The 57671-nt window shown below is 47.0% G+C and carries 56 protein-coding genes and 1 pseudogene (2 of these 57 only partly in view); 46 read left to right on the forward strand and 11 right to left on the reverse strand.

Annotation, left to right across the window (positions count from 1 at the left end; all coding sequences use genetic code 11):
- Window positions 1–89 carry the 5' portion of a LysR family transcriptional regulator gene (locus tag L6J37_RS01255; RefSeq protein ID WP_218383355.1) on the reverse strand. 820 nt of this gene lie to the left of the window's left edge, so the window shows 89 of its 909 coding nt (coding positions 1–89); its start codon is at window positions 87–89; the stop codon falls past the left edge of the window.
- Window positions 90–197: 108 nt separating this feature from the next.
- On the opposite strand from L6J37_RS01255, the gene metE reads away from it, so the two are divergent.
- The 11 genes from metE to L6J37_RS01310 all read left to right on the forward strand — a co-directional run bounded on the left by metE (window position 198) and on the right by L6J37_RS01310 (window position 13473).
- Complete coding sequence (gene metE / locus L6J37_RS01260) at window positions 198–2471, forward strand: 5-methyltetrahydropteroyltriglutamate--homocysteine S-methyltransferase (RefSeq protein ID WP_237793834.1); 2274 nt, start codon at window positions 198–200, stop codon at window positions 2469–2471.
- A 342-nt stretch (window positions 2472–2813) separates the two neighbouring features.
- Window positions 2814–3539, forward strand: a complete 726-nt coding sequence (locus tag L6J37_RS01265) for an autoinducer binding domain-containing protein (RefSeq protein WP_192015599.1) — start codon at window positions 2814–2816, stop codon at window positions 3537–3539.
- A gap of 99 nt (window positions 3540–3638) precedes the next feature.
- Window positions 3639–4268 carry an acyl-homoserine-lactone synthase gene (locus tag L6J37_RS01270; RefSeq protein WP_192015600.1) on the forward strand — a complete coding sequence of 210 codons (630 nt, stop codon included), beginning with the start codon at window positions 3639–3641 and terminating at the stop codon, window positions 4266–4268.
- A gap of 84 nt (window positions 4269–4352) precedes the next feature.
- Window positions 4353–5786 (forward strand): NAD(P)/FAD-dependent oxidoreductase, encoded by a 1434-nt coding sequence (locus L6J37_RS01275; RefSeq protein WP_237793836.1) that lies wholly within the window; start codon window positions 4353–4355, stop codon window positions 5784–5786.
- Window positions 5783–6631 carry a N5-glutamine methyltransferase family protein gene (locus tag L6J37_RS01280; RefSeq protein WP_237793838.1) on the forward strand — a complete coding sequence of 283 codons (849 nt, stop codon included), beginning with the start codon at window positions 5783–5785 and terminating at the stop codon, window positions 6629–6631. Before L6J37_RS01275 ends, L6J37_RS01280 begins: the two co-directional genes overlap by 4 nt.
- Window positions 6628–7872 (forward strand): aminotransferase class I/II-fold pyridoxal phosphate-dependent enzyme, encoded by a 1245-nt coding sequence (locus L6J37_RS01285; RefSeq protein ID WP_192015602.1) that lies wholly within the window; start codon window positions 6628–6630, stop codon window positions 7870–7872. Before L6J37_RS01280 ends, L6J37_RS01285 begins: the two co-directional genes overlap by 4 nt.
- Window positions 7873–7986: 114 nt before the next feature.
- On the forward strand, window positions 7987–8319 hold the full coding sequence (locus L6J37_RS01290; protein ID WP_192015603.1) for a chorismate mutase: 333 nt from the start codon (window positions 7987–7989) through the stop codon (window positions 8317–8319).
- Between the two features lie 3 nt (window positions 8320–8322).
- Entirely contained in the window at window positions 8323–10368 is a 2046-nt protein-coding gene (pabB, locus tag L6J37_RS01295; protein ID WP_237793839.1) for an aminodeoxychorismate synthase component I, read from the forward strand.
- The gene (locus tag L6J37_RS01300) at window positions 10365–11267 is read left to right on the forward strand and encodes a prephenate dehydrogenase dimerization domain-containing protein (RefSeq protein ID WP_237793841.1); all 903 of its coding nucleotides are present in this window, start codon (window positions 10365–10367) and stop codon (window positions 11265–11267) included. The genes pabB and L6J37_RS01300 overlap by 4 nt, the downstream gene beginning before the upstream one ends.
- Window positions 11251–12798, forward strand: a complete 1548-nt coding sequence (locus L6J37_RS01305) for an MFS transporter (protein WP_237793843.1) — start codon at window positions 11251–11253, stop codon at window positions 12796–12798. Before L6J37_RS01300 ends, L6J37_RS01305 begins: the two co-directional genes overlap by 17 nt.
- 117 nt (window positions 12799–12915) lie before the next feature.
- Window positions 12916–13473, forward strand: coding sequence for an isochorismatase family protein (locus L6J37_RS01310; RefSeq protein WP_218383347.1), 558 nt, complete (start codon window positions 12916–12918; stop codon window positions 13471–13473).
- Between the two features lie 51 nt (window positions 13474–13524).
- Here the strand turns inward: L6J37_RS01310 and L6J37_RS01315 are convergent, their stop codons facing one another.
- Window positions 13525–14406: a U32 family peptidase gene (locus L6J37_RS01315; protein ID WP_237793845.1), complete on the reverse strand. Its 882-nt coding sequence runs from the start codon at window positions 14404–14406 to the stop codon at window positions 13525–13527.
- Window positions 14407–14418: 12 nt separating this feature from the next.
- On the reverse strand, window positions 14419–15426 hold the full coding sequence (ubiU, locus tag L6J37_RS01320) for a ubiquinone anaerobic biosynthesis protein UbiU (protein ID WP_237793847.1): 1008 nt from the start codon (window positions 15424–15426) through the stop codon (window positions 14419–14421).
- Window positions 15427–15634: 208 nt separating this feature from the next.
- Here ubiU and ubiT point away from each other — a divergent pair, with 208 nt between their 5' ends.
- The 14 genes from ubiT to deoD all read left to right on the forward strand — a co-directional run bounded on the left by ubiT (window position 15635) and on the right by deoD (window position 29890).
- Entirely contained in the window at window positions 15635–16114 is a 480-nt protein-coding gene (gene ubiT, locus L6J37_RS01325; protein WP_330872725.1) for a ubiquinone anaerobic biosynthesis accessory factor UbiT, read from the forward strand.
- A 68-nt stretch (window positions 16115–16182) separates the two neighbouring features.
- Window positions 16183–17061: a hypothetical protein gene (locus tag L6J37_RS01330; protein ID WP_237793851.1), complete on the forward strand. Its 879-nt coding sequence runs from the start codon at window positions 16183–16185 to the stop codon at window positions 17059–17061.
- Between the two features lie 23 nt (window positions 17062–17084).
- Window positions 17085–18236 (forward strand): hypothetical protein, encoded by a 1152-nt coding sequence (locus L6J37_RS01335; protein WP_237793853.1) that lies wholly within the window; start codon window positions 17085–17087, stop codon window positions 18234–18236.
- Between the two features lie 146 nt (window positions 18237–18382).
- On the forward strand, window positions 18383–19387 hold the full coding sequence (locus L6J37_RS01340) for a 5'/3'-nucleotidase SurE (protein WP_237793855.1): 1005 nt from the start codon (window positions 18383–18385) through the stop codon (window positions 19385–19387).
- A gap of 9 nt (window positions 19388–19396) precedes the next feature.
- On the forward strand, window positions 19397–20104 hold the full coding sequence (locus tag L6J37_RS01345; protein WP_237793856.1) for a hypothetical protein: 708 nt from the start codon (window positions 19397–19399) through the stop codon (window positions 20102–20104).
- A 349-nt stretch (window positions 20105–20453) separates the two neighbouring features.
- A complete protein-coding gene (prfC, locus tag L6J37_RS01350) occupies window positions 20454–22034 on the forward strand; it encodes a peptide chain release factor 3 (protein WP_237793857.1) in 1581 nt (526 codons plus the stop codon).
- Between the two features lie 191 nt (window positions 22035–22225).
- Complete coding sequence (locus L6J37_RS01355) at window positions 22226–22423, forward strand: hypothetical protein (protein ID WP_192015691.1); 198 nt, start codon at window positions 22226–22228, stop codon at window positions 22421–22423.
- Window positions 22407–23216 carry a TatD family hydrolase gene (locus L6J37_RS01360; RefSeq protein ID WP_330872726.1) on the forward strand — a complete coding sequence of 270 codons (810 nt, stop codon included), beginning with the start codon at window positions 22407–22409 and terminating at the stop codon, window positions 23214–23216. The genes L6J37_RS01355 and L6J37_RS01360 overlap by 17 nt, the downstream gene beginning before the upstream one ends.
- A gap of 212 nt (window positions 23217–23428) precedes the next feature.
- The gene (locus tag L6J37_RS01365; protein WP_237793858.1) at window positions 23429–24718 is read left to right on the forward strand and encodes a NupC/NupG family nucleoside CNT transporter; all 1290 of its coding nucleotides are present in this window, start codon (window positions 23429–23431) and stop codon (window positions 24716–24718) included.
- Window positions 24719–25011: 293 nt separating this feature from the next.
- Window positions 25012–25182, forward strand: a complete 171-nt coding sequence (locus L6J37_RS01370) for a XapX domain-containing protein (RefSeq protein ID WP_192015622.1) — start codon at window positions 25012–25014, stop codon at window positions 25180–25182.
- A 383-nt stretch (window positions 25183–25565) separates the two neighbouring features.
- On the forward strand, window positions 25566–26339 hold the full coding sequence (gene deoC, locus L6J37_RS01375; RefSeq protein WP_192015623.1) for a deoxyribose-phosphate aldolase: 774 nt from the start codon (window positions 25566–25568) through the stop codon (window positions 26337–26339).
- Between the two features lie 172 nt (window positions 26340–26511).
- Complete coding sequence (deoA, locus tag L6J37_RS01380; RefSeq protein WP_192015624.1) at window positions 26512–27843, forward strand: thymidine phosphorylase; 1332 nt, start codon at window positions 26512–26514, stop codon at window positions 27841–27843.
- Between the two features lie 12 nt (window positions 27844–27855).
- On the forward strand, window positions 27856–29076 hold the full coding sequence (deoB, locus tag L6J37_RS01385; protein ID WP_192015685.1) for a phosphopentomutase: 1221 nt from the start codon (window positions 27856–27858) through the stop codon (window positions 29074–29076).
- Between the two features lie 91 nt (window positions 29077–29167).
- Window positions 29168–29890, forward strand: coding sequence for a purine-nucleoside phosphorylase (deoD, locus tag L6J37_RS01390; protein WP_192015625.1), 723 nt, complete (start codon window positions 29168–29170; stop codon window positions 29888–29890).
- A gap of 155 nt (window positions 29891–30045) precedes the next feature.
- Here the strand turns inward: deoD and L6J37_RS01395 are convergent, their stop codons facing one another.
- Complete coding sequence (locus tag L6J37_RS01395) at window positions 30046–30663, reverse strand: YtjB family periplasmic protein (RefSeq protein ID WP_192015626.1); 618 nt, start codon at window positions 30661–30663, stop codon at window positions 30046–30048.
- A gap of 113 nt (window positions 30664–30776) precedes the next feature.
- On the opposite strand from L6J37_RS01395, the gene serB reads away from it, so the two are divergent.
- The 4 genes from serB to L6J37_RS01415 all read left to right on the forward strand — a co-directional run bounded on the left by serB (window position 30777) and on the right by L6J37_RS01415 (window position 34260).
- Complete coding sequence (serB, locus tag L6J37_RS01400) at window positions 30777–31727, forward strand: phosphoserine phosphatase (protein ID WP_192015627.1); 951 nt, start codon at window positions 30777–30779, stop codon at window positions 31725–31727.
- Between the two features lie 455 nt (window positions 31728–32182).
- Window positions 32183–32686, forward strand: a complete 504-nt coding sequence (locus L6J37_RS01405) for a YgjV family protein (RefSeq protein WP_237793859.1) — start codon at window positions 32183–32185, stop codon at window positions 32684–32686.
- A gap of 43 nt (window positions 32687–32729) precedes the next feature.
- On the forward strand, window positions 32730–33224 hold the full coding sequence (locus tag L6J37_RS01410; protein WP_237793860.1) for a GNAT family N-acetyltransferase: 495 nt from the start codon (window positions 32730–32732) through the stop codon (window positions 33222–33224).
- 115 nt (window positions 33225–33339) lie between these two features.
- Complete coding sequence (locus tag L6J37_RS01415; protein WP_330872727.1) at window positions 33340–34260, forward strand: PhzF family phenazine biosynthesis protein; 921 nt, start codon at window positions 33340–33342, stop codon at window positions 34258–34260.
- Window positions 34261–34362: 102 nt separating this feature from the next.
- Here the strand turns inward: L6J37_RS01415 and L6J37_RS01420 are convergent, their stop codons facing one another.
- Window positions 34363–35271 (reverse strand): LysR family transcriptional regulator, encoded by a 909-nt coding sequence (locus tag L6J37_RS01420; RefSeq protein WP_237793861.1) that lies wholly within the window; start codon window positions 35269–35271, stop codon window positions 34363–34365.
- Window positions 35272–35366: 95 nt separating this feature from the next.
- Between L6J37_RS01420 and L6J37_RS01425 the strand changes: the two genes are divergently transcribed.
- Window positions 35367–35567 (forward strand): hypothetical protein, encoded by a 201-nt coding sequence (locus L6J37_RS01425; RefSeq protein WP_237794038.1) that lies wholly within the window; start codon window positions 35367–35369, stop codon window positions 35565–35567.
- A 55-nt stretch (window positions 35568–35622) separates the two neighbouring features.
- On the opposite strand, the gene L6J37_RS01430 is transcribed toward L6J37_RS01425, so the two are convergent.
- Window positions 35623–35850: a DUF6444 domain-containing protein gene (locus L6J37_RS01430; protein ID WP_442956991.1), complete on the reverse strand. Its 228-nt coding sequence runs from the start codon at window positions 35848–35850 to the stop codon at window positions 35623–35625.
- Between the two features lie 632 nt (window positions 35851–36482).
- Between L6J37_RS01430 and L6J37_RS01435 the strand changes: the two genes are divergently transcribed.
- The 7 genes from L6J37_RS01435 to L6J37_RS01465 all read left to right on the forward strand — a co-directional run bounded on the left by L6J37_RS01435 (window position 36483) and on the right by L6J37_RS01465 (window position 44001).
- On the forward strand, window positions 36483–37229 hold the full coding sequence (locus L6J37_RS01435; RefSeq protein ID WP_237793863.1) for an iron-containing redox enzyme family protein: 747 nt from the start codon (window positions 36483–36485) through the stop codon (window positions 37227–37229).
- Window positions 37230–37454: 225 nt separating this feature from the next.
- Window positions 37455–38687 (forward strand): MFS transporter, encoded by a 1233-nt coding sequence (locus L6J37_RS01440; protein WP_237793864.1) that lies wholly within the window; start codon window positions 37455–37457, stop codon window positions 38685–38687.
- Window positions 38688–38701: 14 nt separating this feature from the next.
- Window positions 38702–38986, forward strand: a complete 285-nt coding sequence (locus tag L6J37_RS01445; protein WP_237793865.1) for a 2Fe-2S iron-sulfur cluster-binding protein — start codon at window positions 38702–38704, stop codon at window positions 38984–38986.
- 12 nt (window positions 38987–38998) lie between these two features.
- Complete coding sequence (locus tag L6J37_RS01450) at window positions 38999–40288, forward strand: ATP-grasp domain-containing protein (protein ID WP_237793866.1); 1290 nt, start codon at window positions 38999–39001, stop codon at window positions 40286–40288.
- Window positions 40281–41558, forward strand: coding sequence for an ATP-grasp domain-containing protein (locus tag L6J37_RS01455; RefSeq protein ID WP_237793867.1), 1278 nt, complete (start codon window positions 40281–40283; stop codon window positions 41556–41558). The genes L6J37_RS01450 and L6J37_RS01455 overlap by 8 nt, the downstream gene beginning before the upstream one ends.
- Window positions 41555–42784, forward strand: coding sequence for an ATP-grasp domain-containing protein (locus L6J37_RS01460; RefSeq protein WP_237793868.1), 1230 nt, complete (start codon window positions 41555–41557; stop codon window positions 42782–42784). Before L6J37_RS01455 ends, L6J37_RS01460 begins: the two co-directional genes overlap by 4 nt.
- Before the next feature lie 59 nt (window positions 42785–42843).
- Complete coding sequence (locus tag L6J37_RS01465; protein WP_237793869.1) at window positions 42844–44001, forward strand: FAD-dependent oxidoreductase; 1158 nt, start codon at window positions 42844–42846, stop codon at window positions 43999–44001.
- Between the two features lie 171 nt (window positions 44002–44172).
- Here the strand turns inward: L6J37_RS01465 and L6J37_RS01470 are convergent.
- Window positions 44173–44653: pseudogene (locus L6J37_RS01470) on the reverse strand (IS1634 family transposase); the annotation flags it as partial.
- A gap of 150 nt (window positions 44654–44803) precedes the next feature.
- On the opposite strand from L6J37_RS01470, the gene L6J37_RS01475 reads away from it, so the two are divergent.
- Entirely contained in the window at window positions 44804–45994 is a 1191-nt protein-coding gene (locus tag L6J37_RS01475; protein ID WP_237793871.1) for an MFS transporter, read from the forward strand.
- A gap of 229 nt (window positions 45995–46223) precedes the next feature.
- The gene (locus L6J37_RS01480; protein ID WP_237793872.1) at window positions 46224–46859 is read left to right on the forward strand and encodes a glutathione S-transferase family protein; all 636 of its coding nucleotides are present in this window, start codon (window positions 46224–46226) and stop codon (window positions 46857–46859) included.
- Between the two features lie 144 nt (window positions 46860–47003).
- Here L6J37_RS01480 and L6J37_RS01485 read toward each other — a convergent pair whose 3' ends face one another.
- On the reverse strand, window positions 47004–49364 hold the full coding sequence (locus L6J37_RS01485) for a PilZ domain-containing protein (RefSeq protein WP_237793873.1): 2361 nt from the start codon (window positions 49362–49364) through the stop codon (window positions 47004–47006).
- A 188-nt stretch (window positions 49365–49552) separates the two neighbouring features.
- Here L6J37_RS01485 and radA point away from each other — a divergent pair, with 188 nt between their 5' ends.
- The 7 genes from radA to L6J37_RS01515 all read left to right on the forward strand — a co-directional run bounded on the left by radA (window position 49553) and on the right by L6J37_RS01515 (window position 56016).
- Entirely contained in the window at window positions 49553–50941 is a 1389-nt protein-coding gene (radA, locus tag L6J37_RS01490) for a DNA repair protein RadA (RefSeq protein WP_237793874.1), read from the forward strand.
- A gap of 255 nt (window positions 50942–51196) precedes the next feature.
- Window positions 51197–52522, forward strand: coding sequence for an iron-containing redox enzyme family protein (locus L6J37_RS01495; RefSeq protein WP_237793875.1), 1326 nt, complete (start codon window positions 51197–51199; stop codon window positions 52520–52522).
- Complete coding sequence (locus L6J37_RS21465; RefSeq protein WP_442956992.1) at window positions 52523–52834, forward strand: Rieske 2Fe-2S domain-containing protein; 312 nt, start codon at window positions 52523–52525, stop codon at window positions 52832–52834. It abuts the gene before it with no gap.
- A gap of 11 nt (window positions 52835–52845) precedes the next feature.
- Window positions 52846–54018, forward strand: coding sequence for an MFS transporter (locus L6J37_RS01500; RefSeq protein WP_237793876.1), 1173 nt, complete (start codon window positions 52846–52848; stop codon window positions 54016–54018).
- Window positions 54008–55246 (forward strand): ATP-grasp domain-containing protein, encoded by a 1239-nt coding sequence (locus L6J37_RS01505; protein WP_237793877.1) that lies wholly within the window; start codon window positions 54008–54010, stop codon window positions 55244–55246. The genes L6J37_RS01500 and L6J37_RS01505 overlap by 11 nt, the downstream gene beginning before the upstream one ends.
- Entirely contained in the window at window positions 55239–55523 is a 285-nt protein-coding gene (locus L6J37_RS01510; RefSeq protein WP_237793879.1) for a 2Fe-2S iron-sulfur cluster-binding protein, read from the forward strand. Before L6J37_RS01505 ends, L6J37_RS01510 begins: the two co-directional genes overlap by 8 nt.
- 7 nt (window positions 55524–55530) lie before the next feature.
- Entirely contained in the window at window positions 55531–56016 is a 486-nt protein-coding gene (locus L6J37_RS01515) for a YbaK/EbsC family protein (protein WP_192015640.1), read from the forward strand.
- A gap of 22 nt (window positions 56017–56038) precedes the next feature.
- Here the strand turns inward: L6J37_RS01515 and L6J37_RS01520 are convergent, their stop codons facing one another.
- The 3 genes from L6J37_RS01520 to ettA all read right to left on the reverse strand — a co-directional run.
- The gene (locus tag L6J37_RS01520; RefSeq protein ID WP_192015641.1) at window positions 56039–56479 is read right to left on the reverse strand and encodes an Lrp/AsnC family transcriptional regulator; all 441 of its coding nucleotides are present in this window, start codon (window positions 56477–56479) and stop codon (window positions 56039–56041) included.
- A gap of 360 nt (window positions 56480–56839) precedes the next feature.
- On the reverse strand, window positions 56840–57205 hold the full coding sequence (locus L6J37_RS01525; protein ID WP_237793881.1) for a PilZ domain-containing protein: 366 nt from the start codon (window positions 57203–57205) through the stop codon (window positions 56840–56842).
- 247 nt (window positions 57206–57452) lie between these two features.
- Window positions 57453–57671 carry the 3' portion of an energy-dependent translational throttle protein EttA gene (ettA, locus tag L6J37_RS01530; RefSeq protein WP_192015643.1) on the reverse strand. The gene runs 1449 nt beyond the window's last position, so only the last 219 of its 1668 coding nucleotides appear in the window; its start codon lies beyond the right edge, outside the window — the gene reads right to left on this strand; it ends in the stop codon at window positions 57453–57455.

Here is a 57671-nt window from a genome sequence, read left to right on the forward strand (position 1 = left end):
TGGCTTAAATACAATGCCTCTGCGGCGGCCGTCAGCGAGCCGAGCCTGTGTACCTCGCGCAATATCGCCAGATGGCTCCTTTCTATCATAGTGATCCTTAACTTATGATTAGAATTCATTGATTGATGAAATAATGCCATTTTTATTCATCACAATATAGCCATAAGATGCCTTCAATAACTTAGGAGGACGTATAGATGGCTAAAATTCATAACTTAGGTTTCCCGCGCATCGGTGCTAACCGTGAACTGAAATTCGCACTGGAAAAGTACTGGAAAGGCGAAAGCAGCCAAAGCGAGCTGACAGAACTGGCCGCCGGCTTGCGCCAAAAACACTGGCAGCAGCAGTCGGGTCTCGATCTGACCCCGGTTGGCGACTTCTCTTTTTATGATCAGGTACTGGATACCAGCTTCACACTCGGCAATATCCCGGCCCGTGTTGAAGGTCTGGCCGGTGACGAGCTGGACAACTATTTTCGTGTAGCACGTGGCCGTTCAGCCAACGACAGTGGTTGTCACTGTGTGCATGCCGGTGAGATGACCAAATGGTTTGATACTAACTACCACTATATCGTGCCTGAATTTACCGCCGATACCCGTTTTGAGCTCAACCCAGAGCGCCTGCTGGCACAACTGACGGAAGCCAAAGCGCAGGGCATCGCCGCGAAACCTGTGCTGATCGGCCCTGTGACCTATCTGTGGCTCGGAAAGGAAAAGGACAACTCCAATAAACTGGATCTGCTTGATCAACTGCTGCCTGTGTACGAGCAGCTGCTGGCGCTGCTGGCCGACAACGGGGTCGAATGGGTGCAAATCGATGAGCCGATCCTGGTTACTGAACTGTCTGCAGAATGGCAGCAGGCGCTGAGCAAAGCCTACCAGACGTTAAACAAAGGCCAGGTGAAACTCTTGCTGGCCACTTACTTTGGCGAGCTGAAAGAGAACCTGTCGCTGGCGGTCAATCTGCAGGTTCAGGGCTTACATTTTGATGCGGTGCGTGGCCGCAATGAAGTGGACGCCGTCATCGCTGCCCTGCCGGCTGACAAAGTGCTGTCTCTGGGGGTTATCAATGGCCGTAATATCTGGAAGACTGATCTTAATGCGGTACTGAACTGGCTGGAGCCTATTGCCCGCGATGTCGGCGACCGCCTGTGGGTGGCCCCCTCCTGTTCACTGTTGCACGTGCCGGTTGATCTGAACAGCGAGCAGAAACTCGATGATGAAATTCAGTCATGGCTGGCCTTTGCGCTGCAAAAACTCGACGAGCTGGCTGTGTTGGCCCGCGCCCTGAACCAAGGTCGCGATGCGGTCTTCGCTGAACTGGCCGCCAATCAGGCCGCCATCGACAGCCGTCGTCAGTCCCGCCGGGTGAATAACCCTGACGTGCAGGCCGCCGTTGCGGCGATTAACCCGCAGCTGGGCCAGCGTCAGAATCCGTATGCCGATCGTATCGCTAAACAAACGGCGCACCTGAATCTGCCGGCGTTTCCGACCACCACTATCGGTTCGTTTCCTCAGACCGCTGACATCCGTCAGACCCGGCTGAAATTCAAGAAAGGTGAGCTGGATCAGGCAACCTATGTCAGCCAGATGAAGCAAGAGATTGCCCGCGCGGTGCGTGAGCAGGAAGCCCTGGATCTGGATGTGCTGGTTCACGGTGAAGCGGAACGTAACGACATGGTGGAATATTTCGGTGAACAGCTGGACGGTTATGCCTTCAGCCAGTTTGGCTGGGTACAGTCTTACGGTTCGCGTTGTGTCAAGCCGCCGATCCTGTTTGGTGATATCAGCCGTCCGGCTGCCATGACGGTAGCCTGGACTCAGTACGCCCAATCACTGACCGCAAAACCCATGAAAGGTATGCTGACCGGTCCTGTAACCATATTGAACTGGTCTTTTGTCCGCGACGATCAGCCTCGCTCCGTCTCTTGCTACCAGCTGGCACTGGCCATTCGCGCCGAAGTGCTGGATCTGGAAAAAGCCGGGGTGAAAGTGATTCAGATTGATGAAGCCGCTCTGCGTGAAGGCTTGCCATTGCGCCGCTCTGAGTGGCAGGACTACCTGAGCTGGGCTGTGGAGTCGTTCCGTATCACGGCGAACGGGGTGGCCGATGAAACCCAGATCCATACCCACATGTGTTATTCCGAGTTTAATGACATTATTGCGTCAATTGCCGACATGGATGCTGACGTGATCACCATAGAGACTTCCCGTTCCGACATGGAACTGTTGGACGCCTTTGATAACTTCAAGTATCCGAATGAAATTGGCCCGGGTGTCTATGATATCCACTCGCCCAATATTCCGACAGAAGCGCAGATGGTGAAACTGATGCAGCAAGCAGCAAAACGTATCCCGGCCGAGCGCTTGTGGGTGAACCCGGACTGTGGTCTGAAAACCCGTCAGTGGGCAGAAGTGGTGCCTGCACTGCAAAACATGGTGGCAGCTGCGAAAACTTTGCGGGCTAATTAAGCTTCAGAAATACATATCGGCGTAAAAGCAGCATTGTTATGGCAATGCTGCTTTTTTTGTCGTTAATTATCACCCCCAAGGCCGGTGATGAGGGTATTGCGATGATGAATATTTTTTTAAAAATGTATTACTGAGTTAATGGTAAATAGTGAGCGGTGTTTCAGGTGTGGAAATGAAAATATCAAGATACAGGAGTAATTTTATTAAATTGAGAGTCAGGTTGAATTAATCAATCGGCTTGAATTAGAAACAAAGTGAAACATATTAAAACAATATCTATTTGATAAACGTATTCCTCTGTTGTAGAAGTTGGTGCTTTATATGACTTGTTTGGAGAGGAAAATGGATAAAAACACAGGATTCATCAATTGGTGGTTGTCTGTAAACGCTGCATTTTCATCTTGCACTACTAACAATGATGTTATTAAGAGTGTCTCACTGGAAGTCAATAAACTCGGCTTTGATAACTTTGCATACGGTAAAAAACAGGCTGTGCCTTTCTCACGCTCGAAAGTATGTGTATATGGAACATACCCAGAGGCGTGGTTGAAGCGATATCAAGACAAACACTATTGTCAGCAAGATCCTTCGATTGCAAGCAGAGCCAGTGATCGGCAGTTTGTCATCTGGCAGGATGACCACAATATAAAGACACATTTTATCTTCAAAGAAGCCAGAGAGTGGGGGATAAATATTGGTGCAACATTAACATTGCGTAGCATGGATCACTCGCTGTGTATGCTGGGGGTTTCGCGAAGTAATGTGCTTATCAACAGTGATGATAAACTGATGTTAAAGCTAAAAATGCGTTGTCTGATTGAGTTGATCGAAGAGAACAGTGTCAAAGAAAAGTCTGACTTGTTATGTCAAAATGAAATTAATCTAAACAACCGTGAAGAAGAAATTTTACGCTGGATCGCTGATGGTAAATGCTCAAATGCGATCTCTGATATTTTGGGTATTTCAGAAAACACAGTCAATTATCATATTAAAAATATCCAGAAAAAATTTGGCTCGACCAATCGTACATTGGCTGCAGCTTACTCAGCAGCGTTAGGAATTATTTAACCTGATTATTACCATTTTTGGTAGTTGCTAGATGATTTGGGACTTTATAGTATGGGGGAATAGCCTAAAGAGGTGGATTTTGATAGGGGCAGTCAAAGCATGTATCGGTTGGTATGCACGCAATTTTTGAATTTCGATAAAAATGAATTAGATGATCTGGGGCGTTTTCGCCATGATGTTTTTATTAAGCAACTCAAGTGGGATCTTAATATTACCTCTTTAGAAGAGGGGATTGAAAACGATGAGTTTGACACGGAGTCTGCACTGTATGTCATTGCCTATAATGAAAATGATAAAATTGTAGGGTGTGCCAGGCTGATTCCCTCCTACTCTCCTTACTTACTCTCAGATGTATTTCCTTATTTATGTGACAGTGAGCTACCAAGAGATATAGCGACTTGGGAAATATCACGCTTTGCGGCATATGGACATGAATTGGAATCTCTCCCTTTTGATATTTTAAAATTCTCGTTGCAACTCGCAGGAATGCATGGTGTTAAGCAATTGGTCGCGGTGACGACAGTCGCGATAGAACGCTATTTTTTGAGAAGAGGAGTCACGCTTAATCGAATGGGTAAAGTGACTAAAAAAGGGAGAGACAAACTTATCGCCTTATCTTTTCCTGTCGAACAGTTTGATGATAATAAACTTTTAAATGTTATTGAAACTGAGGGAAGTTTATTGTTCTATCGTTCGCTACCTGAATCAGAAGCGCTTCTCCTTTCTTAATTGTTAGCAACTGCCTGAATATAATGTTCAGCAGAATAATCACATTCGTTCTATTGAATGGAATTTACAGTAATAAGGAAATAAATGATGAATTATGATGCCATTGTTGTTGGCGCTGGTGCTATTGGTGGATCCATCGCATTTGAGTTAGCTTCTCGCGGCTTAAAAGTTGTCAGGGTAGGTGAAACAAAACGTGAAAATGCAGCATCTATGGCTGCGGGTGCCATGAACGGTTGTTTTGGTGAAATCACGAGTGGGTTAGTCAGCAGTGAGTATGGCCGACTGAAAGTTGATATGGATATCAAGGCAAAAAGTGGATGGGAAAACTGGTCTGAAAGGTTATCAGAAGCATCTGGAATGCATGATGATCTCCTAACAGCGAAAGGCACTCATGTTATTTTAAACTCGGCGGGTATGGCTGAGGTTGATACAGTAAATTATGAAACTATTGAGGCAACACTGCAGCGTTACAACGAACCTTATGAGACAGTCTCGGCCTCTAACGTTCCCTGGATTAAAGCCAATGATTTAGTTCGCCCGATGCAAGCTTTATATATTCCAGCAGAAAATGCGGTGAATTCACATCTTCTGCTGGAAAAGCTGGATGCCGCTTTTCTGGGAAAAGGCGGAGAAGTTATCAATGAAAATGCAGCCGAAATATTAACAGAAGCTGATGTGGCGACTGGCGTTAAATTAACGGATGGCACTTTAATATCGGCAGACAATGTTGTGATTGCAGCCGGTGTGCATTCGTTAGATTTGCTTGATGCTTATCCAGAAGTTAAAAAACGCATCCCTCCTATGTTTGCAGGGTACGGTGTTTCTATTCTGGCGAGGTTAAAGCCTGGGCATCAAGTACCTGACAGTGTAATCAGAACGCCAAACAGAGCCTTTGCCTGTGGTTTACATTGTGTACCCAGAGAGAAAGATCTGCTTTATATAGGCGCGACAAATATTTTGGCTGAGTCACCAAGGAAAAACGCATTGATATCTGATGTTCAGTTTCTGCTGGACTGCGCATTAGACCAATTACATCTTGATTTGAATGACGCAGAAGTGGAAGCCATTCAAGTTGGTAATCGGCCTATTCCTGCTGACGGTTATCCGTTAATTGGGCAATGTCATTTCAAAGGATTGTGGTTAGCGACAGGAACCTACCGTGACGGATTGCACCAGTCACCATTATTGGCTGCTTATATGGCCGATAAAATTCAGGGTCGCCGGCCAGAAATAAACCTGGATGTCTTCTCGCCTATTCGGAAGCCATTACCAGGGTTATCTCGTGAAGAAACCGTGAAAGAAACGGTAAAACAAATGTTTGCTACCGGTTACGAATTTCGCTGGGATATCAAACCCTACTGGCTACCGTTACTCGACAAAGGCATGACGGGCTATTATGCCGATCTCATTGAGAGCCTTCACCCAAGCTATACACCGCCACCAGAGTTGGTCGCTTTCTCATATCTTTATCGGTCGATGTATGACCGTCTGGCGGAATATTATGAGGCTTGGTCATGAAACAAGCGCAAATTGAGCAGACATTTCAGCATGAACTCCAGAGTCTGATTGCATCGGGCGTCTGGGATCCTTATGGGGATTTTCAAGCGATAGCAAAGAAATATATGTCGTCTGATGCGGTATTGTCTGAATCTGATGTTGCTTGCTTTCGCTCCGATCTGAAGGAAAGAGCACATCGTATCCCGTTAGGTCATATCCTTGGGTACAGTGACTTTATTGATTGCCGATTTGTTGTTGGAACCGGGGTATTTGTACCGCGTCAGCAAAGCGCAATGCTGCTTGAATGGCTAAAAACACAGCTCCACGCTGAGTCCGAGGCGGTTATTTACGATTTGTGCTCGGGAACGGGGGCTATCGGTATATCAGCATGGCGGCAATACCGGAATGCAACGGTTTATTGTTTGGAAAATGATGAAACTGCGTATCAGTATCTGTGCCGTAATATTCATCGTCTCGCGGATGAAGGCAGCGTCGTTGCACTGAAAAAAGACATTACCGACCTCACATTTTTTCTGGATAAGAGTCAAAGTGTGGATGTTGTGATATCGAATCCTCCTTATGTCCCTGAATCAGAGAGCTTATTGCCTGAGTGGGGAAAATATCACCCGGAAAATGCCATTTACTCAGGCCAAGATGGCAGCGAGATTATCGACGCCTCATTGCGTCTTGCAGAGATTGTACTGAAGCCTGGCGGTACTGTGATTGTCGAACACGGGGAATCACAAATACCTATGGTGCAAGACCTATTTTCCCGATATCAGTTTGAGTCTGTGCTCACTCATACCGATCCCCTTTTTTCTGATCAGACTGGGCCAGCAGTGATGACAGTAGGTACAAAAAAATGACGAGTGTTAATAAAGAACAATTGCATGACAGCAATTGGATGTCCATCCGTAGTACCCGTACAACGGATGCTTTCGAACAGGCCTCCGGAGAGGGATTAACCTCTTTTATTGTGACGGAACGTTGTGGTAAGCAAGTTATTTTGGATGATGGAAAGTTATACACAGAATTCATTTCTTGCTCTTACTTAGGTTTGGAGTCCCATCCATTATTAATAGAGGCGGCATATCAGGCACTTCATCATGTTGGTATACATTTATCGGCAAGCCGGAGTGCGATGAGTCCTGTGTACTTGCCACAACTGGAAAACCTGTTGCAGGAGATGTATCAGGGTAACTCAGTCACTGTGTTTACTTCGACCAGTAATGCGCATTTAGGTGTTTTACCTTTATTGGGTAGTGGCAATATGCACCTTTACCCGACTAAATCAGCGGTTCGCTGGCTGGTTGATAAAACGGCTCATGCTTCAATGCAGGTGTTGCGTGGATTACTTGGTCAGTTTGGGCAGGTCGTACGTGTTGATACGAATGATACGGAATCGTTAACGACAACATTAAAGCAATGTCAGCTTGAGCGAGTAACACCTATATTGTTGATTGATGGTGTCGGTTCGATGTCAGGATTACTTCCTGTCAGAGCGCTATCTGAATTGCTCAATCAATACGAAGGATATTTATATGTTGATGATGCACACGGTATTTCTATTTCAGGTAAATACGGTGCAGGCTACGCGTATGAGAATCTTGAACACCGCTTACCTGATAATACATTAATAGCCGGGTCATTAAGTAAGGCGTTTGGTGGTGCCGGCGGTTTCATTGTTCTGCGCAAAGATTATAATAATGAACAGCTTAAGGCATTAGCGAACCCGCTTGTATTTGGCCATACCGTACCCGTCCCGCTTCAGGCGGCGAATGTTGCTGCCGCAAAGATCCATCTTTCTTCTGAAATAGATGAATTACAAGCTGCATTATGGCAAAACATCAACAGATTCGATGAGAAAGTTGAAAGCGTAATGATGAACTCCGGACAGAGAGCACCAATCAGAGGCGCTTACTTTGCTAGTGAACAGCAAGGTTTAACGGCCGCGACAGCTTTACGGGAATCCGGGTTAATTATGTTTCCTGTTTTTTATCCTATCGTAGAAACCAATAAAGCGATGTTACGTTTTGCCATTTCAGCCAATCATAGCCACGAGCAAATTGATTATCTGGCCAATAAGTTAAATGCCCTTATCGGGTGATTTGATAATAAATCCTGGAAGTAACAACCAACCTGGAATCAAACGTCTTTTTAATGTTGGTGTACGTTGGTTGTTATGCGTTCTTTATTTGAAGTTTAAGTCGAAGGTAATGGCATGGTTGTTAATAATCAGATGAATGATGACGTTGTGGTTCGTGAATTAAAACCTTACAGAGATAAGCTGGATGTAATTAACGAACAGATCATTGCGTTACTGGCAAACCGTATGGAGATTTGTCGGACAATTGCGAACGTTAAAGCCCGAGAAAACATTCCAATGATGCAAAAAGGCAGAGTCGAATTCACGTTGAATAAAATGAAATCGCTCTCAGCGAACTATCAGTTAAATCCGTCTTACATTGAGGATATTTTTGAACGTATTATCCATGAAACTTGTGAAGAGGAACTTGTCATAATAAAAGCCTTGTCAGAAGTCAAAGAGAAGTGAACCATGAATATTCTGATCATTGATAATTACGATTCCTTTACGAATAATATTTCTCAGTATGTTTTCGAACTGACAGGGATCATGCCGACGGTAGTACCGAACTCTGCATCATACGCTTCATTGAATATTGATTTTTTTTCGGGTGTTATTCTTTCACCTGGCCCGGGGCACCCTGCCTGTGACGAAGATTTTGGCGTATGCGGTGAAGTCATTGATAAATGCAGCATTCCAATTTTGGGTATTTGCCTGGGACATCAAGGGATAAATACCAGATTTGGCGGCCATGTCTCCCATGCGCCATCACCGGTTCATGGCTATAAAAGCCAGATTATTCATAATGGCGAAGGCTTGTTTTCTGGCATCCCCCAGTCGTTTAATGTGGTCCGCTATCACTCCCTGATATGTACGGAGGTTCCCGATTGCCTTGACGTTACGGCCCGCACAGCAGACGGGTTAATCATGGGCATTGCGCATCGCGAAAAACCGATATGGGGAGTCCAGTTCCATCCGGAGTCGATTGAATCAGAGTATGGACACACTCTGATTGGTAATTTCATTAACATGATTAATCGCGGTGAACCGGCTGGTTGCGATTCTGATGCCGACAATGAAATACATCGTGTTATCAAAGAAGCGGCGGGTACATTTTCATTGGGAGTGAACTATGAGCCCCTGAAAATGACGATGAGTGTCTCTGACATTTTTTCGCGTTACTTTTCGGGCAAAACATCTGCATTTTGGCTCGATAGTGAAATGGCTGATGCGCGGTCTGCCAGGTATTCGTTAATGGGCAGTGGACAGCCCGATGAAGCCATTGTGTTTCGCTATGAGGTCGGTACACGCACATTACATCTGAGTGGCCCCTGCGGGGACAGTGATATCCAGGGGGATTATTTTGAGCTGATGGATCGCATTGTAGCCTTTCTGAAACCGGATTCAGAAACTGAGGCACTGATGCCCTATGGTTGCGGGCTGGTTGGTTATTTGGGCTATGAACTGAAAGCCCTGATGGGCAGTAACAATAACCACTGTTCTTCCACACCCGATGCGCTGTTTTTTTTACCTCAGAATTTACTGATTTTTGATCATCAAGAGCAAACTGCTTACCTCTGTCATCTATGGGGGGAGCCGATGACGTTTTCTCTGGAAGCCGCACAACAGAGCCCTCAGCAAGGTGCGTCATCGTTTCAGCCTGGACCAGTGCCTGAGCAGTCGCTGGAGCTGGAAGACAGTGCGGAAGTGTATATCGATAAAATTCATCGTTGTCTGAAAGAAATCCGGGACGGCGAATCTTATGAAATATGCCTGACAAACCGGGCGCGTCTGCCATTTAGCGAAGACGAGCTTTCCGCCTATATGAAGATGCGTTCGGCAAGCCCCGTACCTTATGGGGCTTATATGAAAACGCCAGATTTTGCGATCTTAAGCGCTTCACCTGAAACATTTTTGCAAATTGATTCGAATCGTACAGTGACATCCAAGCCAATTAAGGGCACCCGCCCCAGAGGAAAGACGGAGGCACAGGATGAGGTCTTGAAGCACGAGCTGGCTTGCTCTGAAAAGGATCGGGCAGAGAATCTGATGATCATTGATTTGGTCAGGCATGATCTGAATAGTATCTGTACCCCCGGGACGGTACATGTACCCAAAGCTTTTGATATTGAAACCTACAGTTCGGTCCACCAACTGGTATCAACGATTGAAGGGCAGCTCAAACCCAATATCGGAACGTTTAATGCAATTAAAGCGTGTTTTCCGGGCGGATCAATGACCGGAGCACCCAAGCGGCGCACTATGGATATTATCGATGGTCTGGAATCTTCCGCCCGGGGAATCTACGCCGGAAGCCTGGGTTGGGTTGGGATGAATGGATGCACGAATTTAAGCATTGTTATTCGAACCGCAGTGGTGAAAGAGGGGATGGCAGAATTTGGCATTGGCGGGGCAATCGTTTCTGCTTCTTCTCCCGTTGAAGAGATGGAAGAAACCTTAGTGAAAGCCAGTGTGCCGTTTTATTCCTTAACAGCAAGCACGGAGACAAAACATTGAGCCAATATGTAATATTCGGTGGTGCGGGTGTCGTTGGACAATTCATGGCAACACTTCTTGAGTCTGAAGGCTATTCGGTTACTGTGGCTGATCAAGTTGCGCCCGCATACAAGGTGGATCATGTTATCTGCGATGTACGGCATCTTGATCCCGTACTGACAGAAAAGATAAAAGCGGCTTCTGGTGTGGTTTTTGCTCTGCCTGAATCGGTAGCAGCAGCGTCTTTGGCGGTTTACGCACCGTTATTGACGTCTGTGGATGTCGTCGTTAATACCTGCTCGGTACAGGTGCCATTCCATCAGATCGCGGCAGATTGCCTGCCGTCCGTCAGTGTTGTCGGGGTGAATCCCATGTTTTCACCCAAACTGGCTTGTCACGGACGTCCGGTCATCGTTTGCGAACAGGTTCAGAGCCAAGCGGGAGCCATGATGTCGGCACTGCTCGCCAGACAGGGAATGGATGTCTCGCAGATGAATCCAAGCGATCATGATAACAACATGGCGCTTTGTCAGGCGTTGCCGCATGCTGCAATTCTGTCCTTCCTGACAGCCTTAGTTGACGAAGGCTGTGATATCAAGGTTATCTACCAAATCGCTCCGCCTCCCATGAAAACATTATTAAGCTTGGCGGCCAGGATCCTCGCCAATGAGCCTGAAACCTACTGGGATATCCAAGCCTATAACCAAGCTGCCAGTAAGCAGCGCGACAAGCTGATGGCTTCACTCTCAATATTAAATACGCAGGTAGAAAGCAATGATTTTTCGGCTTTTGTCTCTCAGTTGGATGATTCCAAACAACATTTAAAGGAAATACTGCCTCAATCTGAGAAAGAGGCAGAGTGTATTTTTCAGACACTAATGACTCTTAACACGGGAGGACAAGATGAGCTCAGCCGCTAATCCACTGGTTGCTATTTTGAAAGATCGCTCAAAAGCACTGGCACTGTTTGTCATTATGCTGCCAGTACTTTTGGTGACTATCGATAACACTATTCTGAACTTTTCATTACCGCGTATCGCGTCTGCACTGAGCCCTTCCGCGGCTCAGCAATTGTGGATTATTGATGCTTATTCCATTGTCCTGGCCGGACTGCTGGTCACTATGGGGGGAGCCGGTGATCGACTCGGCCACAGGAAAATGCTGTTTATCGGCTGTAGCGGTTTTGCCGCTGTATCTCTGGTTGTCGTGTTTTCTCAGCAGGCCTGGCATCTGATTGCTGGTCGAGCGGTGCTGGGTTTCTTCGGGGCGATGATTTTACCTGCCACCTTGGCTTTGATTCGTTCGGCGTTTGAAGACAGAGAAGAAAGACGCATAGCTGTGGCCGTTTGGGCAACGTGCCTGACAATTGGCTCGGCGCTGGGTCCTTTGGTGGGCGGTGTGTTGCTGCAGTATTACGATTGGCAATCTGTATTCTTAGTTGCATTGCCATTTTTAGCACCAGTCATACTTTTTGCACCTTTCTGTCTTCCTGAATCGGAGAAGCAACCTGCATTCAGCATTGACTACTGGAGCATTACTTTAAGTCTGGTGGCTATGGTGAGCCTGATGTTTGCGCTGAAACATGGTGCGACGGAAGGCATAGATGCATTGGCTATCTCGACCTTTATCTGCGGTCTGGTGTTTGGTGTGCTGTTTGTACGCCGGCAATTGGCATTAAAAGATCCCTTGCTGGATCTCAAGTTGTTCACCATCCCGGCATTTTCAGTGTCAATTGCGGTGAATCTGGTCAGCCTGGGACTGCTTATCGGATTTATCTACCTTGCAACACAGCTGATGCAAATTGTACTAGGCAGCTCCCCGTTAGTGGCCAGCCTGAATCTAGTACCGGGGCAGGTGTTAGCGATTGTCGCTGGGATGGCTGTTGTCCCGGTTGTACAGCGTATCGCACCCAACCGGGTGATTGCGTTTTGTCTGGTATTAGCCGGCGTAGCGTTTATGGTTTTCGCTCTGTTTGATATTTCGATGCTGACAATTGCAGTCGCGTTTGCATTATTGAATATTGGGGTGGCAGCTATTACGACTGTGACCAATGACCTGGTTCTGTCTTCGGTTCCGCCAGACAGTGCCGGCAGTGCCTCTTCCGTAAGTGAAACAGCTTATGAAGCCGGTGTGGTGTTAGGTACTACCCTTATTGGTGGCGCGGTAGCCTGGTTATATCGTGCGAATTTTGTGGCACCTGCAGGTATTGATGTGTCTGTGGCTATGCAGGCAAAAGAAACCTTACCCGGGGCATACGCAGTGAGCCAGACGTTGAACAGTGAGTGGGCAGATTCTCTGCTCGAGTCTGCGTCGATTGCTTTTACGCAAAGTGTACAGCTGGTCAGCCTGGGCGTTGCGGTGACTGTGCTGGCTGTGGTGTTGGTTGTACTTAAATACCTGAAGCTACCGAGCTCGGAGAGTGCCGAATTGGCGACTGAAATGCAAGACTGAGAGCAGAAACGCGGCCCTTTTTAAAGGGCCGTTTTTTGTTTTGAATGACTTATTCAGCATCGCTGACGTTTTCGACACTATAGTGTATCGGTAAGTAAAATTTTAAGGAGTGGTGATATGCCGCTTACACAGTTGGATAGTCGCACTGCATTGATTGTGATTGATCTGCAAAAAGGCATCGTGGGGCTTCCCCTGGCGCATGATGCAGGAGTCGTCGTGAAACATGCCGCCCGGCTGGCAGAGGCGTTTCGCTGCCATCAGTTACCGGTTGTACTGGTGAATGTGGCTGGCAGTGCCCCCGGACGTACAGAGCAGCCCCGTGCCGGAGGCACACCTGCCAGCGACTGGGCGGAACTGGTACCGGCAATGACGCCGCTGGCGAATGATATCTGTATCACTAAGCGATGCTGGGGCGCGTTCAGCCATACTGGCCTGGAAGAAACACTCAGCGCCTTGTCCGTAACCCAGGTTGTGGTGGTCGGTATCGCAACCAGTATCGGTGTGGAATCAACCGCCCGTCAGGCGTATGAACTCGGGCTGAATGTCTCCTTATGTACCGATGCCATGACAGATGTGAATGTGTATGCCCACCATAATTCGCTGGAACGCATTTTCCCCCGTCTGGGCGAGACAGGAACCTGCGAGGAACTGCTGGCCCTGCTGGACACACGCTAGCGCATCAAGGCCGTAGGGCACAGGCCAGACAGTCCTAAGTTATTAACTACTCTAGCTGGGTTGGATGTCCAGTCCTGCAAGGCGGTGCCAGTAACCGTTACAGTGGATGTGATCCGTCACCGGGCAGGTGGTTCCTGTTAATTCGGCCTGTTTGAATGCACTGAGCGTGGCCAGAATATCCTCTGCCATCGGGCTGATGCGTACCACATCCACCAGTCCGTCCATGCTTGCGAGATCCTTGATCAGGTTATAACAGTAGCCGGATTGCGTCTGAATACCATTCAGGGTGAACAGTCGCTGGCCTTCCTGACTGTTTGCGGCCAGGCCTTGCGGGTAATGAATGCAGCAGGTCTGACAGTCGTCTTTGGCTTTGCCTTCCGCTCTGGCCGTAAAGCAACGGGCGGAATAGGCCAGCGGCAGATAGCCATAACTGAACACTTCCGTTTCAAACCGGTGACGAATGCCCATTGCAGCACAGTCGTGCAGAATGTTATTCAGCCAGTCCCGTGACAGCTCTACCGGCATGCACCAGCGTGTCATGCCTTGTCTGACAAAAAGCTGTAAGGTCTGCGCGTTATAACAATTGACTGCCGGGCCAACCACAAAGGGGACGTTTTGCTGATGGGCGAGATGGATGGCGGAGACATCATTCGCTTCTATACTGAATTCGCCGTTATCAATGTACTTTTTCATGACATTGATCTCACTGGGCGCTTCCAGCAAAGCTTGTGTGGAAAGTACCACCTCTTTGCCTGCGGCTGCCAGTTCCCGGGCCAATACTATCCAGTCGGCGGGCTTCATCAGCCGCCGCTTCGCACAAACGGTTTCGCCCAGATACACAATATCGGCGTCACTGCTCCGGGCGGCGTGATAGAAAGAGTCGACATCCGTTTTAGGCCAGAAGTAGAGCAGCGGCCCCAATGAATATTTCATGTTTATCTCCTGTTATTGCCATTGTCGCTGGTAAGCGCCCAGTGTGGTTTGTGCCCCTTCCGACAGACGACTGAGCGTGTTGTCCCATTGCTGCTGAACCTGATAGGCATCGGGATTGGCCTGGTAACTGTCGATCGCCTGCCGCCAGGTTCGGGTCACTTGCTCGACATAAGCCTGGCTGCGTTGTCTGCCTTCAATTTTGACCGAGGCAACCCCTGTCCTGAACAGCTCAGGAAGCAGACTGAGGGTATTGAGGCTGGTCGGCGCCTCCAGAACATGTCCTCGCTGGTTCAGTCCGTTTACTTGCGTATCAAATCGCCCTTTGCATAAGGTGGGATAGCCGGCTTTCTCATCCTGACGGTAACGGTCAATCAATATACCGTTCAGACGTGATTCCAGTCCGTCCCCGGTTTCCTGCCAGCGGACAAATTTAGCCGGAGAGCAGGCTCCGGCTGTGTTTGGCGACTCACCGGTCAGATAAGAGGATAAATAACACCGGCCTTCAGCCATGATGCACAAACTGCCAAAAGCAAAGACTTCAAGCTCGACCTCGCTATGGCGGGCAAGCTGTTTTACCTGGTGGATAGACAGCACGCGAGGCAGTACGACCCGCTTTACGTTGAAGTGAGTACGGTAAAACGCAATGGCTTCTGTGTTGGTAGCCGAGGCCTGAACCGACAGGTGCAGTTCCAGCTCAGGATAGCGGCGGGCGGCATAGTCCAGGACCGCGATATCAGCCACAATCAGGGCATCGACGCCCAGTGCGGCGGCTTTATCGACAGCCTGCTGCCAGCGGCTGAAACCGTCGGGATGGGCAAAGGTGTTGAGGGCAACATGCAGTTTCCGGTTGTGCTGGCGGACATAGTCTGCGGCTTGTTCGAGTCGTCGGCCGTCAAAGTTCAGGCCGGTAAAATGGCGGGCATTGGTGTCATCTTTGAAGCCGATGTAGACCGCATCGGCGCCATTATCGATGGCGGTCTTGAGTGCGGGTAAATTGCCGGCCGGACAGAGCAGCTCCATACCTGGGCTCCTTGAGTGTCGAAAGAAGGGGACATCATAAAAAGCTGGCGGGAGACGATCTTGATATCACGCAGGTTTTTTCTCGTTTTTAACCGCTATACCCCTTTGGGGTGAACTGCGCTTGTCCGGGTTATTGATGTATCGCAGTAAGTGCCGTCTTGATTTCCCGTAAGCTGATGCCATCACAATGTTGGAAGAGGGATTCACAGTGTATTTGCAGACTTTGCCGGGCTTACCTGAACTGGCACCGCAGTTGTTGAAATACCATTGCAGGCTGACACCGTTTTTTGTCCATAAGAGACTGATAGAACAGGCGCTGGCTGTGGTGTTCAAAGAGGCGCTATCCGACGGTGAACTGGATTTTCTGGCCGATCAGACGGTGACGATCACGATAGAAGATCTGGATTGGTCGTTCACCCTCACACTGAATTCCGGAAGGCTGGTGGTGTTACCCTCTGTTCCGGCACCAAATGCGCTGATGAAAGCCAGCAGCCAGGATTTGTTACGTATAGCCGCCCGTAAGGTGGATCCTGATACGCTTTTCTTCCAGCGCCGGTTAATGATGGCGGGAGATACTGAGCTCGGTCTGGCGGTAAAGAATCTGCTGGACAGCCTTGAACCGGAGCGCTTGCCTAAGTCGTTACACTGGCTGCTGACCAAAGCAGCAACATTGTACGGCACTGAATAGGCTGTCATACAAATATCACAGTGGCTGTTTATGCTGCTTGCAGCAAAGGGATGCGGGTATGAACAGGCATGGATGCAGTAAAGCGTCAAACCCGGCTATTCACGGCTCAATGGGTGGTAAAGCTTCACTCGTTCATTGAGCAGCAATGGCGGGGAAAATTATTGTATTTCGGGGCGCAGTCAGCCGTGGTGCTGGCTGTGCTCTTGCTGTTGGTCTGGAGTCTCAGTCCGGCGTCGACGGTCGCGACGATGTCAGCATACAATCAGGTGTCTTGTCGTGATATTGGCGCAGCCCAGGGGCGGACGAGCGCAACCGAACCGCTGCGGGTCTTTACTCCGGTACACCAGCTGGCACTGCCGATACTGAAAAAACTGTGTTCGCAACCTGCCATTCAGAGCGCGTATGCTGGTGTCAGCGTGTTCTGGCAATCGCGCAGCGAGTTCGTTCCGGCGCAGATTTACAGTCAGTTTTACGATGTCATGTGGGGGCGGGATTATGTGCTGAACGGCATGAGTCCGAGCTATCTGGATTACTATCAGCCAGTGCTGATCTTACCCAGCTATGATGTTTACTGGTACGCCAGATCGGCAGATTTTCGGGGCACTAAAGACGATTTTACCCAGCTGACTCTGGGGCTGCTGGATGATCCGTTCAGTCTTTCCGGTTATCAGCTACCCATGAATCAGCTGAACAGCCTGCCACTGGCGGCGGATTCGGTGCACATTGCTTTTTACCCGTCGCGGCAAGCCTTGGCTGAGGCATTGCTGGCCGGTCAGGTTGATGTCGTTGCGGACACGAGTTTCAGCACGCTGTCGCAATCTTCTGCAGTGCTGTCCAAAGTCATGATTGCCAGCCAGGTATACTCCGGTGCCTGGTATGCCAGCTCTCGCGTATCTTCACCTCAATCCTTAATCGCCATTAAAGACGGGTTGTCGTCTTTGCGATAAAGCTGCTACTCAGGTTATTACCCATGAAACGAATTCACTGTTTGCCTCTGATGTGGCTGGTGGTGTTCTACGCCCTGGCCATTGCGCTGGTATCTTCATTCGGCCGCTATCAGGAATATCTGCAGATCATCTCTGACAGAGTGCAGCCTGTGATGGCTGAGGCCTGGCAGGACAGTGCGGATTACCAGTTACCTGAAGCACTGGAAGTTATTCTGATCCGGCGGCTGGAAGGCGAGCTGGATGCCGTATCGGGCAACAGGTTGTCGTCTCAGATCCAGCAATGTCACAGCCATATTTACCGGTTTGGAGCTCAGGGGGAGCAGATATCGGCAGAAAACAGCCGCTGGTTACCCTGGACCATGACCTGGCTGATCGCTGCGCAGGGGGCGCAGCAAACCTGGCTGGACATTGATTGCCGGATAAATTGGCTGCCCTGGCTGAGCCTCAGTCTGGGGCTGGCATTGCTCACTGTGGCAGGCTGGCACCTCATCGGCCAGCCGCTTAAAGCAGAAGACAGAGTGCTGATGGCGCTTTTCTTACAGCCAAGTGCGGCCGCAGGCCAGCAGGACGGCTTGTTGAAACGCTCGGCAGTCAAAGCGGGCGTGCTCCATTTCCGGCAGACTTATCCTAACCGCCAGGTCAACCCGGCGATTTTGCGGGCGCTTATCAGCACAAACCGGGCAATATTCAGTTCGCCGCAGCAATGTGTGGTGTCTTTGCTGGCGCGTGCCAGCCAGCCCCCAGAGCTGCACTTTGATCTGACCGGCGGCAAAGTTCAGGTGACACTGGCTGGCATACCCTTGGCCTTGTCCGTCACCCCGGCGTTGTACTTATTATGGTATGCCGGCAAGCGGCGCGATGAGACAGACGGCGGATGGGTCAGAAATCCGCCTTCCAATAAACCGGACCCGGTGCTGGCGCAGTCTCTGCTTGAGCTGATGTATCACTATGGCGGCCATGGACGGGCTATTCGTGAGCTGGAACAGGCCGGACTGAAAGCCAAATCCCTCGATCAGAACCGCAGCAAAATCAAGGAAGCACTGTCAGCTGCCACAGGTGAGGAAGTCGCGGAGGATTGTCTCTTTGAAAGCCGGAAACCGGGCGACAATCCCCAGACCGAATACCGTTTGAAGATATCGCCAGAAAAAATCAGCCTGTCAAAGCAGGATGTATAAAGTGTTGAAAATGCTGACTAAAATTTTAAAGATATCTCTAATTCTGCCATCGCCGCCGATGTCACAGAGCCGTCATCTTATTTCGCAACAGTAAGCGCAGCCTCCCGGGACAGGGAGAATGTGTTGAACTTACAATAGGAATAACGATGAAACGCACCATGGAAAAAATGCTGACCGCCAGCCTGCTATCTGCCACTGTGATCAGTGCGCCAGTAATGGCCCTGAATATTGTGCTGACCAACGACGACAGCTGGGATACGCAAAATATTCAGATCATGAAATCGGCCCTGATTGACGCCGGGCATAGTGTGATCATGTCTGCCCCCTGTACCGGACAAAGCGGCAAAGGTGGTGCGATGACCTTCCTGAAACCTGTCAGTGTGGATGAAACAAAAGCGGCACAGCAGGAATTCTGCGTCGGTGACACAGACACCAGCGTGGCGTTTGCTGATTACGCCGAAGGCACGCCTGTTATGGCGGTTTTGTACGGTATCGATGTGGCCGCGCAGCGTCTCTGGGGTCAGGCACCAGATCTGGTGATCTCCGGCCCCAACGAGGGGAACAACCTGGGCTTCATGAATAACAACTCAGGTACTCTGGGGGCAACCATGGTTGCACTGAGCCGCGGGATCCCGGCGATAGCGGTCAGTGCCAATGAAAATACCGCACACGATGCCGATCAGTCTGAGCGGGTGGCGCATACCGTGGTCGAGGTGGTGGCTAAGCTGGCCAGCAGCCGCCCATCCGGTTCACCCTTGTTACCGGCTTACACCGGCCTGAATATCAATACCCCGGAAGAGATGGTCAATAATCTGGGCTATAAGTTTACCGATGTTGGCTGGAACGGCGGCGGTATTGAGTTCAAGTTCAGCGACGATCTGTCAGGCGATGCGGTGCTGATTGGCTATATGGTGCAAAAACTGATGGCGGGCGGCATGGATCAGTCTACTGCCAAGGCCACCGCGCAGACGGCGATGCAGGGTAAGCAAGGGCTGTCGTTCAGCATGGGGGATGCCGGAGATACCAACGCCAACTCGGAAGGCAATGCGGTGAAGGCGGGCTATATCACAATCAGTACCATAGACGGTAATGTCCAGGCGGCGCGAGCCAAGGTGTCACTGACTGAGCAGCGTTTGCTGGGTCTGAACTAGGAGGCTGCTATGAGAAACTATTCACGTCTTCTGTGCCTGATGCTGGGGCTTTTTCTGGCGGGGTGTAATGGCTCAGACAAGGACAGCAGCGCAGACAGTGGTAAAGAGAGTGGCGCTACAGATACCGGCCAGGCTGCGCTGAGCGGGGTGTATCGCGCTGTGGCTCAAGATACCGCCGGCAATCTGGTTGAGGTGCAGCTCATCGCTGAAAGCGGTCGGCTGCCGTTACTGACCTTGTGGGATGACAGGGAGCACCAAAGCTCATTTCTGGCGGAAAAACCAACGGGTGAGCAGGGGCAAACTGGCTATTATTTTGCCGAATTACAGTATCAGTGTCAGGCACAACAAAATGTCTTCGTGTGTGACACCCCTGAAGGCACAACTCGCCTGGCCGCCGATTCGTCGTCTGCTCAACACGCTGGCTTTGTGGCAGGCCAGTACCAGGCGGTCTGGGACGGACAGCTTTACACACTGAGTTTGGATGAACAGGGCAATGCCAGTATTGCCGGTCTGCACTGTGAGTCTGGTGCGCGCTTTTCGGCATCGGCTTCGCTGGAAACTGTCCGGGTGATGACAGTGGCAGGCAACAACGGCTGTCAGTTACCGCTGTCCCGGGCTTATGCTGACACTGTGGTCGATAACGATGTGCTGTACAGCATTAATCTGCAGACCGAACACCCGGGCTTTCCCCAGGTATGGGTAAAGATTGCCGGTTAGAAACAGACGGTTCAGTTAGTGTCGAACTCGCGGCGGCAGGAGGGTTTTGCCCGTCTTGTCGCCGATTTTCGTTCAGTTATTCTGCCTGGTTCGCGCATCGGAAGCAGCTTGAGTGGCGAGTGACTGTTTCTTTGCGCAGACTTTGCGTATAATTCCGCCATCATATACCCAAGTCATTCCCTACTGCCTGTTACGGCACAGAAGAGCAAACAGAGGCCAGGATGTAACCACAGGTTAATCAGCCATCACCCGGCTTGTTCCGGGCAAGACTCAACTGACATACCGGGCGCTGCGTTTTAACCTACCTCGCCTGGGCTGACTTAATTCGATAACTGGATCTTCACTGAATATGTCTTTTTTAACTGAAGTGGGTAAACGCCGCACGTTTGCCATCATTTCTCACCCGGATGCGGGTAAAACCACCATTACTGAAAAAGTCCTGCTGTTCGGAAACGCCTTGCAGCGTGCCGGTACGGTCAAAGGCCGCGGCTCTAACCAGCACGCTAAGTCGGACTGGATGGAAATGGAAAAAGAGCGTGGTATCTCGGTCACTACCTCTGTGATGCAGTTTCCGTACAACGAGTGTCTGGTCAACCTGCTCGATACCCCGGGGCACGAAGATTTCTCGGAAGATACCTACCGCACACTGACCGCTGTGGACTCTTGTCTGATGGTGATAGATGCCGCGAAAGGTGTCGAGGAGCGGACCCGTAAGCTGATGGAAGTCACCCGTCTGCGTGACACGCCTATCGTGACCTTTATGAACAAACTTGACCGTGACATCCGCGATCCGATGGAATTGCTGGATGAAGTGGAAAGTGAGCTGAACATTGCCTGTGCGCCGGTCAGCTGGCCGATTGGCTGTGGTAAAGAGTTCAAAGGCGTCTATCACATTCACCGTGACGAAACCATTCTGTACGCCACCGGTCAGGGTCACACTATTCAGGAAGTCCGGATTGTGAAAGGTTTGGACAACCCTGAACTGGATACGGCTGTTGGCGAGGATCTGGCCGGTCAGTTGCGTGAAGAGTTGGAACTGGTGCTGGGTGCATCGCACGAATTTGATCGTGAACTGTTCCTGAAAGGGGAACTGACGCCGGTATTCTTCGGTACGGCACTGGGTAACTTTGGTGTTGACCATATGCTTGACGGCCTGACTGAGTGGGCACCTGCGCCGCTGCCGCGTCAGGCGAATGAGCGCGATGTTGAAGCCACGGAAGAGAAGTTCTCCGGCTTCGTGTTCAAGATTCAGGCCAATATGGACCCGAAACACCGCGACCGTATTGCCTTTATGCGCATTGTATCGGGCACTTATACCCAGGGCATGAAAATGAACCATGTCCGTATCGGCAAGAACATCAGCATTTCGGATGCTGTGACTTTCATGGCCGGTGACCGCTCCCGTGCTGAAACCGCCTATGCCGGTGACATCATTGGTCTGCATAACCACGGGACGATTCAGATTGGCGATACCTTTACCCAAGGGGAAAATCTGAAATTTGCCGGTATTCCGAATTTTGCTCCTGAGCTGTTCCGCCGTATCCGCCTGCGCGATCCGCTGAAGCAGAAACAATTGCTGAAAGGCCTGGTGCAGCTGTCGGAAGAAGGTGCGGTGCAGGTATTCCGTCCGCTGCTCAACAATGATTTGATCGTCGGCGCCGTCGGTGTGCTGCAGTTTGACGTTGTCGTGGCCCGTCTGAAGGCGGAATACAATGTCGAAGCCATTTACGAAAGCGTTAACGTGGCAACGGCACGCTGGGTAGAATGTGGCGACGGCAAGAAATTCGAGGAATTCCGCCGCAAGAATGAAGTGAATCTGGCGCTGGATGGGGGTGATAACCTCACTTACATCGCACCGACTATGGTGAACCTCAATCTGGCGAAAGAGCGTTTCCCAGAGGTGGACTTCCGCGCCACCCGCGAGCATTAATGCCTGTCTGTTGACTTAAGGCTACGAAAGAAAAAGCCTCTGATTTCAGGGGCTTTTTTTGTTCGGTTGGCATCATGTCTCTTCGCTCGCTTGATGTCACGCAGCTCAGGAATGATACTGTTCAGTATTCAAACTATTCCTGACATAATCATGCAGGCTGTCTGAATCTGAACTGCAAGGAGGAGAGCACTGTGTTAACTCTGATCCGCCGTTGGCTGGCTCACTATGATGCCTGGTGCGAGCGTATGGGCTTTGTGCCGGAAAACCGGCGCTGCTGTGCGCCCGTCCGCTATGATGAAGACGATGCCCGTCATCCGGCGCAGCGCGCTGCTAGGACAAGAGCGTGTCAGTCAGTGAAAAAGGATACCTCAGGTGCAGCTGATCGATAGTCACTGCCATTTCGATTTTCCGCCGTTTGCCGGTGATCCAGAGTCCTATCTGGCACAAGCCGGGCAGGCTGGCGTCAGCCATATCGTGATCCCATCGGTGGGGGCGCGAAACTGGCAGCCCATTCAGACACTGTGTGCCCGCACGGCATCCCCTGCACAGCCGGCACTCTTCTATGCGCTGGGCATGCACCCGTATTTTGCTTCCGAGCATGATGCCGACACACTGAGCCAGCTTGAGAACAGGCTGAAAAAGGTCAGTCAGGAGGCGGGCAACCGCTGTGTGGCTGTCGGGGAGTGCGGGCTGGATTTTGCTATCCCGAATGCAGACAGACAGCAGCAAAAGGGCTGGCTGATCAGGCAACTGGAATTAGCCAATCAATTTAACCTGCCGGTGATATTTCACTGCCGGAAAGCTTTCCCTGAACTGATGCAATGCCTGAAATCTTGCCCGCCAATTCGGGGAGGGGTTTATCATGCATTCAGTGGTAGTTTGCAGCAAGCGTCTCAACTTCTTGATCTAGGTATCAAAATTGGCGTCGGTGGTACGATCACCTATCGCAGAGCGAACAAAACTCGAACTACAATGACTCAGTTACCTCTCGATGCGATGTTACTGGAAACCGATGCGCCAGATATGCCGTTGGCCGGTTACCAGGGAGAGCCGAATCAGCCGGACAGAGTGGCGTTAGTGCTGGCGGCTCTGGCTGAACTGAGGTCAGAATCATTGGCGGCACTTGCTGCTGCTACTAGCAAAAATGCAGAAGTTTTGTTTGCACTGCCTTCTCAAACTTGATGATTTTGACATTTCTCTGGCTTTTCTTTATCCATCAGGCGGTGACTTGGTGTGACCTCTATCACACTTGATGTTCATCTTTCACTCGGTTTCCAATCAAAGTGTGATGTGTGCATTACATGCTGTAAGTTGCCATGCGTATAATGCGCCCGACTCTTGAGAGAGCCGAATTGTCGAGACGCCAAAATTTAACTATAGGGATGCCATAAACTATGAGCGTGTTTATGAGCCTGGTTGGGATGGTTGTACTGCTGCTTGTGGCTGTGCTGCTGTCTGATAACCGTAAAGCTATTAACTTACGTACTGTGGGTGGCGCGTTTGCCATTCAATTCTTCTTCGGCGCATTTGTACTGTATGTGCCGGTAGGCCGTGATGTGCTGTATGGTGCGTCGCAATTCGTTGCCAATGTGATCGGTTACGGTGATCAGGGGATTTCTTTCCTGTTTGGCGGTCTGGTATCAGGCAAGATGTTTGAAGTCTTCGGTGGTGGCGGTTTCGTTTTCGCCCTGAAAGTGTTGCCGGTTATCGTGTTCTTCTCTGCACTGATCAGCGTACTGTACTATCTGGGTATCATGCAGTTTGTGATTAACATTCTGGGTGGCGCACTGCAAAAAGCGCTGGGAACGTCCCGTGCCGAATCCATGTCTGCAACAGCTAACATTTTCGTGGGTCAAACTGAAGCACCACTGGTTGTGCGTCCGTTTGTACCTAAGATGACTCAGTCTGAGCTGTTCGCTGTGATGTGTGGTGGTCTGGCGTCTGTTGCCGGTGGTGTACTGGCCGGTTATGCCTCTATGGGTGTACCGCTGGAATACCTGATTGCAGCCTCTTTCATGGCGGCACCGGGTGGCCTGTTATTTGCCAAAATCATCAAACCTGAAACAGAAACGCCTGTGGATCAATTGGGCGTTGATAAAGATGATGAAGGTCACGATGACAAGCCTGCTAACGTCATTGACGCAGCGGCTGCGGGTGCCTCTTCCGGTATGCAACTGGCACTGAACGTCGGTGCGATGCTGCTGGCATTCATCGGTCTGATTGCCCTGATCAACGGTATTCTGGGCGGTATCGGTGACTGGTTCGGTATGCCTGAACTGACGCTGGAACTGATCCTGGGTTATGTCTTCCAGCCGCTGGCTTTCCTGATTGGTGTGCCTTGGAATGAAGCACAGGTTGCCGGTTCTTTCATCGGTCAGAAAATAGTCGTGAACGAGTTCGTGGCTTACCTGAACTTCACGCCGTACCTGAAAGATGTGGCTGATGGTGGTCTGCTGGTTGCTGAAACTGGTGTAGCGATGACTGAGAAGACCAAAGCGATCATTTCTTTCGCACTGTGTGGTTTCGCAAACCTGTCTTCTATCGCTATCCTGCTGGGTGGTCTGGGCGGTCTGGCACCAAGCCGTCGTCACGACATTGCCCGCTTCGGTATGAAAGCCGTTGCCGCAGGTACGCTGTCTAACCTGATGTCTGCAACGATTGCAGGTCTGTTCCTGTCACTGTAATTCAGTCAGAAACCGTCAGATTGAAAACGCCACAGCCTAGCTGTGGCGTTTTTTTTCGCCTTGCATTTTCTTTGCCGCTGACATTGGCGGCAGTCAACAGAATCAGTAACTATCTGAATCATTTTCAGTAAAAGCCGGTAAAAACCGTCAATTGACTCTTCCTTCACTCAGGCGGTACGCGCATGCTTAAGGGGTCAGCAGACACTTGGTTTTCTGCGGTCTACACTCTGTGAGTATTTCCAGACCGGATTGCATCGCACTCCCAGTCTGGTATCAACGACTGGAGTGATAGCATGCATGACGTGATAGTGGCTTTACTGGCAGGTGTGATAGTTGGGCTGATGTTTTCCGCGCTTAAACTGCCGATTCCGGCTCCCCCTGTGTTATCCGGGGTGATGGGCATTGTCGGTGTGTATATCGGCGGGCAGCTGTATCAATGGCTGATTGAACGTTTCTTTTCCTGAACAAGGTTCAGAATTGATCCGGACGGATAGATGACGATAGCCGCGTGCTGAATCAACACATTATCCACCCTGGGAAACGTCTATTGTATGGTTTGCCTCTGAGCTCCTTGGTAAAATGGCTGCGTTGAATCGCAGGTTGATGATATCTGCGTGTAAGTATCCTGATAATTCTGTGAATTAGGATGCAAAAATGAATGGCTGGCAAGGTGATGCCACCTTGCGCGGTGAAAAGGACGTCGATCGGGCACGCTGTAAAGGGCCTGAGTCTTCATGGAATCAAGTCCGCTTCTGTTTCTCTGAGGCTACAATCGGCAGAGTTACTACTGTCTGAGTGGGCAAAGTGAACAGAACACTTGGTAGAACATAATCGACTGGAGAAAGTCATGAGCGATTTAAAAACGGCTGCACTGCGTGCGTTAAAACTGATGGACCTGACCACACTGAACGATGACGATACCGATGCGAAAGTGATCGAACTGTGTAAGAACGCGAAAACCCCTGTCGGAAATACCGCGGCGATTTGTATTTATCCGCGTTTTATTCCGGTTGCTAAAAAGCAGCTGCGCGAGCAGGGCACGCCGGATGTTCGTATTGCTACAGTGACCAACTTCCCGCACGGCAACGATGACATTGACATTGCCGTTGCTGAAACCAAAGCGGCCGTTGCTTACGGTGCAGATGAAGTGGATGTGGTGTTCCCGTACCGCGCCCTGATTGCCGGTAACGAGGAAGTGGGCTTTGAGCTGGTTAAACAGTGTAAAGCCGCCTGCGGTGACATTCTGCTGAAAGTGATTATTGAAACCGGTGAGCTCAAAGAGCCGGCACTGATCCGCAAAGCCTCTGAAATTTCTATCAAAGCCGGTGCGGATTTCATCAAGACCTCAACAGGCAAAGTACCAGTGAACGCAACGCCTGAAGCGGCAGAGATTATGTTGACGGTAATCAAAGACATGGGCGTACAGAACAGCGTAGGCTTTAAGCCTGCCGGTGGTGTACGTACCGCTGAAGACGCACAGCAGTTCCTGGCGATGGCTGATCGTATTCTGGGTGCCGACTGGGCAGACAGCGCACACTATCGTTTTGGTGCATCCAGCTTGCTGGCAAACCTGCTCAATACGCTGGGTGAAGGCGAGAAAGCCGCAGAAGGCGGTTACTGATACCACAGGTATCGGTTGACCGATTCTGAACCTGATCTGTGGCAGCCGGCTCAACGGGCTGCCACAGGAAACTGCCAAATAAAGGGAAAGACCGCGCCTGTCTGCTCGTGCTGCTGACGCTGTTTGGTCTGCCGGGCGTTATTGTCTCTCCCCAGCCATGTCGAGGCATCCTATGTATTTACCTCAGGAAATTATCCGCAAGAAGCGCGATAACATCGCACTCACCCAAGACGAAATTAACTTCTTTATTCAGGGCATCGCCAAAGACACTGTGTCTGAGGGCCAGATCGCAGCTTTCGCGATGGCGGTGTACTTCAACGACATGACCATGAATGAGCGGGTTGCACTGACCTGTGCCATGCGCGACTCAGGCATGGTGCTGAACTGGGATCACATGAACTTTGGCGGCCCGATTGTCGACAAACACTCCACCGGCGGTGTGGGTGATGTGACCTCACTGATGCTCGGCCCCATGGTCGCCGCCTGTGGCGGTTTCGTGCCTATGATTTCAGGTCGTGGTCTGGGCCATACCGGCGGCACGCTGGATAAACTGGAATCCATTCCGGGCTATAACATCATGCCGTCGAACGAGGTGTTCGGTCAGGTTACCAAAAGTGCAGGCGTGGCCATTATCGGTCAGACCGGTGATCTTGCACCGGCTGATAAGCGAGTGTATGCCACCCGCGATATTACCGCCACGGTTGATAATATCTCACTGATCACTGCCTCTATTCTGTCGAAGAAGCTGGCCGCAGGTCTGGAATCGCTGGTGATGGACGTCAAAGTGGGTTCAGGCGCTTTCATGCCTACTTATGAGGCTTCGGAAGAACTGGCGAAATCCATTGTGGCCGTGGCCAACGGTGCCGGCACCAAAACCACCGCCTTACTGACCGACATGAACCAGATACTGGCTTCCAGTGCCGGTAACGCAGTAGAAGTGCGCGAAGCCGTCCAGTTCCTGACCGGCGAATACCGCAATCCGCGCTTGTTTGAAGTCACTATGGCGCTGTGTGCAGACATGCTGCTGAACGCAGGCCTGGCCAAAGACGAAGGCGAAGCCCGCGCTAAGTTGCAAGCGGTGCTGGACAACGGCGCAGCGGCAGAGCGGTTCGGCAAAATGGTGCACGGCCTGGGTGGTCCGGCTGATTTTGTTGAAAACTATAATAATTATCTGGCGAATGCAGAGATCATCAAACCTGTGTTTGCTGAAACCAGCGGCTTTGCCGGGGCGATGGATACCCGCGCACTGGGCATGGCCGTGGTGAGCATGGGCGGTGGCCGGAAAGTGGCTTCTGACAGTATTGATTATGCGGTGGGTCTGACTGACATGATACGTCTGGGTCAGACGCTTGATAAGCAGACCCCGCTGGCCGTTATCCATGCCCGCAATGAAGCACAATGGCAGGACGCTGCGAATGCTGTTCGTCAGGCTGTCACAGTCACTGAGCAGGCACCGGCGGCGACACCAGAGGTATACCGTCGCATCCGTGCTGAAGATGTCTAAATTGGAGCAATGATGAAAAGAGCAATTATCCTGGTACTCGATTCTTTTGGCTTGGGTGCCACTGAAGATGCGGTCAAATTCGGCGATGTGGGTGCGAACACCATGGGCCATATTGCCAAAGCCTGTGCTGAAGGCCGTGCCGACAATGCCGAACGCAGCGGTTTGCTGAACCTGCCAAACCTGACCCGACTGGGTCTGGGTAAGGCAGCGGAAGAGTCCTGCGGTGAATTCCCGCAAGGCTTAGATCCTGTGGCTGAGATCACCGGCGCCTACGGTCACGCTGCTGAGATCTCATCTGGCAAAGACACCCCGTCTGGCCACTGGGAAATCGCCGGTGTGCCGGTATTGTTCGACTGGGGTTACTTCAGCGACACCAGCAACAGTTTCCCGCAGGAGCTGCTGGATCGCATTGTCGAACGTGCACAACTGCCGGGATACCTGGGTAATTGCCATGCTTCCGGTACTCAGGTACTGGACGATCTGGGTGAGGAGCATATGAAAACCGGCAAGCCGATTTTCTATACCTCGGCAGATTCTGTGTTCCAGATTGCCTGCCATGAAGAGACTTATGGCCTAGATAACCTGATGACGCTGTGCGAGATCGTGCGCGAAGAGCTTGAAGACTACAATATCGGCCGCGTGATTGCCCGTCCGTTTATCGGCGCAGGTAAAGGCCAGTTCGAACGTACCGGTAACCGCCGTGATCTGTCTCTTGAGCCACCGTCAGCCACTGTGCTGCAAAAACTGGTGGAAGAGAAGCAAGGTGACGTGGTGTCTGTCGGTAAGATTGCCGATATTTATGCCCATTGCGGTATCACCCAGAAAGTGAAAGCGACCGGGCTGGAAGCTCTGTTTGATGCCACCCTGGCACAAATGGAAAACGCCGGTGACAACACCATAGTGTTCACTAACTTTGTCGATTTCGATTCCGCCTACGGCCACCGCCGCGATGTGGCCGGTTATGCCGCCGCGCTGGAATATTTTGACCGTCGCCTGCCTGAGCTGCTGTCGCAGCTGAAAGAAGACGATGTGCTGATCATCACGGCCGATCACGGTTGTGATCCAACCTGGCCGGGCACAGACCATACCCGTGAGCACATTCCTGTGCTGGTGAGTGGTCCTAAGATCCCGGCTGGCTCACTGGGTCGCCGCGACACCTTTGCTGATATCGGCCAGAGTCTGGCGAGCTACTTCGGTACCTCGGCAATGGATTACGGCAAATCTTTTCTGTAACCGCACTGCAGTGTGGTGAGGTTTGACGCTGAATGCGCCACTGCCTCATCCATAATGGATGAGGCACTCAACAAATTTAAGGAGCGAACAGATGGCTACTCCACATATTAACGCTGAAATGGGTGATTTTGCCGACGTGGTTCTGATGCCGGGCGACCCATTGCGTGCCAAGTTCATCGCAGACACTTTCCTGGAAGAGGTGAAAGAAGTCTGTAATGTGCGCAATATGTACGGTTACACCGGCACATACAAAGGTCGCAAGATCTCTGTTATGGGCCACGGTATGGGCATTCCATCCTGTTCTATCTATGCCACTGAGCTGGTCAAAGACTTCGGCGTGAAGAAAATCATCCGTGTCGGCAGCTGTGGTGCCGTGCGTGATGACGTCAATCTGCGCGATGTGGTGATCGGCATGGGAGCCTCGACCGACTCTAAAGTGAACCGCATCCGTTTTGGTGGTCACGATTTTGCGGCCATTGCTGATTTTGGCATGGTAAAAAATGCCGTGGATGCCGCCAAAGCCAAAGGTATTGAAGTCAAAGTCGGCAACCTGTTCTCAGCCGACTTGTTCTACAACCCGGATTTCGACTTCTTCAAGACCATGGATAAGTACGGTATTCTGGGTGTGGAAATGGAAGCGGCAGGGATTTACGGTGTGGCGGCGGAATTCGGTGCCAAAGCCCTGACCATATGTACTGTGTCTGACCACATTCTGCGTGGCGAAGCGACGACTTCTGATGAGCGTCAGACCACGTTTTTAGAGATGATGGAAATCGCCCTGGAATCTGTCCTGCTGGGTGATAAAGACGCCTGAGTTTGAGTCTACGCTTGTGGAGACAGGCGGACGCGCAAAAGAGGCTTCGGCCTCTGACTCAAAGCAAAAGACGACCGCATGGTCGTCTTTTTTTTGCTCATACCACGTGGGACAATGCAGCTCTGCAAGCGCTTTCGCCGTATCGGAAAGAATAGCTAATCCTTGGCGTTGGCCGTCAGCAGGAAGGGGAAATGCCACACGTCTTTTCGGCGCCCGAAGGTATAAGCCAGAATAAAACCGATGAACAGTGCAACCAGCAGCATGCCCCGCACCGTGTTTGTCATAGTGTCGATTTGATCCGCGGCGTGCTGGACCAGTTTGCCGTGTTCCAGCGTCAGGCGGATAAAGCCGACCACTTGCCCCTCATCGGTCATCACAGGCTGAACCAGTTGCTGGCGGCCGATACTGGCAGTAGAAAGAGGGGTGGTCAGGCCGGACACCTGCTCAAGCGGCATCGCATCTTCGGTTTGCGCCAGCGGAACACCTTCAAGATCATAAATACTGGCGTCCAGTATCAGGGGTTCATCGGAAATACGGTTGACCAGATCCTGCAGCTTGTCCTGCTGTTTGTCGAGAATATCGCCAGCTGCTGTGCTGGCCGCCTGACGGGCGATAATGCGAGACAGCGACTGCGTCTGCTCACTCAGCATGTTGAAGTTGTTCTGATTCAGCCGGGCGCCGTACTCCAGCATGGTAATCAAGCCGGCAAAACTAACGGCTAATACCAGAAACTGCCAGATACGCTGCATGCGTACAGTTTTGAACTTAAACATAGTCGTGACTTCTTCGATAAGGCTAACTGAGCAATATTGGGACTTGCCCTGACAAATTGCAATAGGGTACTTTGAAGGGAGTTGAATACGCCTTTACAGGGATGTGATATACAGTGCTGACCATAAAAAAACATACTTCGCTTCATACCCGCTTTCCAGACTGTGTTGCCAGCAGTAATCTGGATGTTAAACACGTGGCTTCAGTGATTTACAGTAAATCTCTGACCACAGATCGTATCGATCGTCTTGAAACCCAGACTGGTGAGAGCCTGTCGCCGGTGGCCGCCTGGAAGGTGGGCGAGTACGATGTGCTGCTGCTGACCAATCCCTTGTCCGACACCCTGATCAGTGCGCTGGACGCCAATAAGATTGATTACGCCCATTATAAAGACTTGCCGGATTTGTCCGAGCCGGGTCTGGTGGTGTTTGATATGGACTCCACGGCGATTCAAATCGAATGTATTGATGAAATTGCCAAACTGGCCGGTGTCGGTGAGCAGGTGGCGGAAGTGACTGAGCGAGCCATGCAGGGGGAGCTGGATTTTGAACAGAGCCTGCGCCAGCGCGTCGGCACACTCAAAGGCGCCAGTGCTGACATTCTGCTGCAAGTTCGCAACCAGCTGCCTCTGATGCCGGAAATGCGCGATTTGGTGATGGCGCTGCACCATTATGGCTGGAAAACCGCGATTGCTTCCGGCGGCTTTACCTATTTCTCTGATTATCTCAAAGACGAGCTGAACCTGACTCACGCCCAGTCCAACCAGTTGGAAATCGTTGACGGTAAACTAACCGGTCAGGTACTCGGCAGCGTGGTTGATGCACAAACCAAGGCCGATATCCTGCGCGAGCTGGCAGAAGAATACGATATCGCCAGGCACAACACGGTTGCGGTCGGTGACGGCGCCAATGATCTGGTGATGATGGCCGCTGCCGGGCTGGGTATCGCTTACCATGCCAAACCCAAAGTGGTAGCAGCCGCACCAGCCGCCGTCCGCTACGCCGATCTCGGCGGCGTGCTGTGTATTCTTTCCGCTTCACTCTGGCCGCAGAAAATCGGCTGGTAGGTGATTCTGAAACAATGGAAAAAGCGAAATCGGTCGGTTTCGCTTTTTTCGGCTATCAGCAATGCTGTTTGTTTGTAGACTCAATGATCACGGTCACGATGCAGAAGCAAAATCGCTTACTGGTTGGCTGATTTGATCCGGACGAAGTGTGTTGAAGGGCGGGTATAAGTAGCGCAACTTGCGACGGCATCCTTGAGATCGTTTTTGGCGCCCGTACCTAAAGGAACACAGTGGGATATTGGCCAGAATCGGGAGGTTTTTTGCATTATTGATTTTGAATCAAAGTCTTGCCTTGGTTTACTCACTGCGGATACTGAAGTTATGATTTGGCTGAATCAATGCCATAGACGGATTGTGACATGGTGGTCTTCGGCGATTTGTAGTCAGACTAACCTAGTATGGCAAAGCCTGATGAGAGGCAGTCCATGTCATTCGTTATATTTACAGGAGGTTTAGTGACACCATTTTTTCTATCTCAAGTCTTAGTTGCTGTGGCTATTTGCTTTGATTTGATGTCATTCCAATTCAAAGACAGGCGAAAAATTGTAACTTGTCTGTTCTTCGCTGGAACGTTGATTTCCAGTCATTTTATTCTGCTTGAGCAATGGACTGCAGCAAGTCTAATGGTTATCGCTACCATTCGATATTTGGTGAGCGTATTTTCCACTTCGCCAAAGCTCAAATATCTATTCTGCACTGCATCAGTTATCTCGACTGTTGTAACCTACTCTGGGTTAGCCAGTATAATTAGTTGTTTTGCATCCATTTTTCAATCGATCGCTGCGTTTAATAAAGATGACCGTCGTTTAAGAGAGTTTATGATTGTCGGTACAGCTCTTTGGCTTATACATAATTATGTTGTAGGCTCACCAACCGCCGTCTTGATGGAAGTTCTCTTTATTTTTAGTAACTTAATTGGCTATTATCGCTACTACTATAAAAGCTCGGCAGCAGTATAAAATAACAAATGCTTCAGAGGGGCAGTAGCAGGCAAGAGGAAATGTGGAAGTATCTCTCAAACAAATAGACCTGGGTTCGCGTAATATATTGGAGAATCTTTTCTCTTATTATGTCTATGATATGTCAGAGTTTATGGGGTGGGGGCCAAATTCAGAAGGATTGTATGCGTTCAATTCTGAGACTTTGGATTCGTACTGGAAAGAAGCTAGTCATGTGCCTTACTTTATTTATGTTGATAAGGAAATTGCTGGCTTTGCATTAGTTCGAAATTATTCGATTGAACCAGAGATTTTTGATATTGAGCAGTATTTCGTATTGCGTAAGTTCAAAGGAAAGGGGGTTGGTAAAAAGGCGCTTTTAGCGGTTGTAGCTAATCATCCAGGTAAGTGGCAAATTCGTGTTCTAAAGGAAAATGCAGCGGCATTGAAGTTTTGGGTTTCAGCGGTCAAAAATATAGTAGGCAGCCGTTACGACGTTTCATTGGACATCGATGTGGATTTAGAAATGTACTTCATACGCTTTGAGGCAGTCAGTTAATAAGGCTACATGGACTCCCCGGTACTCTTTGAGCAGACAAAGAGTGCCGGGCGCGCATCAAACAATGCCGAGAAGAACACCAAACTCAAGCGCGACATAGGTTCCACAAGAATGGATGTCTTTTTATAAAGGTTTTGTGGAACAACATTTTACGGAGAAATTAAAATCGATGAAAATTGACGCTTATTTGGTTAATTCCTTTACTGCCAATACCACCGGCGGAAATCCTGCCGGCGTAGTGCTGCATGCAGATAATCTTTCTGACGAAGAAAAACTAAACATCGCCAAAGCCGTTGGTTATTCAGAAACGGCGTTTGTATCCCAAGACGATGAAGCCGATTTTGAGCTGTCTTTTTTTACCACAACGGATGAAGTGGACTTCTGCGGTCATGCCACCTTAGCTGCATTTGCAACAATGTATCAAAAAGGGATCGTAACCGATGGGCAATATATTCAGAGGACTAAAGCAGGTTTACTTGCCGTCACTATAGAACCTGATGGTCATATCGTTATGGCGCAGAAATTACCTGAATACCTTGGGGTGTTTGATTGTGAGGCGATATCAGCGTTAATTGGTATTGACTCGACAGTTCTGGCGTCAAGCGGGTTACCTGTCGAGGTTATTTCAACAGGCTTGCCAGATATGATTGTTCCCGTGCCATTGGGGTATCTGGATAGAATCCAGGTAAATGAAGATTTACTCAGTGATTTTTGCAGAGAACATGATCTTGTCAGTCTCCATGCTTTTGAACTGTGCGACAAAGACCGCGGGCTGACAGCGAGTTGTCGGAACTTTGCTCCTTTGTTTGGCATCCCGGAAGAATCCGCAACCGGCAGTGCCAGCGGCGCTTTAGCCTGCTATTTATCCAAGCACCTTGGTAGCGAATATTCGGAAGGTTTTACTTTCGAGCAAGGAAGGGCAATGGACTGTGTGTCAATCATTACCGCGTCAGTTGAGTCGAACGAACAGGGGATTAGCAAGGTACTGGTCGGCGGTTTTGCTCATGAGATTGGGTTGCAGCAGGTCTTCTTATAACAATGTACTTAAATGGACAATGACCTTCCTCTGTTCTCAACAGTATAAAATGATATGAAAAATGTAGACCTGCATCTCAGCAAACGGGAGCACCCCTGCTCGTCATGTACCTGCTTCCTGATCACCCCAGTGGGATATGAGCGCCTCGCGAAACACAGTCAGTTTGGCCGAGTATTGCCGTGATGGCGGGTAGAGTAAAGTCAGCGGCTGAGGAGGCGGTGCATTGTGGCTGAGTACTTCCTGTAAGCGTCCGTCGGCGAGATATGGCCGAACGAAGAAAGTCAGTAACTGTACAATACCGGTGCCGGAGACAGCGGCTTCAACCAAAGGGTCGCCGTGATCAAGAATCAGATTCCCACCCACATCCATGCTGATGGGTTTTCCGTTATCTGTAAACCGCCATGGGTTAACCAGCCCGTTTGAAGATAAACGAACTCTCAGGCAGTTATGTTGCGATAACTCGTTGATATACTTTGGGACGCCACGTCTGGCAAGGTATTTAGCAGAGGCCACTGTGACCCAATTGGCTGGCGATAAGCGCCTGGCTATTACTCGGGCATCGGCAACGGGGCCGCTGCGAATGACCGCATCAAATCCCTCATCAATAATGTCGACTATTCGATCGGTCAAAACCAGTTCGATGTTCAACTGGGGATGGGATTCCAGTAACTCACTGACGATCGGAATCAGGATAGCCCGTCCAAATGCGGAAGGTGCACTGACTTTCAGCGTGCCTTTGGGGGCGTTGCCATGATGCTGCATTTCATGCTGAGCATCAGAAAGTCCGGAGATTAATGGGCGGACGCGAAACAGAAATAATTCACCGTCTGCGGTCAGACTCAGGCTGCGGGTATTGCGGTGCAACAATTTAACACCCAACTGTGCTTCCAGTCTGCTTATCGCTCTGGAAATACCCGATTGCGTGATACCTAGCTGCGTGGCTGCAACGGTGAAGCTTTGGTTGTCGGCCACCTTAATGAATTGCCTGATGGCATTGAGATCAGCATTCATGATTTAAGTCATTAGTGAAATGATTTCAAAGTGTTTATCGATCATATGTCATAAATGATACTGGGTGAATCTCAAACGTCATTTGGAATGAATTTATGCGATCTCCTCTACCTTCAGGGATTTACCTTCTTAGTCTCGGTATCTTTATCATGATTTCCTGCGAGTTGCAGGTGCTGGGTTTTATGCCTGCGCTGGCAGCAGATCTGGGGGTTTCAATTGCTGAGGTCGGTTATCTGGTTTCAGCTTTTGCTGCCAGTATGGCCATTGGCGGCCCAATCCTTGCTGTCGTGAGGTAAATATTGCTCAACGAGGAGTCGCTCGTCATGCTTTTGACGTTCGCGGCGATGACCTTTATGCCCTTGCTGAGCGCCTTGCTTTTTTGTCGATTTTCTCCGAGTGGGGGGACGTATTCCTGGCCTTGTTGGCAAAATTGTCTTTAGAGGGAGGCACGGAAGAATTACGACTACTTTGATTGAGTCGGTCTTCAAGTTCAGCAATTTTGTTCCTGAGGAAGCTGATTATCTCTCTCGCCTGCTCGGGCGTATCAAAATTAGGAACAGGAAGCATTTTCTTTGTCATGCCACTAACATGACAGCTGGGGAGGATCGTTCAAGGTGAAATGCGGATCAAGTTAACACGGTCACAAAAAATGCGTGTCGATATGCACCCGGTGAAATGTTGCAAAAACATTTCAGGCCTGATCATTACTCAATCGCAAGTAATGTAATATTCAAAAAAAGATCACAATAAAAATTAGATCAAAGTCACAAATGTACACCAAAGGATTTAAAGAATGATTTAGAATATTAACCTAGATTTACATTAGATGTGAGGATATAACACCAAAATTCAAAAAGAAATGAGAATCAATATCAAAACAATGTGAGGTATAGTGCGTATTAATATGATCGCATATAAATTCAATTGATTTCATATGGTTATGATAATTTCCCCACCCCTAGTTCTGCCTAATTAGCCGTAAAAAGTAAGATAATGAGTGATTCTTGTGTAAGCCAGCTAATGATGGGCATAATAATTTTCTGCCAAACTCTTATTTACAAATAGGAAATAAATCAAAATCTTATCGTTGACAATATTTATCATTAATAATATCTTTTGGTCGTTTAAACAACAGTCTTAATAATTTCTGTTGTGTGAAAAATTAAAGCCAACAAAGTTCAATTATCAAATAATTTTAATACAAAGGAAGTATGATGAACAGAGTTAATCATATTGGGTTCGATCACCCTAAAAGTTTTTTAGATTCAGAGGAAAGTTTAGAAGTTAAAAATAAAATTGACACCTACATTGATAAAAAAATGGCAGAGTGGGATGAAAAAGTCGTTCATGCGAAACACTTATATGAGCCAGGTGTTGATACTGCTTATTACAAACGCCATATGATTGAGCATGTTTGGCGTATTCGAATGAGCCGCACTGTTCAAGCAAAAGCTCTTCATCAAATTGCTAAAATATCTCCAGAAGCAGCTCAATTATATGCTCGCTACCAAGATGAAGAAATGCTTCATGACATTCTTTTTAAGAATGATGCACTTGCAATCGGTGTCACTGAAGAAGAAATTAAGTCGACTGAACCAATGTTCAGCACACGCTTATTAACCGGGTTTAAATATTTTATTGTTGAACATGAAAACCCACTGGGTGCGGTTGCCTACAGTTACCTGGTTGAGTATGTAACGGCTAAAATCACACCAGATCAAGTCAATAACTTACAATCCGAACTTGGTTCAGAAAAAATAAAAGGTCAAGTTGCGCACATTAATACGGACCTAAGCCATGACCATTCCGGTGATATGTGGGAAATTGTTAAAGCATTAATTTTCTGTGAAGAAGATATTGATTCATTCATGAAGTATATCGATGAAATTCAAGACCTTCTTGCTATGTATTACACCGAACTATATGAAAAAACGGTCGGTTTAAATAAAGCGGCATAAATTATAATGAGACATGTTAGCAATCGAGAACATGTCTCAATTATTTTTATGCAATGGAATGAAGGTTCCAATAGTACTCTAAAATATAATACGATTTTTTATATTTATTTACTACCAAATGTTACATCCCTATCCTGACAAAGTAACTTGAAGTAAGTAACACATAAATGAAATTGATATAAAGCCATGACTCCTCACTTGTGAAAACACTCTATAGGATAATTTATGTTTAGATTACTATTCGTTAATTTAAACTTCTCGCGCTTTGTCTTGGGAAGATTCTTCACGCTATGTGCAGATCAGATTCTATTATTTGCTATACCTCTTATTGTATACAGAAATACAGGAAGTATCACACAAAGCGGTATCGTGTTTTTTTTAGAATGGCTACCACGTGTGATCTCACTTCCCGTTTCAGGAATTTTGGCTGATCGATTTGGTGGTCGATTACTATCTATTATTTCAGACTTTATGCGAGGAATAAGTTGTCTTGTTGTCGCATTACTGTTAACGATTCATAATGAATATAGCTTCTATATTCTAAGTGCACTTGCAATAGTCAGTTCATTTTTTCAAGCTCAGTCATTGATAGCAATAGAGTCACTTGTTCCTAATATCTTTGGCTCCTCAAAGCTCATTCAAGTTCAATCTTTACTTCAGGCTATTATACAGCTTTCAATGATTGCTGGGCCGATCGTTTGCGCTTCAATGCTTTTGATTATAGATAAAAATGGATTACTATTTCTAGCATCATGCATTTATATTGTATGTTTTTTAAATACAATATTCTTGCAATTTGACAATCCAGTTTATGATAAAGAACATGGAGTATCATTCATAAAAAAAATACAACTATCTGTATCACTTATTTTTAATCAGCATAAGCTTCGGTATCTTACGCTTGAGTCGATGGCTGTAAACCTTTTATTTGGGGTTTTAATGGGGCAAGCCTCTATTATCTCAATATCCGCTTTTAATGTGACAGACCAAGAGTTTAGCTTAGTTCAATTAAGTCTGGGTATCGCAACAATTTCTGCTTTGTCATTTAGTGGTAAAGTCTTTGAGAAGTGGGAAGGAGTTAATATTTGTATGACATCTATTATACTCATTTTCTCTGGGTGCATCGTCGTTGCACTATCAAAGTCTTTTTCTGTATTTATTTTCGGGTATGCCGTGATGATGGCCGCTTTATCTTTCTTCAATGTATATATGAGAGCAGAACGAGTAAAACTTATACCTGAAGGCGACAGAGGAAAAGTCATTTCTGTAATGGTCATGCTTAACCAAATCCCACTTCCTTTATCTGGAATTCTTATCTCTCTATATGCGGAATCACTTGGCCCACAAAACTTGTTATTAACATCAGTTTTATCAATCAGTATTTTAAATATTTTACTCTTCTCTTTATATCGTTCTAAGAGGAAATTGAAAATCAAAGAATATACAAATCAAAATTGATCATGGAGTTAGATATGCCAACTATAAAATTCAAAGGATGTGGGGATTCAATACACTTAGCTGAAAATAGCAATCTTACTGAGCTTGATAACTCTTCACAGCAAGAGCTCATGTTTGGTTGTCGGGCAGCTGCATGTGGCTCTTGTGCTATTAATGTTTTAGAAGGAATTGAAAACTTGAATTCAAAAAATGCAAAAGAAAATCATTTGCTCGATATGTTATGTATGAATGGCGACACACATCGCCTGGCTTGCCAATGTAAGATTCATGGAAACATAACAATTGAGTCTTTGAGCTAAGAGAGAATCATTATGAAAGGGATTATTGCGCTGGTACATGGTGGTAAGTCATTTATCAACCAAATAAAATATACCTGTGATAAATTAAATCTTGAACTTTACGTGATTTCATCAAAAATAGCTGATCCTAGTATTTTAGAAAATATGAAATCAAAGTGCTCTGATCACAGAGTTGTCGAGAGCTCTGACTTAAATGAAGAACAGTGTTTATCATTCCTCCATCATCTGATTGAGGATGGAAAAAATCCAGTCGCATGTATCAGTGTTTGGGAGAACTACCGTTCACTCATGGCTGTCACCAATGGAAAAATTGGCAATCATGATATGCCATCCTATCAAGTATCATTCTTGAGGGATAAATATCTTCTTCGTAAAAAACTAAATGACTCAAATTTAAGCACTGTGGAGACTATTGTTTTAGACTCTTCTGTTTTTAATAATATAAAAGAAGAAGGTAAACAAAAGTTCATTAAACCACGCCAAGGAATAGCATCTTTCGGAGCATTTAAATTAAAAAACAACACCCAGTGGGAACAAATTGTTAACATATCAGATCAAATAAAAAATGATGAAATTTATCAGTCAAGCTTTACTGAAGAAATACAATTTATTGCTGAAGATTATATCCCTGGAACTGAATACTGCTTCGAAATAATAAATAATAGTAAAAATTGCCACATTATAGCAATACACGAAAAATTAGAAGTCGGTGAACTGAACGGGACAACACTAGAGAATGTAAGTATTACGCCACCGGTTTCTTTGAGTAAAGAGCAAATAAAATCAGCAAATCATTGGGTTTCATTGATATTTGCATCACTTGAATTAGGAGATGGTTGCTTCCATCTAGAAGCAAAATGTTCAGCTGACTCCTGGGAAATCATAGAAATCAACCCAAGAATTGGTGGCGCATTCATCAATGAAAGCGTTGCTAATCATTCAGGATATTCTTTATTAGAACTTTGGATCAGTTCTCTGATTGATTATAACTGTAAAGAATTTGAGGGATTATTAAACTCATTAAATCCTGAATCTGAGTGTTTTTTTGAACGAAGAAAAGGATCATTTTTCAGAGTTTTCTTTGCTGAGCCAAGTAAATCAATAAAAAAAATAAAATTCAACTCAAATTTTTCACCTATTCAAAAGGCAATATTTATGCAGGAGGGACAGGAAACTCCTGATGCAAGCCGTGAACTATTTATGGCGCAAGCCCTATGGTCTTGGGATATATCCAAAGAAGCTCATCAAATAAAAAATACGGTCTACGAAACACAATCAGCCTTAGAGGTAGATTATGAGTAAGTTTTTTTTAATCGTTGGGTGTGCACATAGTAGAGTCCCAGATCTGGAACAAATTTGTCTGTATGTTAAACAAGCATATCAGTTAAAAACAATTTTACTGGCAAAAAAACCAAAAGATAATGCTTATAATATCTGTGATGTGGTCTTTGACATGAATCTCACAGATGAAAACTTCTTGGAGAGTGCATTATCAAATATTTCAGAGTACCCAATTAAGGGAGGTTTGCTTTTTTCTGATGAGTCTATTAAAAACGGGCCTTCATTATTTAAAAATCTTGGTATTTTATGTGACGAGCAAGAACTAGGTCGAAATGCATACTCTAAGCTTTCATTCCGAAAACATGAAGAAAAATATCTATCCACTTATGGAACAGACGATATATTCCGACCTTGCTATAAGGAAGTCACTTCTTTTTCAGACGTCTTAAATTTTGCAAAGGATAATCCAGAAGGATTTATCCTTAAGCCCGTCAGTGAGGCCGCAAGCCGGGGAGTCCTGAAGCTAAATATTTCATCTGATTTAGAAAAATCATTTAAAGAATTAGAATGCTATGCCCATGGCGGTTTGATCTGTGAAACTTTAATACCTTTCAACAGGGAGTTCTCCTTTGATGGTTTTTCAACATTTTCTTTTCTCACTGAGAAAATAGTCTCTTCTGGTCAATATCCAGTTGAAATTGGTCAGGTTTTACCTGCTGATATCAGTGTTGAAGAAGCTAGCCGAATTAAGAGCCATGGCATAATCATGAACTCATTAACTGGGCAAAAAATTGGTGCATTTCATAATGAAATCGGTTATATCGATTCAACTCACCAAACAGCAAGTATTGAAGCCAACCGCCGGCCAGGAGGTATGGGTATTTGGAATCTTGCAGAAAAAGTTTATGGCCATAATTTATATCAGTTACTCGTTGATGCGGCCATGGGAAAAAACCTCAGCGATATTTTATTTGAACCCCAAGGGAAAGCAATTACTTGTATGCTAGGTTCAGCTGAGGATTTGATCGATGATTTAGAGCCTCATATTGATTTAATAAATAAAGAATTTGAAATAAATATTATCGATAATATTGAGATTTTATCATTCCGTTGGATTAATACCCAACCTCAGGGTGTACCTTTGATTCCTAAAAGCAATCATGATTTTATCGCAGAAGTCTATGTATATTCTTCAAAATCAACCTTACCCACTAAATTAATGTTTTCAGCAGTCCAAAACGCCTGGAATAAGTCTTTGCACATTGTAAAGAAAAGGAAATTAATCGCATGAATAACCCTTTATCAATTCTTATTTTACATCGAGTTCCATTTGAGAATGTTGGCTATGACAATGTTATCGATCATCAATTTCATAACGTTACTTATATCGGATTAAGCAGTGCTATAAACAGTATACCTCCACAGATTCATTGTTCTCGTGTCATCATTGAAAGCACAGACGATTTAGTTGAAAAATCTGTTAACTTGTGCAAGGAAGAGAATAAAAAGTTTGACCATGTTATTGCAGTTTCAGAATATCAATTATATGACGCTGCTAACATTCGTCACACTTTAAATATACCTGGTCCCAAGATGCAAGAAGTGAAGAAAGTAAGGGACAAGGTCATTATGAAGAAAAGTATTGAGAGTGCCGGACTTGATACACCTAAGTTTTCAGAATTAACAGATGTTATATTTGGAAAAGAAAAGTTTTGTGCTGATATAAAGTTAATTTTAAAACCTAAAGATGGCGCATCTAGTGAAAATGTCATTGCTTTTGACAATATTGACTCTCTTTTAAGTTCAATTCACAGAAAAGAGACAGGTATTGAATTACTTGATAAGCATCATGCTTATGAAAAGTTTGAAGTTGAAGAGTTTATCACTGGATCCATTATCCATATCGATGGCATTGTAGAAAATTCACTCATCAGTGAATTAATAGTTAGTCGATATGAAGGAACATGTTTAGCTTTTGCAGAAGGCCAAGCATTTGGATCCTATCAAATTGACATGGAAGAGAAGTTTCACGTCTGGGCACAGTCTGTTATTCATGCATTAAATATAAAATCTGGTGCATTCCATTTGGAAGGATTCGAATCGGGAGGTAGATTGGTATTTTTAGAAATTGGCCATCGAGCAGGTGGTGCCAATGTAGTTAAAACATTTGAACTCGCAACTGGTATCAATTTACATCAGGCAAATATCGCAACACAACTTGACTTACCGATAAAAATAAAATCAGTTCAGGCCGGAAAAAACTATGGGTGGTTTGTATTCCCTGGCCACCATTATCCCTGGACTCATTGTCGTCTTTCTGGACATGAAAAGCATTGTATTGATGAAAGAATGTTAGAGTGGAATCAATTGATGCCTAAACAACAATTGACCAAAAATATAACATATCAAAAGAAGGAAGTTCCCGCAGCAGGCATTATTCATGGTAATAATACCTTAGAAGTACAACAATTTATGCAACTTGTTCTTAATGAAGTTAAAGTTTTAGAGTATTTATAATAATTGGCGATTAAATTTATTTTTGAATACTGATTACTTTTAAATAAATGAGGCAATGCATGAATAGGGAATTTGATTTAATTATTGTGGGAACCGGACTGGCTGGCTATGGACTTGTTGAACAAATAAGACAAGTTGAATCTAATCTGTCTATATTCATGTTAACACAGGATGATGGAAGTTTTTATTCAAAACCTATTTTATCTACTGGATTTAGCAATAACTTAGAACCTTCATCAATTATTGATTATACAGCCGAGGAAATGGCTGAAAAACTAAACATTGAGATTAAAACCTTTGTTAAATCAGATTCAATAAATACCAAAGAAAAATTAATTTCAGCAGGTGGTTATGTATATCGATATAAGAAACTTGTCCTTGCTCAAGGTGCATTGCCAGTTCATCTGGAGTGGCCTGTCAATGTACAACCATCTGTTTTCTACATCAATAACCTCTCTGAATATCAAGACTTTAGAGAAAGTTTGAAAAAAAATAACAAAATTGCTCTTGTTGGTTCAGGCCTGGTTGGAATGGAATATGCGAATGACCTTGCTGCAAGCGGTATGCAAGTTCATGTGATTTCTGTAGATAACTACCCATTGGAAAAACTAATTCCAGATAAGCTAGGAAATGCTTTAAAAGCGTGCTTAGAAAAAATAAATGTTAATTTTCACTTAGATACAAAGATCACTGACTCATATGTAAAAACTAATGGTGAAATCAGTATAACTACTGAGAACGGTGAACAGATTGACGTTGACATCATTTTATCTGCAGCAGGATTAAGGCCAAACATTCAATTAGCAAAATCGGCTGAATTAAACATTGGGTATGGCATTAAAGTAAACTCAACACTACAAACAAGTGATGAAAGCATATATGCAATTGGAGATTGTGCTGAGATAAATGGTGATGTCCGCATGTTCTTGATACCTATAAATTTAAGTATTAAGTCATTAGCCAATACTCTGACAAATAGTTATGGTTTGAGTGATGAAGTCAATTTTCCACTTCTTCCTGTTTTAGTGAAAACCTCAGCATGTCCCATCTTCTGTGTACCACCTCCGGTAAATGTTCAAGGAAATTGGAAAATTGACGGTGAAGAGAACAATCTTAAGGGTTGTTTTTTTGATAATGAAAATAATTTAAAAGGTTTTGCCTTAATGGGAAGTCGAATCAGAGAACGTGTCTCTCTGATTAAAGAATGCAATCAATAAATCCTTTTAATAAAAAGATAATCATTGATGTGAATCTCAGTGGGATAAATTACCTCACTGTTTTTCATTATATCTCTAAGTATCTTTCGAATGTTCTGTAACTTCACTGAAATTATGTTTCAAAGCCTCAAATTCTTGAGGCTTTCGTGTATCCGATATTCCGGAGCCATTTCAGGGATAATCCGCTTCATATAGCTTGCCCAATAACCTAAGTAATCGTGTTTGATTTTCCTGGATGCCCGTAATGAACCTTGGCCGCCTAGTTTGAACGTATCTACCTCCTCGAATTTCAAGAATACCCAACGCGGGGTTGGTTTTGAGGTTGTCTTGTTCTTAACCATTCTTGGTAAAAACTCGTCGCTATTGGCTAGTTGCTCTCGGATTTTGTGCTCAAGACCGGCATAAACCAGTAAACTTAACGTCATGATTATCAGCGATGCTTCAATGCGCTGTGGCTTTTTCAAAAAGAACGATGACGTTAAGAACTCAGGGCTTTTGGGAAGCGAAAGCCTCGCTCTACCTTCTGTTGCGATTTGTAATGCTCAAGTAATGCAGGCATATCAAGTTCGGGGCTGTCGATGTCATTCGTCGCTAAAATGAACATGCCGACTTTCAGTTTTGCTATATTTTCTTTTTCTAAATTAGCGAAGGGGGTGATGGTCGGCCACTTTAATGAATTGCCTGATGGCATTGAGATCAGCATCCATGATTTAAGTCATTAGTGAAATGATTTCAAAGTGTTTATCGATCATATGTCATAAATGATACTGGGTGAATCTCAAACGTCATTTGGAATGAATTTATGCGATCTCCTCTACCTTCAGGGATTTACCTTCTTAGTCTCGGTATCTTTATCATGATTTCCTGCGAGTTGCAGGTGCTGGGTTTTATGCCTGCGCTGGCAGCAGATCTGGGGGTTTCAATTGCTGAGGTCGGTTATCTGGTTTCAGCTTTTGCTGCCAGTATGGCCATTGGCGGCCCAATCCTCATGCTTGCACTTTCTCGCTTCCCGCCGCGCATGATTCTGGCTTGCCTGTATACCATTTTTATCCTGGGTGAGCTGTTTGGCGCTCTGGCACACAGCTATAGCCAGCTGATGCTGGCGCGTGCTGTTACGGGTATGGTGTCCGGTGCATTCTTTGGGGTATCGATTGGGCTTTGTTCAAGGATGGTTGACCCCAAAGATACGTTGCGAGCCGTTGCAATGGTGCTGGCGGGTATCATGTTGGGCACCATTATCGGCTTGCCTCTGGCAAAAGTGATTGCAGAATATTGGGGATGGCGTGAAAGCTTTTATGTGGTCGTGGCACTGGCAGTGTTCAGCGCAGTCTTGACGCTGAAGGTGGTTCCGTCCTTGCCAGTAGAAGCTTCGCATCCGTTAAAGCAAGAGCTGAAAGGGGTACTGGATGTGAAGCTATGGTGGGTTTTTGCGACCAGCTTTTGTGTGATTGGTGCGGTTTATGCGCCTTTTAGCTTTATCGTGCCGATTCTGACTGATTTAGCGGCTCTGCCGGAAGGGGCTGTTACCTGGTTACTCTTGGCCTACGGGCTGTGTATGCTGGTTGGAAACTATGTCGTTGCTGCTCTGGCTGTGAAACATGCTAAAGCGACAATCATGGGGGGCCTGGCTATTATGATCTCTGTTTTTGTGATGTTTGCGCTGTTTGCCGACATTGGCTGGGTAGCAGTGATTTGTCTGGTACTGTTGGGCTTTTGTGGGGTGAGCCTCAACCCGGCCCTGGTCAGCCGACTGATGTCGTTACCACAGGGGCAACGGGCCTTTATCAATACCTTGCACGCTTCTGTGATTAACGCCGGGATTATGTTCGGCAGCTTTGCGGCAGGTCTGACACTGGATTCAGGCTTTAGTCTGCATGTCACAATATGGCTGGGAGCTGCCATTGCTATCCTTGGTCTGACTGTGCTTGGAATGTCGCCTCAGCTTTGCGTATCGTCTGCCCAAACAGCGTCGCGACTGCCTCAGACAGATTAGTCCCGTATTCATTTTCGGACAATAGCAAGGCATTGTTGTCCTTTTAAAATGATTCTGCTGCCAGTTCCTTACCCAGATAAACCTCACCGCGGATATTGAAGCTAAGCTTGATTAAATCAATATCATAAACCGGCTGCGGCATAGTGAATCAGGCTGGGCAGGTGTGACAAAGCCTGATGCAGTGAAAGTCTATGTTACTGGTTGGGCAACTGAGCGGGAGAGCTGAACAATGAGCGAGCTGACTATCTGGACGTTAGACTGGGTACCTGAAGGCCCACGCGGATTCGTGCGTGACTTGCGGTTGCGATGGGCATGCGAGGAAGCTGGGCTGCCATACAAAGTGCAAACGATCCCCTTTGATGGCCGCGAGACTAATCATCTTGCCCGTCAGCCTTTTGGTCAGGTGCCGTTTTTGAGTGACGGTGAACTGCAGTTATTTGAAAGTGGCGCATGCCTTATGCATATTGCGCAGCAATCTGACAAGCTGATGCCGGGCGATGCTATTGGTCAGGCGCACACGCTGCAATGGGTATTTGCGGCGCTCAACTCTATCGAAATGGTCAGCGTACCCTGGTGGTTTCTGACGATTTCCGGTCATAGCGACAATGAACTTACCGGGTGGATGGGCAAGCGTCTGGCGCAGCTCGAGTGTGTGCTGAGCGAGCGAGAATGGCTAGCAGGCGATCGGTTCACGGCGGCGGACCTGCTGATGGCTGACGTGCTGCGTATACCGCAAGTGCGTGCTGTCAGTCACCGCCCGGCTTCGGAAGCCTACGTGGTTCGTTTAACCAGCCGTCCGGCCTTTAAGAAAGCCTATGCGGATCAGATGGCGCATTTCGAACTGGCCGACAAGGAGCGGGCTTAACCTGCGTTTCGGCTGTGTGTCAGCCCGGATCTGACCTGCTCCCTCAAAACAGGTTGAAGCTGCATTCTTGTTGTGAGGGAGGGGCCGATAGATCAACCTGGCAGTAATGCCAGGTTTTTGTGTTTTCATTCAACCTAATACGCGTTACAGGCCCAGCCTCAGCAGCACTTCATCGGTCACGTCGTAGAACTCACCGAATCCCATCAGCGAGGTAAACTCATTTTCCAGCGCTCTGGCGCGGTGCATGGCCAGGCGGGACAGCTCTGCCAGCTCCCGGCTGATCAGTGCGGTTGTCGGATCCAGCATAGGGACTGTGGTGATACGTACCGCCAGAAAATGCCCTTGCTCTCTGGCCTGCTGAGCAAATCGGCGGCGGGTGTCGCCTGTCGGAAAATCACTGAAAAGCTTGCTGAGCACTTTGGGCTGACCAAGCGGTTGAGGCAGTACCGCCAGATACATTTCGTGTACATAAGGCTCACTGACGGTTATCGGGCGCATCGGTTCGCTGAGCAAAGCTTTCACCCTGTTCTGGAAAATGGGTGCCAGATTGATCTGCTTGCCATTACCCAGCTCCATCATCAGTTTACCAAGCGCCGGCAGTGGCTGGTTAGCGCCCAACGCGCGTACTTTTACCTGATTATCAATTTTTTCGCAGAAGAAGGGCAAACAGTTGAGCCGTGTCAGCAGCATTTGGTGCATGGCCTGCAATAGCGGACCGGCAGGCATGATTTCTTCACTGACAGGCAGCCGCTCTTCGTTGTGCTTGATGAGCCGTCGCAGAAAATGTTCGCTGCGTGTGGCGTCATCGCCCCGCCCGGTTTCAAGTTGCACATTACGTCTGTCGGGACTCAAACGGACAACCTGATAAGGAATGCGTTTCAGCGGGGCATCTTTGGCCATTTTCAGCAGTTCATCGAAAGTGACTTTCAGCACATCACCCCGCTTGGCATCCAGCGGTTCAGTCAGGCGAATGTTCAGACCGCGGGTGGAGACATCAATACTGGTTCCGCTGAGAATACTGGCTTCTTTGTCCGCAGCGGCAGGCTGCGACAGGCTGACAGGTGTGCGGAACAGAAAGCGTGATTCGCTGCGCTGCGGCTTGGGATCAAAGTAAATGGCACGCGAGCCGGAAACGGGATTTCGCGGATGACGGAATGTGTGTAAGTACTTGCTGGGCAGTGCCGGTTTTTCTGTCAGGCGATAGTCGTGCTGGCCATCCTTGTTGGTTAAATTCTGCAGTACCCCGATATGGGTCAGACTGGAGAGGGTTTCCAGTAGCTCAGGTGCGATTTCCTGCAGCTGGATTTTGTCATCCTGGCTGATAGGGTAAAGCGTCAGGCGAACAACCCGCCAGCTTTCTCTTGTTGCCCCGATTTGCCAGAACAACTGCCGCTCTTCCACGCTCATCTCAGGCAAGGCGGCGGAATAAAAATAGGTTTTGCCTTCGTGCTGATGGGTAAAGCTGTAAATCAGCGTACTGCCCTGGCTCAGGCCTTCCTGTCCCAGAGTGCGGATACGATCTTCAGACAGCAGATGATTGATCACCGACTGATTACGCTCGTCATGCCAGTGTTCCCACAGGTGGCGGTTATGCTCTGTCTGCAGGCAATACTTCAGCTCATTACCGGCAAAAAACAGCGGTATGCTGCTGGTATGCTTGAGGAAGCTGTGCTCATAGCCCCGGGTGCGCGACTGAATAATTTTATCTTCATGGTTCTGGCGCGATCGGCTGGCCGCCATTTTCTGGCGGGCTTCAATCGCCTCTTTAAGGGCGTCACTGGATTCAATCAGCATCAGCCGCAGCCAGATATAGCTGTCGTTATCTGCATGGGGTGATACCCCCAGAATCCGGTAGCTGATCCCCTGCACGAGCCGCTCGTCTTTGAGTTGCTTGGCCAGTTCGGGGAAAAACGCGGTGACAACCTGACCGGTATGGTAGCGGAAGGCGGAAGACACCCGAAAGCGTGCGCCGGAAGGCGAAATATCTGATGTGGTGCCGTTCACTTCCTGTGAATAGGGCAGAGTCAGCACAACCGGTGTGGTGATCTGGATACGTTGTTCGCTGCGGCTGAGGTGGTAGCCAAAACGCAGCAGCTCGGCCCCAAAAGGCAGCGCTTCTGCCGGTTCTTCTGGTGGCGGAGCTTGTGTGTCCTGCTGCTGCATAACCCGGAAGTTGTTGCGGGTATTCATCAGCGATTCAAACAGGCCGACCCGGTATTGTTCGCCATAGGTTTTGATTCGGCGACGATAGACATTCATCGCCACATCATCCAGCCAGTGCGTCATACCGTGCATGTCGTAGGGGCGACACTCGCCACTGACCTTACCGCGTAAATCAACAGGCTGGCGGCAGGGGGCCATCAGGCGATTGATTTCCATTTTAACCTGTAAGCGTACCGGGCCACTGAGATCCGCGGTCAGGTGCTGAAACAAGTCATTAAAATCCCCGCTGTCATAAGCCGGGAGCAGTTGTTCTATCAGTCCTTTGTATTCATCCAGCAACATAGTGGTTTTAGCAATAGGTCTCTATCGGGTATGATCCCTATTGTGCAGTAAAACGAAGAATTGTCATAAGCTTGTAGGCGGAAAGTCAGGCATGACGCATGTCCTGTCTGTTTCTTAGCCACAGATTGGCTGTCGCCTGCACTGAGTGGCCCTTTCTGGTCACGGCTTGAAGACTCAAAAGGGATACAATGGCGAAAACCAAAAGAGCTTACGTCTGCAGTGATTGCGGCGCCGATTTTCCACGCTGGCAGGGCCAGTGCAGTGCGTGTGCCGCCTGGAATACCATTACTGAATTTACCATTCCCAAAACCAAGTCAGCACTTGGCGGTGCAAATGGCGGAACTGCCAGCAGTTATGCCGGCTCGTCGACCAAAGTGCAGACGTTGTCGGATGTCGAAAGTAAAGATCTGCCGCGTTTCAGCTCGGGTATTTCAGAGCTTGACCGCGTGCTGGGTGGCGGTATCGTGCCGGGATCCGTGCTCTTACTCTGCGGTGATCCTGGTGCCGGTAAATCCACTTTGTTACTGCAAAGCATCGGGGCGGTTGCGGTATCCCGTCAGGCGCTGTATGTCTCGGGTGAGGAGTCGATTCACCAGATTTCGCAGCGGGCGAAGCGCCTTGCGACACCAAATATCGATAAAATACAGGTGGTAGCTGAAACCTCGGTCGAGCAAATTCTCAATCACGTGGTTGAGCAGAAAGTCTCCTTCGTGATTATTGATTCTATCCAGACCATGACAGTGGCGCACAATGAATCGGCGGCGGGCAGCCCGAGTCAGGTCAAAGAGTCGGCGGCGGCTCTGACCCGTTTTGCCAAGACAGAAGGCGTGACTTTCATGATTGTCGGCCACATCAATAAAGACTCGAATGTAGCCGGTCCGATGCAGCTGATTCACATAGTCGATGGCTTGTTCGCACTCTCGTCGACCTCGGATGAAAAATTCCGGGTATTGCGCACCTCGAAGAACCGCTTCGGTGCTGATTCTGAATCCTGTTTCTTTGCTATGACAGAAACCGGCATGAAGCAGGTCAAGAACCCGTCGGCGATATTTCTCAGCCGCTCTAACAAAAACCATGCAGGTTCGGTATGTACCACACTCTGGGAAGGCACACGCCCTTTGCTGGTGGAGATTCAGGCACTGTGCAATCAGTCGATGACGGAAGTACCGCGCCGTTTGAGCGTGGGGTATGACTCTAACCGGTTGGCGATGTCAATTGCCGTGCTGGCGCGCCATGGTGGTGTGATGCTGTCGGACATGGACATCTTTGTAAACTGTGTCGGAGGGATCCGGATCGAAGAGACCTCGGCGGACTTGTCTGTGTTGCTGGCGATATTCTCCAGTTTCAAAAACGCACCGATCCCACAGGATGTACTGGTGTTTGGTGAAATCGGCCTGAACGGTGACATCCGTCCGTCAGCGAACGGGGTCGAACGGATTCGGGAAGCGGCAAAGCAAGGCTTTACCCGTGCGATTATCCCGAAAGCCAATGCAAGCCGCCCGCTTCCCGGCATTGAAATCATGCCGGTTGAAGACTTGCAAGAAGCACTGGCCGCGTTTGAGCGGGTCGCTGTTTAAACCACGAAGGCTTGTTCTTCTCCTGATTCCCCCTGTCTGGCCGTGGTTGTGTAAGGCGAACACAACCACCGGCTTTCGTTGCCGTTAGTCACGGCTATTAACTCCTGTTCAGGGGAATTAAAGGCTTACCGCTTTTAACCAAATTCACACTTCAGGTGTTAATTTCACACTGAAAAAAGTGAATTGCCCTTTATCTTTAGTCAATATTTTCAATAGCCTTCCAGTAAAATCTCCTTATTACATAGGAGGTAATACATGGCAATTGAATCATTTCTGAGCTGTTCTCATTTTAAAGATGCACCTAAAGATGTTTTCATGGCATCGCCTTATCAGCGTCCTTGTCGGCCACAAGATGTAAAGGCACTGGATTTATCGAAACCTGTTAACCTTGATAATTACTCGTCAAATGAAAACCTGTTAATTCAACGTGCAATTTTAAATGCGTATGAGTTGGACCTGGTCTTTCTACCTTCCAGTAAAGCTGTAAATTTAAAAGAGTTAAAAACATTCTATAGTGATGAAAACTACAAGAATGCAGCCGCTGTATTACCTTCTTTTGAACATCTTGCTTTTTCATCTCTGGAAAAAAGTATCAATGTATCCGGTCACTGGACTCTGCAAGATTTTGTTAAATACACAAAGACAAAAATAAAAGATGTTGCCAATAGTGAGTCAACACTTTACAAGAAAATAACAGGTTCGAAAGATCCTGAGTCAGCGGCTAGGTTTTTCTTTATCCAGTGTGCAGGTGACTTCCTGTCTGAAGCATCGGCCATGGCGCGGAATGTATTAGGAAATTATGGCTCTGCTACGTCTGAGCTATTTAAAGTACTGATCGATGAATACGGATATGGCGTTCACGAGAAAAAACACTCCAGTATCTTTGAAGGAATGATGAAAGATGTTGGATTAAATGAAATGATTCATTACTACTGGAATTTTTATACACCTGGTAGTTTATCACTCATTAACTACTTTCATTACATTTCTAAAAATCACAGCCGTTTTTTTAAGTATCTTGGTGCACTTTATTATACCGAAGCGACATTAGCCTTTACCACCAAGAGTCAATCAAAGATTGTTAATGATGTGTTTAAAGGTCGGGTGAGTGCTTTGTATTTTGATGAGCACAGCCATATTGATATTCATCATGGCAGAATGGCGCTAGAGAAAATTATCATTCCTCTGGTTGAATTACACGGCGAACATATAATCCCGGATATTTTGGCAGGATTTGAAGAATTTGCATCTCTACAAGATATAGCTGACGAAGAGTTGTATCGTCATATTGAGGTGCATGACTCGCTTGATGAACTGATAGCAAAAGCGAAAAATTATCACGATTTAAGCGGTGCAATTAAATTTGAAGAAGTACTTGGTGAGGTGTCAGTATCGCATATCCATAACAACGATGAGTTATTCATGGTTGATGACGGGGAGTTAGAGCTTTATTTCTCACCCGATAAAGTGGTACAGATGAAGGCAGGAGATAAGATCATTATTCCGTCAGGAATCCTGCACCTGTCGAAAATTACTTCTGAAAAATGTCTTTACTCTGTCAAGCATATTGAGGTGGCGTAAATGACGGTTATATCTTTAGATTCAAAGCAAAATAACAGACTTGCTGTTAATGACCAAAAGTTTTTCATTAAACGTGTTGAGCATGACGGTAAAGTTTGGGTCTTGCCGTCTGAATGCCCGCATCGAGGTGGTCCACTGCACCTTGGTAAACAGTGTGAGAAAACAGGCGCAATAGTTTGCCCTTGGCACGACAATCGAATTAGCATGCATTGTATAAAGAGAAGTTCATTGCCTGCTATATCTAATAAAGATTTAGTTCACGTGGTGTTACCGAATGATAATTACCATATATGGTCGGAAAGTAAATTATAAAGGAATGGGAAATGAATAGTACATTATTAAAGACGTATCTATTGCTTGCATTTTCTGTTTTTCTTGATATGTCGATTCAAATTGTCATGATCTGGAAAATACTTGAAATAACAAGCTCTACTGTTTATATGGGGATGATTGTCAGTATTGGCGCTGTTACGCCTTTTATTCTCAGTAAAATAATTAAAAAGAAAGACATTTTCTACAAGAAATCCACTATCACAACACTCAGGGCTATCTTTTTTGTTTGCATGGCTACCGTCTTGTATTTTGATATCACTGGCTTGATATACATTATATTTATGATTGCTGTTTTTTCATCATGCAATATGGTTTGCAGTATTAATACCTTTGAAGTGAAAAACTCCAGTTTTGTGAAAAACAAACTGATTGAAGCCTCAAAGGCGTCCAGGGTGCTGCAAACAACCATTCAGTTTGGTGCTTTCTTTGGCGCGCTGTTTGGGGGTTGGTATCTCAAAGCTATGGGGTTTGAAAACTTCATTTATTATATAGCCGTGATGTCCATATTATTATCAGTGTCTTATTTGTTTGTTTCTGATGTTGATAAAGAAGAGACAGAAACTGAAGCAAGCAATCAGCAAGCACTTTCCGGGAAAAGAGAACGCTTTATTATCCAGGTTGCCTTGTCGGTTTTAACCGGTTTGCACATCGGTGCGTTCAACACTTTCGTACCAGTGTACTATCAGCTATTCAGGGAGTGGGGGCCTGATATCCTGGGTTTTGCATCAGGTTTGGCTGGTATAGGCGCATTATGTGCAGCGCTTCTTCCTCAGAATAAACATGTTTATTTGCTCAGTGCGATGCTGTTACTGGTAGGGGATATCGGGCTTTTCTTGATGGATATGCCTTATTTATCAGTGCTTTTCTGTTTCTGCATCGGCTATGCGGTGAACTCAGTGAGAATTACATCAAGAACGGAAATATTGAAGTCTGATGCTGTTCAGAGTGATGTCAATAGTGCTATCAGTCATTCTAATTATCTGTTCTATATTGTATCAGGAACCATTCCAATGCTGGTGACTATGGTGTTGACTTACTTTTCATTCTCAAGTCAAGCCTATGGTATATCACTGATACTGGTCGGTATTTTCTCCGCTGTTGTCATCATGCTGTTAACCAGAAGCAAAAAAACAATCACATTGGAAGGTGCATATGAAAAGTAAAGTATTGATAGTAAACCCAGCTTCCAGCGGAAAAATGATCCGACCGAAACTGCAAGCAAACAATATTCAATGCGATGTGTATTTTGATTCAGAGCATGATCCGAAAGGCATGCTGGATACGATTAACATCGAAAACTATGATAATAATGTATCCCATCTTGAAATTGATGCATTGCAGAATGAAAAGTACGATGCGGTTATTGCTGGCTCTGAATTAGGTGTTGAACTAGCAGATAAGCTCGCCAGTGAATTAGGTTTACCGGGAAACTCACCTTTGACGACCGGTCTGCGCCGGAATAAAAATGAAATGCAAGATGCATTGAAAAAACATGGACTAGCCTATATTCAGACATTTCTGGTTGATATGGATGGAAAAGGTCTTAATGAGCTTCATGAAATTAAATGCAAAAAGTATATCATCAAGCCAGTTAACTCTGCAGGTTCTGAAAACGTCTACTTCTGCAATAGCAGAGATGACGTAATTAATAAAATATCTTCTTTGCCTTGGGGTAAAATTAATAGTACAGGAAAAATAAATGATCAGTTTCTTGTTCAAGAGTTTATTGAAGGCGAGGAGTATGTTTTAGACCTGATAGTCAATGAAGACCAAATCGCTTTAGTGGCGATTTGTAAGTACGTTAAAGGTCAGTCTGGTCATAATCCATTTGTTTATAATCGACTGGAATTATTGGATCCTTATGCCCCGGATTTGGCTCCAATTCGCGAATATGCTGTTGCGGCCACCAGAGCACTCGATATTACGTACGGACTTGTGCATATGGAACTGATGCTGAGCCCAGCAAAAGGGCCGGTAATGATTGAAGCTGCGACACGGATACATGGTGGTGTTGCGCCATCTTTATTTGAAAGCTGTTATTCTCCCAGTTTGCTGGATACGATTGCTTCACTGGTGTCAGAACACAGAGTACCGGAACTAGATTCTAAGCTAGTTAAGCAGGGTAGAGTGTATTTTCATGTCAATAAACACGCTGCGAAATTTTCAGGTGTCGATACCATCAGTGACAGTAAGCTAAAACGTATTCCATCGCTGATTGATTATTTTGTAACAGTGAAGGAAGGACAAGTTCTACCGGCCACAGAAGATTTATTCACCTGCCCGTGTCTTGTGTGGTTAGCTAATGATAATGCCTTTGATTTAGAATCTGACATTAAGGAAGTTGAGCATGTTCTCAATGGTGTATTTAACAAGGAGTTGGTCAGTGCCTAAGCTAATCATTAAAGATACAGATGAAACAATAGAAGCAGCAGCAGGAACACCCGTTTCAGAGTTATTTGAATTTGATGGGCTTAGAAGCGTTCCATTTAATTGCATGCGTGGGATTTGTGGTTCTTGTGCCGTAAAGCCGGTCACAGATATAGATTACCTCGGCGATGTGCATGAGAATGAGAAAGGCACACTGGAGATTCTGGCTTTATGTCCAACTGAATACAGATTGCTGTGTCAGTGTACTTTAGTCTGTGATTCCGAGGTTGAGTTAGCTTAGGGTGATTATGAATATTTCAACATTATATAATATCAATGTGAATCTGTTTGAAACGTTAAATCTGGATTATAGATCGTATAAACATGAACCTATACTTGATTATGAAACCGATCTGAAAGTCTCTAAAGAGTTAGGTTGGACGGCTGCGCCCAGTAAAAGCTTATTTCTGAAACGTAAAAGCGGCGGCTACTGCGTGTTTGTTACCCATAAAGAAAATCGCTTTGATCAAAAGAAGATTCGGGATGTTATTGGTGAACGAGTGTCTATCTGCAACAATGAAGAGATGGAAACGATTACGGGCTGTATTGCCGGTGCGTTATGTCCTTTTGTTTTAGACACATCGATCCCGATTATTTTAGATGTGTCTTTATTGGATCATAAAGAAGTGATGTTTACTCCGGCAGATCCCAGTTATACATTCATTGTTGAATCAGGTTCACTGGTCAGTGTCTTTGAAAGCTTGAACAATGAAATGTACTTTTACGCTAACTAAAATATGGGGGCTGTTAAGCCCCTTATTCATGTTTAATGTCTAACACTGGAAGAATATGGATGGATTCAATACCGCCTATATCTATGATGAACTTTTTAATTTCATACAGTAACGGAAGACGGGTGCTGTTGACCCTTATCAGGCAGTCGAACTCACCGTATATAGATTCGAATTGAAAATCATAACCGGCACTTTTGAGGTGTTTGAAAATCTGTTTACAGTCTACGCTTCCGGATTTGATCAACAGGTAAGAATGGATATCATCAGAAGGGGATAAGCGCTGATCAAAGCAAGTACTGATTGTGAAGCCTGTTATGACGTTCTCCTGTATGAGTGTTTGTATTCTTTTGTCTACGGCACTGCGTGAGAGATTGACCTGTTCTGCAACTTTTTGGATGCTCTCTCTTGAGTTATTTCTCAATAACTCGATGATTTTCATGTCCACTTTATCTAAATTCATCATGGTTACTAACTAGCCTGGCCTGGTGACTTTTTGATTCTAAAGTAACAGAAAGTGTTTTTAATTATATTCTGTTTTGATATTGGTATTTTTCTGCTTTGTTTGACAAGCAACCGCATACTTACCATACAACTCAGGTGTTTTGTCAATATGAACATTAATGATTATGTGAATAACGTGATAAGAAATGAACTCAGCGGAGAAATAACTGAATCAGTAGGGTGCTGTCGTGAGAGCAGTTATACCGGTTTATGGCAGTATCATATGCTAAGTATTGCCCTGTAAATAGCACAGTGATGTACCAGCATAGAGAAATCTTCTCTTGTGGGTCTGCCGGGCAGCACAGGTGAAACGCTGTGGGTTTCAGTCAGCAAGATCGGCAAGGAGTTCAAATTCGCGATAAAGCAGCTCGTCGTCACCGACGTTGAGTTCAATCAGGCGGCGCAGGTGAGAAATGCTGTCGATATCAATATTCACTATCTTCATCCGCAGATAGTCGCTGTCATGGGCGACCAGTTCAGTGACCATTCTCATGTGAATATCTGTGTCATGCAGGCTGACATCGACTTCAAACGGGGCGTTGTCATCCGGCTGCCAGTGTTCAGGCCGGCCGAGCAGAATACCATGCAGCGAGATATCGCGAACATCAGCAGGCCAGTGTGACTGAGCCTGACGCACCAGCGCCGGGGCCTGATAAACAATACGGATAAACTGGCGTCTTTCGTTCATAGTCTGTGATTACCTGTATGAGCCTATATTGTCGAGTTTAGGGTCTGCTGGCCTTTTTGGTTCTGTTTTTTCTATGTTGACGTGATCTCTGTTTGCAGTGCCGCGGCTCCGCTGAGGAGTCGAGTGGTGATTCATCCTGTGCTGAAACAGGCGACTTTAATGATTTGCTTATTAAGTAATCATGCAATAAAAAAGGCTGCCCAAATGGCAGCCTGCGTTCAGTGATTGCAAATCTGTCCGGAGACGGTTATTTGGCAATACGCTTGTATTTAATACGGTGCGGCTCTGCAGCCTGCGCGCCCAGTGTTTTCTTCAGCCAGTCGGTATATTCGCTATAGTTACCTTCGAAGAAATTCACCTGCCCTTCATCGCGGTAGTCCAGAATGTGGGTCGCGATGCGGTCCAGGAACCAGCGGTCGTGCGAGATCACCATGGCACAGCCAGGAAATTCCAGCAGGGCTTCTTC

It is taken from the genome of Photobacterium sp. WH77 (genome assembly GCF_022014395.1).
In the GTDB taxonomy this organism is placed as follows: Bacteria; Pseudomonadota; Gammaproteobacteria; order Enterobacterales; family Vibrionaceae; genus Photobacterium; species Photobacterium arenosum.

Excerpts from the sequence above, each read along its gene's own strand:
- metE (WP_237793834.1), top strand. The coding sequence starts at position 198 with ATGGCTAAAATTCATAACTTAGGTTTCCCGCGCATCGGTGCTAACCGT.
- L6J37_RS01265 (WP_192015599.1), top strand. The coding sequence starts at position 2,814 with ATGGATAAAAACACAGGATTCATCAATTGGTGGTTGTCTGTAAACGCT.
- L6J37_RS01270 (WP_192015600.1), top strand. The coding sequence starts at position 3,639 with ATGTATCGGTTGGTATGCACGCAATTTTTGAATTTCGATAAAAATGAA.
- L6J37_RS01275 (WP_237793836.1), top strand. The coding sequence starts at position 4,353 with ATGATGAATTATGATGCCATTGTTGTTGGCGCTGGTGCTATTGGTGGA.
- L6J37_RS01280 (WP_237793838.1), top strand. The coding sequence starts at position 5,783 with ATGAAACAAGCGCAAATTGAGCAGACATTTCAGCATGAACTCCAGAGT.
- L6J37_RS01285 (WP_192015602.1), top strand. The coding sequence starts at position 6,628 with ATGACGAGTGTTAATAAAGAACAATTGCATGACAGCAATTGGATGTCC.
- L6J37_RS01290 (WP_192015603.1), top strand. The coding sequence starts at position 7,987 with ATGGTTGTTAATAATCAGATGAATGATGACGTTGTGGTTCGTGAATTA.
- pabB (WP_237793839.1), top strand. The coding sequence starts at position 8,323 with ATGAATATTCTGATCATTGATAATTACGATTCCTTTACGAATAATATT.
- L6J37_RS01305 (WP_237793843.1), top strand. The coding sequence starts at position 11,251 with ATGAGCTCAGCCGCTAATCCACTGGTTGCTATTTTGAAAGATCGCTCA.
- L6J37_RS01310 (WP_218383347.1), top strand. The coding sequence starts at position 12,916 with ATGCCGCTTACACAGTTGGATAGTCGCACTGCATTGATTGTGATTGAT.
- L6J37_RS01315 (WP_237793845.1), bottom strand. The coding sequence starts at position 14,406 with ATGAAATATTCATTGGGGCCGCTGCTCTACTTCTGGCCTAAAACGGAT.
- ubiU (WP_237793847.1), bottom strand. The coding sequence starts at position 15,426 with ATGGAGCTGCTCTGTCCGGCCGGCAATTTACCCGCACTCAAGACCGCC.
- L6J37_RS01330 (WP_237793851.1), top strand. The coding sequence starts at position 16,183 with ATGGATGCAGTAAAGCGTCAAACCCGGCTATTCACGGCTCAATGGGTG.
- L6J37_RS01335 (WP_237793853.1), top strand. The coding sequence starts at position 17,085 with ATGAAACGAATTCACTGTTTGCCTCTGATGTGGCTGGTGGTGTTCTAC.
- L6J37_RS01340 (WP_237793855.1), top strand. The coding sequence starts at position 18,383 with ATGAAACGCACCATGGAAAAAATGCTGACCGCCAGCCTGCTATCTGCC.
- L6J37_RS01345 (WP_237793856.1), top strand. The coding sequence starts at position 19,397 with ATGAGAAACTATTCACGTCTTCTGTGCCTGATGCTGGGGCTTTTTCTG.
- prfC (WP_237793857.1), top strand. The coding sequence starts at position 20,454 with ATGTCTTTTTTAACTGAAGTGGGTAAACGCCGCACGTTTGCCATCATT.
- L6J37_RS01365 (WP_237793858.1), top strand. The coding sequence starts at position 23,429 with ATGAGCGTGTTTATGAGCCTGGTTGGGATGGTTGTACTGCTGCTTGTG.
- L6J37_RS01370 (WP_192015622.1), top strand. The coding sequence starts at position 25,012 with ATGCATGACGTGATAGTGGCTTTACTGGCAGGTGTGATAGTTGGGCTG.
- deoC (WP_192015623.1), top strand. The coding sequence starts at position 25,566 with ATGAGCGATTTAAAAACGGCTGCACTGCGTGCGTTAAAACTGATGGAC.
- deoA (WP_192015624.1), top strand. The coding sequence starts at position 26,512 with ATGTATTTACCTCAGGAAATTATCCGCAAGAAGCGCGATAACATCGCA.
- deoB (WP_192015685.1), top strand. The coding sequence starts at position 27,856 with ATGAAAAGAGCAATTATCCTGGTACTCGATTCTTTTGGCTTGGGTGCC.
- deoD (WP_192015625.1), top strand. The coding sequence starts at position 29,168 with ATGGCTACTCCACATATTAACGCTGAAATGGGTGATTTTGCCGACGTG.
- L6J37_RS01395 (WP_192015626.1), bottom strand. The coding sequence starts at position 30,663 with ATGTTTAAGTTCAAAACTGTACGCATGCAGCGTATCTGGCAGTTTCTG.
- L6J37_RS01415 (WP_330872727.1), top strand. The coding sequence starts at position 33,340 with ATGTCTTTTTATAAAGGTTTTGTGGAACAACATTTTACGGAGAAATTA.
- L6J37_RS01420 (WP_237793861.1), bottom strand. The coding sequence starts at position 35,271 with ATGAATGCTGATCTCAATGCCATCAGGCAATTCATTAAGGTGGCCGAC.
- L6J37_RS01425 (WP_237794038.1), top strand. The coding sequence starts at position 35,367 with ATGCGATCTCCTCTACCTTCAGGGATTTACCTTCTTAGTCTCGGTATC.
- L6J37_RS01430 (WP_442956991.1), bottom strand. The coding sequence starts at position 35,850 with ATGACAAAGAAAATGCTTCCTGTTCCTAATTTTGATACGCCCGAGCAG.
- L6J37_RS01435 (WP_237793863.1), top strand. The coding sequence starts at position 36,483 with ATGATGAACAGAGTTAATCATATTGGGTTCGATCACCCTAAAAGTTTT.
- L6J37_RS01440 (WP_237793864.1), top strand. The coding sequence starts at position 37,455 with ATGTTTAGATTACTATTCGTTAATTTAAACTTCTCGCGCTTTGTCTTG.
- L6J37_RS01445 (WP_237793865.1), top strand. The coding sequence starts at position 38,702 with ATGCCAACTATAAAATTCAAAGGATGTGGGGATTCAATACACTTAGCT.
- L6J37_RS01450 (WP_237793866.1), top strand. The coding sequence starts at position 38,999 with ATGAAAGGGATTATTGCGCTGGTACATGGTGGTAAGTCATTTATCAAC.
- L6J37_RS01455 (WP_237793867.1), top strand. The coding sequence starts at position 40,281 with ATGAGTAAGTTTTTTTTAATCGTTGGGTGTGCACATAGTAGAGTCCCA.
- L6J37_RS01460 (WP_237793868.1), top strand. The coding sequence starts at position 41,555 with ATGAATAACCCTTTATCAATTCTTATTTTACATCGAGTTCCATTTGAG.
- L6J37_RS01465 (WP_237793869.1), top strand. The coding sequence starts at position 42,844 with ATGAATAGGGAATTTGATTTAATTATTGTGGGAACCGGACTGGCTGGC.
- L6J37_RS01475 (WP_237793871.1), top strand. The coding sequence starts at position 44,804 with ATGCGATCTCCTCTACCTTCAGGGATTTACCTTCTTAGTCTCGGTATC.
- L6J37_RS01480 (WP_237793872.1), top strand. The coding sequence starts at position 46,224 with ATGAGCGAGCTGACTATCTGGACGTTAGACTGGGTACCTGAAGGCCCA.
- L6J37_RS01485 (WP_237793873.1), bottom strand. The coding sequence starts at position 49,364 with ATGTTGCTGGATGAATACAAAGGACTGATAGAACAACTGCTCCCGGCT.
- radA (WP_237793874.1), top strand. The coding sequence starts at position 49,553 with ATGGCGAAAACCAAAAGAGCTTACGTCTGCAGTGATTGCGGCGCCGAT.
- L6J37_RS01495 (WP_237793875.1), top strand. The coding sequence starts at position 51,197 with ATGGCAATTGAATCATTTCTGAGCTGTTCTCATTTTAAAGATGCACCT.
- L6J37_RS21465 (WP_442956992.1), top strand. The coding sequence starts at position 52,523 with ATGACGGTTATATCTTTAGATTCAAAGCAAAATAACAGACTTGCTGTT.
- L6J37_RS01500 (WP_237793876.1), top strand. The coding sequence starts at position 52,846 with ATGAATAGTACATTATTAAAGACGTATCTATTGCTTGCATTTTCTGTT.
- L6J37_RS01505 (WP_237793877.1), top strand. The coding sequence starts at position 54,008 with ATGAAAAGTAAAGTATTGATAGTAAACCCAGCTTCCAGCGGAAAAATG.
- L6J37_RS01515 (WP_192015640.1), top strand. The coding sequence starts at position 55,531 with ATGAATATTTCAACATTATATAATATCAATGTGAATCTGTTTGAAACG.
- L6J37_RS01520 (WP_192015641.1), bottom strand. The coding sequence starts at position 56,479 with ATGATGAATTTAGATAAAGTGGACATGAAAATCATCGAGTTATTGAGA.
- L6J37_RS01525 (WP_237793881.1), bottom strand. The coding sequence starts at position 57,205 with ATGAACGAAAGACGCCAGTTTATCCGTATTGTTTATCAGGCCCCGGCG.